45 protein-coding genes and 1 riboswitch (1 of these 46 only partly in view) are annotated in these 57671 nt (G+C 33.3%); of the genes, 27 read left to right on the top strand and 18 right to left on the bottom strand.

From position 1 onward, the window contains the following. Positions 1 to 11 precede the first annotated feature (11 nt). Positions 12 to 219, top strand: a riboswitch (cobalamin riboswitch). A gap of 24 nt (positions 220 to 243) precedes the next feature. Beyond that, on the top strand, positions 244 to 2082 hold the full coding sequence (locus BLV84_RS05445; protein ID WP_093241048.1) for a TonB-dependent receptor plug domain-containing protein: 1839 nt from the start codon (positions 244 to 246) through the stop codon (positions 2080 to 2082). Between the two features lie 4 nt (positions 2083 to 2086). Next, positions 2087 to 3130 carry a YncE family protein gene (locus BLV84_RS05440; protein WP_093241045.1) on the top strand — a complete coding sequence of 348 codons (1044 nt, stop codon included), beginning with the start codon at positions 2087 to 2089 and terminating at the stop codon, positions 3128 to 3130. Between the two features lie 51 nt (positions 3131 to 3181). Here the strand turns inward: BLV84_RS05440 and BLV84_RS05435 are convergent, their stop codons facing one another. Beyond that, a complete protein-coding gene (locus BLV84_RS05435) occupies positions 3182 to 4564 on the bottom strand; it encodes an exopolysaccharide biosynthesis polyprenyl glycosylphosphotransferase (RefSeq protein WP_093241042.1) in 1383 nt (460 codons plus the stop codon). Positions 4565 to 4694: 130 nt separating this feature from the next. Between BLV84_RS05435 and lnt the strand changes: the two genes are divergently transcribed. Next, complete coding sequence (gene lnt, locus BLV84_RS05430) at positions 4695 to 6269, top strand: apolipoprotein N-acyltransferase (protein WP_093241039.1); 1575 nt, start codon at positions 4695 to 4697, stop codon at positions 6267 to 6269. Here the strand turns inward: lnt and BLV84_RS05425 are convergent. Further along, positions 6266 to 6973, bottom strand: coding sequence for a CDP-alcohol phosphatidyltransferase family protein (locus BLV84_RS05425; protein WP_200796260.1), 708 nt, complete (start codon positions 6971 to 6973; stop codon positions 6266 to 6268). The two genes, lnt and BLV84_RS05425, sit on opposite strands and share 4 nt — an antisense overlap. 155 nt (positions 6974 to 7128) lie before the next feature. Between BLV84_RS05425 and BLV84_RS05420 the strand changes: the two genes are divergently transcribed. From BLV84_RS05420 to BLV84_RS05410, 3 genes are read left to right on the top strand one after another with little or no spacing between them, the layout of a single operon-like run. After that, positions 7129 to 8199 (top strand): putative type IX sorting system protein PorV2, encoded by a 1071-nt coding sequence (locus BLV84_RS05420; protein ID WP_449421143.1) that lies wholly within the window; start codon positions 7129 to 7131, stop codon positions 8197 to 8199. 52 nt (positions 8200 to 8251) lie between these two features. Further along, complete coding sequence (locus BLV84_RS05415) at positions 8252 to 9016, top strand: LexA family transcriptional regulator (protein WP_093241032.1); 765 nt, start codon at positions 8252 to 8254, stop codon at positions 9014 to 9016. Then, entirely contained in the window at positions 9017 to 9670 is a 654-nt protein-coding gene (locus BLV84_RS05410; protein ID WP_093241029.1) for a DUF2461 domain-containing protein, read from the top strand. It abuts the gene before it with no gap. 9 nt (positions 9671 to 9679) lie between these two features. Here the strand turns inward: BLV84_RS05410 and BLV84_RS05405 are convergent, their stop codons facing one another. Beyond that, positions 9680 to 10834, bottom strand: coding sequence for a 3-deoxy-D-manno-octulosonic acid transferase (locus tag BLV84_RS05405; protein ID WP_262501507.1), 1155 nt, complete (start codon positions 10832 to 10834; stop codon positions 9680 to 9682). Between the two features lie 156 nt (positions 10835 to 10990). Between BLV84_RS05405 and BLV84_RS05400 the strand changes: the two genes are divergently transcribed. Then, complete coding sequence (locus tag BLV84_RS05400; protein WP_093241023.1) at positions 10991 to 12160, top strand: DegT/DnrJ/EryC1/StrS family aminotransferase; 1170 nt, start codon at positions 10991 to 10993, stop codon at positions 12158 to 12160. A gap of 108 nt (positions 12161 to 12268) precedes the next feature. Here BLV84_RS05400 and gldG read toward each other — a convergent pair whose 3' ends face one another. Genes gldG through BLV84_RS05380 form a run of 4 tightly spaced genes read right to left on the bottom strand, consistent with a single transcriptional unit; the run spans position 12269 to position 15795 of the window. Continuing rightward, positions 12269 to 13933 (bottom strand): gliding motility-associated ABC transporter substrate-binding protein GldG, encoded by a 1665-nt coding sequence (gene gldG / locus BLV84_RS05395; RefSeq protein ID WP_093241020.1) that lies wholly within the window; start codon positions 13931 to 13933, stop codon positions 12269 to 12271. Continuing rightward, positions 13933 to 14664: a gliding motility-associated ABC transporter permease subunit GldF gene (gene gldF, locus BLV84_RS05390; protein WP_093241016.1), complete on the bottom strand. Its 732-nt coding sequence runs from the start codon at positions 14662 to 14664 to the stop codon at positions 13933 to 13935. The genes gldG and gldF overlap by 1 nt, the downstream gene beginning before the upstream one ends. Position 14665: 1 nt before the next feature. Next, entirely contained in the window at positions 14666 to 14962 is a 297-nt protein-coding gene (locus tag BLV84_RS05385; protein WP_093241012.1) for a putative quinol monooxygenase, read from the bottom strand. Further along, positions 14959 to 15795: an SAM hydrolase/SAM-dependent halogenase family protein gene (locus BLV84_RS05380; RefSeq protein ID WP_093241009.1), complete on the bottom strand. Its 837-nt coding sequence runs from the start codon at positions 15793 to 15795 to the stop codon at positions 14959 to 14961. Before BLV84_RS05380 ends, BLV84_RS05385 begins: the two co-directional genes overlap by 4 nt. 95 nt (positions 15796 to 15890) lie before the next feature. Between BLV84_RS05380 and BLV84_RS05375 the strand changes: the two genes are divergently transcribed. Continuing rightward, on the top strand, positions 15891 to 16838 hold the full coding sequence (locus BLV84_RS05375; protein WP_093241006.1) for a PhoH family protein: 948 nt from the start codon (positions 15891 to 15893) through the stop codon (positions 16836 to 16838). 4 nt (positions 16839 to 16842) lie between these two features. Further along, positions 16843 to 17796: a phosphoribosylaminoimidazolesuccinocarboxamide synthase gene (locus tag BLV84_RS05370; RefSeq protein WP_093241002.1), complete on the top strand. Its 954-nt coding sequence runs from the start codon at positions 16843 to 16845 to the stop codon at positions 17794 to 17796. Between the two features lie 73 nt (positions 17797 to 17869). Here BLV84_RS05370 and BLV84_RS05365 read toward each other — a convergent pair whose 3' ends face one another. Beyond that, a complete protein-coding gene (locus tag BLV84_RS05365) occupies positions 17870 to 18655 on the bottom strand; it encodes a zinc ribbon domain-containing protein (RefSeq protein ID WP_093240998.1) in 786 nt (261 codons plus the stop codon). Positions 18656 to 18657: 2 nt separating this feature from the next. After that, positions 18658 to 19752: a Nif3-like dinuclear metal center hexameric protein gene (locus BLV84_RS05360; protein WP_093241152.1), complete on the bottom strand. Its 1095-nt coding sequence runs from the start codon at positions 19750 to 19752 to the stop codon at positions 18658 to 18660. A gap of 43 nt (positions 19753 to 19795) precedes the next feature. Here BLV84_RS05360 and lpxK point away from each other — a divergent pair, with 43 nt between their 5' ends. Further along, complete coding sequence (gene lpxK, locus BLV84_RS05355) at positions 19796 to 20818, top strand: tetraacyldisaccharide 4'-kinase (protein WP_093240994.1); 1023 nt, start codon at positions 19796 to 19798, stop codon at positions 20816 to 20818. Here the strand turns inward: lpxK and gap are convergent. The 3 genes from gap to rlmH all read right to left on the bottom strand — a co-directional run bounded on the left by gap (position 20787) and on the right by rlmH (position 23239). Next, positions 20787 to 21791 carry a type I glyceraldehyde-3-phosphate dehydrogenase gene (gene gap, locus BLV84_RS05350; protein ID WP_093240989.1) on the bottom strand — a complete coding sequence of 335 codons (1005 nt, stop codon included), beginning with the start codon at positions 21789 to 21791 and terminating at the stop codon, positions 20787 to 20789. The two genes, lpxK and gap, sit on opposite strands and share 32 nt — an antisense overlap. 1 nt (position 21792) lies before the next feature. Beyond that, positions 21793 to 22677 (bottom strand): lipoyl synthase, encoded by an 885-nt coding sequence (lipA, locus tag BLV84_RS05345; RefSeq protein WP_093240984.1) that lies wholly within the window; start codon positions 22675 to 22677, stop codon positions 21793 to 21795. Between the two features lie 88 nt (positions 22678 to 22765). Further along, entirely contained in the window at positions 22766 to 23239 is a 474-nt protein-coding gene (gene rlmH / locus BLV84_RS05340) for a 23S rRNA (pseudouridine(1915)-N(3))-methyltransferase RlmH (protein WP_093241149.1), read from the bottom strand. Between the two features lie 43 nt (positions 23240 to 23282). Here rlmH and nadC point away from each other — a divergent pair, with 43 nt between their 5' ends. From nadC to BLV84_RS05310, 6 genes are all read left to right on the top strand, one after another. Beyond that, positions 23283 to 24146, top strand: a complete 864-nt coding sequence (gene nadC, locus BLV84_RS05335) for a carboxylating nicotinate-nucleotide diphosphorylase (RefSeq protein ID WP_093240980.1) — start codon at positions 23283 to 23285, stop codon at positions 24144 to 24146. Next, on the top strand, positions 24146 to 25072 hold the full coding sequence (locus tag BLV84_RS05330) for a YihY/virulence factor BrkB family protein (RefSeq protein ID WP_093240976.1): 927 nt from the start codon (positions 24146 to 24148) through the stop codon (positions 25070 to 25072). Before nadC ends, BLV84_RS05330 begins: the two co-directional genes overlap by 1 nt. A gap of 16 nt (positions 25073 to 25088) precedes the next feature. Beyond that, positions 25089 to 25649 carry a chalcone isomerase family protein gene (locus tag BLV84_RS05325; protein WP_093240972.1) on the top strand — a complete coding sequence of 187 codons (561 nt, stop codon included), beginning with the start codon at positions 25089 to 25091 and terminating at the stop codon, positions 25647 to 25649. Between the two features lie 38 nt (positions 25650 to 25687). After that, a complete protein-coding gene (gene priA / locus BLV84_RS05320) occupies positions 25688 to 28132 on the top strand; it encodes a replication restart helicase PriA (protein ID WP_159429396.1) in 2445 nt (814 codons plus the stop codon). Between the two features lie 86 nt (positions 28133 to 28218). After that, positions 28219 to 29160 (top strand): hydrogen peroxide-inducible genes activator, encoded by a 942-nt coding sequence (locus BLV84_RS05315; RefSeq protein WP_093240968.1) that lies wholly within the window; start codon positions 28219 to 28221, stop codon positions 29158 to 29160. Between the two features lie 123 nt (positions 29161 to 29283). Further along, complete coding sequence (locus BLV84_RS05310) at positions 29284 to 30861, top strand: SulP family inorganic anion transporter (RefSeq protein ID WP_093240963.1); 1578 nt, start codon at positions 29284 to 29286, stop codon at positions 30859 to 30861. A gap of 129 nt (positions 30862 to 30990) precedes the next feature. Here the strand turns inward: BLV84_RS05310 and uvrB are convergent, their stop codons facing one another. The 5 genes from uvrB to BLV84_RS05285 all read right to left on the bottom strand — a co-directional run bounded on the left by uvrB (position 30991) and on the right by BLV84_RS05285 (position 39842). After that, positions 30991 to 32997, bottom strand: a complete 2007-nt coding sequence (gene uvrB / locus BLV84_RS05305) for an excinuclease ABC subunit UvrB (protein WP_093240959.1) — start codon at positions 32995 to 32997, stop codon at positions 30991 to 30993. Positions 32998 to 33078: 81 nt separating this feature from the next. Beyond that, the gene (locus tag BLV84_RS05300; protein WP_159429395.1) at positions 33079 to 35406 is read right to left on the bottom strand and encodes a T9SS type B sorting domain-containing protein; all 2328 of its coding nucleotides are present in this window, start codon (positions 35404 to 35406) and stop codon (positions 33079 to 33081) included. Between the two features lie 84 nt (positions 35407 to 35490). Further along, complete coding sequence (locus tag BLV84_RS05295) at positions 35491 to 38082, bottom strand: T9SS type B sorting domain-containing protein (protein WP_093240951.1); 2592 nt, start codon at positions 38080 to 38082, stop codon at positions 35491 to 35493. A gap of 36 nt (positions 38083 to 38118) precedes the next feature. Next, entirely contained in the window at positions 38119 to 38943 is an 825-nt protein-coding gene (locus tag BLV84_RS05290; RefSeq protein WP_093240946.1) for an ABC transporter permease, read from the bottom strand. Positions 38944 to 38945: 2 nt separating this feature from the next. Continuing rightward, entirely contained in the window at positions 38946 to 39842 is an 897-nt protein-coding gene (locus BLV84_RS05285) for an ABC transporter ATP-binding protein (RefSeq protein ID WP_093240943.1), read from the bottom strand. A gap of 86 nt (positions 39843 to 39928) precedes the next feature. On the opposite strand from BLV84_RS05285, the gene BLV84_RS05280 reads away from it, so the two are divergent. The 8 genes from BLV84_RS05280 (at position 39929) to BLV84_RS05245 (ending at position 53458) form a co-directional block, all read left to right on the top strand. Next, on the top strand, positions 39929 to 40990 hold the full coding sequence (locus BLV84_RS05280) for a hypothetical protein (protein ID WP_093240940.1): 1062 nt from the start codon (positions 39929 to 39931) through the stop codon (positions 40988 to 40990). 52 nt (positions 40991 to 41042) lie between these two features. Continuing rightward, the gene (locus BLV84_RS05275; RefSeq protein WP_200796262.1) at positions 41043 to 42962 is read left to right on the top strand and encodes a M1 family metallopeptidase; all 1920 of its coding nucleotides are present in this window, start codon (positions 41043 to 41045) and stop codon (positions 42960 to 42962) included. Positions 42963 to 42995: 33 nt separating this feature from the next. Next, the gene (locus BLV84_RS05270) at positions 42996 to 44849 is read left to right on the top strand and encodes a CocE/NonD family hydrolase (protein ID WP_093240936.1); all 1854 of its coding nucleotides are present in this window, start codon (positions 42996 to 42998) and stop codon (positions 44847 to 44849) included. A 222-nt stretch (positions 44850 to 45071) separates the two neighbouring features. After that, positions 45072 to 45554, top strand: a complete 483-nt coding sequence (locus tag BLV84_RS05265) for a GbsR/MarR family transcriptional regulator (RefSeq protein ID WP_093240931.1) — start codon at positions 45072 to 45074, stop codon at positions 45552 to 45554. 25 nt (positions 45555 to 45579) lie between these two features. After that, entirely contained in the window at positions 45580 to 46686 is a 1107-nt protein-coding gene (locus BLV84_RS05260) for an efflux RND transporter periplasmic adaptor subunit (protein ID WP_093240925.1), read from the top strand. A 6-nt stretch (positions 46687 to 46692) separates the two neighbouring features. Continuing rightward, on the top strand, positions 46693 to 49842 hold the full coding sequence (locus tag BLV84_RS05255; protein WP_093240921.1) for an efflux RND transporter permease subunit: 3150 nt from the start codon (positions 46693 to 46695) through the stop codon (positions 49840 to 49842). Continuing rightward, positions 49842 to 51251, top strand: coding sequence for an efflux transporter outer membrane subunit (locus BLV84_RS05250; RefSeq protein ID WP_093240917.1), 1410 nt, complete (start codon positions 49842 to 49844; stop codon positions 51249 to 51251). Before BLV84_RS05255 ends, BLV84_RS05250 begins: the two co-directional genes overlap by 1 nt. A gap of 131 nt (positions 51252 to 51382) precedes the next feature. Continuing rightward, positions 51383 to 53458: a M1 family metallopeptidase gene (locus BLV84_RS05245; protein ID WP_159429393.1), complete on the top strand. Its 2076-nt coding sequence runs from the start codon at positions 51383 to 51385 to the stop codon at positions 53456 to 53458. 15 nt (positions 53459 to 53473) lie between these two features. Here the strand turns inward: BLV84_RS05245 and BLV84_RS05240 are convergent, their stop codons facing one another. After that, entirely contained in the window at positions 53474 to 53998 is a 525-nt protein-coding gene (locus BLV84_RS05240) for a DUF7935 family protein (RefSeq protein ID WP_093240909.1), read from the bottom strand. 116 nt (positions 53999 to 54114) lie between these two features. Here BLV84_RS05240 and BLV84_RS05235 point away from each other — a divergent pair, with 116 nt between their 5' ends. The 3 genes in view from BLV84_RS05235 to BLV84_RS05225 are tightly spaced (at most 12 nt apart) and all read left to right on the top strand, a layout consistent with a single transcriptional unit that may run on beyond the window. Continuing rightward, the gene (locus BLV84_RS05235) at positions 54115 to 56436 is read left to right on the top strand and encodes an ATP-dependent helicase (protein WP_093240905.1); all 2322 of its coding nucleotides are present in this window, start codon (positions 54115 to 54117) and stop codon (positions 56434 to 56436) included. Continuing rightward, positions 56436 to 57062, top strand: coding sequence for a potassium channel family protein (locus tag BLV84_RS05230; protein WP_093240900.1), 627 nt, complete (start codon positions 56436 to 56438; stop codon positions 57060 to 57062). The genes BLV84_RS05235 and BLV84_RS05230 overlap by 1 nt, the downstream gene beginning before the upstream one ends. Before the next feature lie 12 nt (positions 57063 to 57074). After that, on the top strand, positions 57075 to 57671 hold the 5' portion of the coding sequence (locus BLV84_RS05225; RefSeq protein WP_093240895.1) for an L-threonylcarbamoyladenylate synthase. It continues 21 nt past the right edge of the window; the window shows 597 of its 618 coding nt (coding positions 1-597); the start codon lies at positions 57075 to 57077; its stop codon lies off the right edge, out of view.

Here is a 57671-nt window from a genome sequence, read left to right as displayed (position 1 = left end):
TTTAAATGTTTAGTTTTGTCAGCGAAAATGGTTCTTGACATATTTCTGATATGTTAAAGATTAAAAGGGAATTTCGTTTAAAGCGAAAGCTGTTCCCGCAACTGTAAGCTAAGTTTATCATTGTGATAAATGCTTTGTCAATACTTCAATCACTGTTTTTTACGGGAAGGTGATGACAAAGACGCAAGCCAGGAGACCTGCCTTTTTTGAATTTTAATATGAATTTGTTCGGGATAAACAAAAATGATGATAAAAAGACAGTTACTTCTATTATTTGGTTTATTTGCGTTTTTAGGAAATGCGCAACAAAAAGAAAGACAACAATTAGATACAGTTGTACTGAAACCTTTGCGCCTTATTCAGAAATCAGTTGGTCAAAGTGTTTTGAATATTGAGCAAGATCAAATCAGGAAATACCGTCCGCAATTAACTGATGTTTTAAGTTTTGAAACACCAATTTTCTTCAAAGAAAACGGACTCGGTATGGTATCATCACCAAGTTTTAGAGGGACGACAGCACAACAGACAGCCGTTTTGTGGAATGGGATTAATGTGAATTCACAGTTTCTGGGTCAAGTTGATTTCAATACAATTTCACCTTATCATTATTCTTCTATTGATGTAAGGTCGGGTGGAGGAAGCTCGCAATTTGGCTCTGGCGCTATCGGCGGAACTGTGGCTCTTAATAATTCATTGGATTTTAAAAAAGGACATCAATTTCAGCTTTTATCAAGTTACGGAAGTTTTGAAACCTACAATAATGCTATTGATTATAAATTTTCTGATGAGAAATTCAGTTTTCATTTAGGTGCGAATTATTTTGATTCAGCTAATGATTATGATTTTCCTGATCAAAAAGGGTTTAATGATAATGGACAAATGCATCATTTATCGGTGACAGCAAACGTAGCTTACCGTTTTAAACCGCAACATAAATTGAGTTTTTACTCAGAAATATATGATGGCGAAAGACATTTTTCAATTTTAGAAGAAACGCAATCAAGAACAAAATATCAGGATCAGAATATCAAATCTCAATTGTTATGGGAATCTTCTTGGCGAAAATTAAAATTGAAATCTCGCGCTGCTTACCTCAATGAAAAATACACTTATTTTCCTGAACTAGATAATGATGAAACCTCAACTTACGGTCGAGCGGAAACCATCATCAATAAAACAAGTTTGGGTTACAAAGTCAAGAAAAATATTTATTTAGAAGCCGAAATAGATTATCAATATACTTGGGCTGATGGCATAGAAATACAAGATGCTTCAAGAAACTCAACTGAAGCGCAACTTTTTTTAAAATATCATCTCACACCAAATTGGGTTTACCAAGTGCATTTGAATCAGAATTTTGTTGATGATTTTGATGCGCCTTTTCTATATAATTTTGGTACAAATTACAGTTTTAGTTCTCAACATGAAGTAAGATTAAATTTTTCTAAAAATTATCGTATTCCAACATTTAACGACTTGTATTGGCCAGGTTCAGGCAATTTAAGTTTGAAACCTGAAACTTCTTTACAAGGTGAAATCAGCTATATTTTTAAATTAAAATCTTTTGAATTCGGTTTGACGTATTATCAAATTGAATTGGAAGATATGATTCGTTGGTTGCCGATGCAAGGTGAATTGTGGGAGCCGGTCAATACTGATAAAGTTTCCTCAAAAGGAATTGAAGCGAATGCTTCATATCAGTTTAATTGGGATAGAAATAAATTGAAAGCAAAAATGCTTTACGCTTATACAAAGTCAGAAAATAAAGAAACTGGCTACCAGTTAATTTATGTGCCTTACCATAAAGTCACCGCTGGATTTGATTATGATTACAAAAATTGGCATGCTGATGTCAGTGCGATGTATAATGGCAAAGTTTATACACAATCTAACAACAAATCAAAAACTCGGGTTGATGATTATATTTTGGTTAACGCTTCCGCACAATACCAATTTGGAAACAATCAAATGTACGGTCTTGGCGCTCGTGTGAAAAATGCGACTGACAGAAGCTACCAAAACATGATTTACAAACCCATGCCAGGAATTAATTTCGAATTTTTTTTAACCCTAAATTTATAAACAAATGAAACACAATTTTTTGAAGCCTCTTTTATTGGCATTGACAATCGGATTCTTTTTTGCATCATGTAGTAGTGATGATGATGGAGGCGTCACTCCTGAACTTCCACAAGGCGATTTTGACTTAGGTTACATCATTGCGAATGAAGGGAATTTTGGATCGCCTAATGCGTCGGTTTCTTTTATTGATGCTGATTTAATGACAGTTGAGAATTCTATTTTTGAAGCAGTCAACCCTTCTGAAAATTTAGGTGATGTTTTAAATCATATTGCATTCGGTGATGAAAATGCATTTTTAGTGATGAACAATAGTAACAAAATTGTTGTTGTTAATCGTTTTTCGTTTGAATATGTGACAACACTCACGGAGAGCATTGCTTTACCGCGTTATGCAGTTGTTGAAAATGGAAAACTTTTTGTTTCAAACAGTCAGTCTCAAGATATCGCTGTTTATGACACAAGTGATTTTTCGTTTATCACATCAATCGCAATTGATAAGCCTGTAGAATTATTGAAAGCTGATGCAGGTAAATTATTTGTTCAAAATGCGTCTTTTGGAACTGGTAATGAAATAACAGTTATTAATACTGATACTAACGAAATAACAAGTACACTAACAGTTGATGGCGTTTTGAATAGTATTGATGATGAAGATGGAATTCTTTACGCGTTACATTCCGAAGGAATTTCAAAATTCAATACGTCAACAGCTTCTCTAATTGAAACAATTAATTTTTCTGGAGAAGTTAATAATCCTTCAAAATTAAATATTGAAGATGATAAAATATTTTTCATCACAGGATCTCAGGTTTACGCTTCAGATTTAAATGCTACAGAAATAGGCGTAACACCCTTATTTGATACAGAAGTTGAAGGTAATTCTTTTACTGTTGGCTATGGTTTTTCTGTTGAAAATGGAAATATTTTCTATAGTGATGTCAATGGTTTTACGGCTGATAGTGAGTTACTTATTTATGATTATTCAGGAAATTTAGTTCAGACATTAACGACTGGTGTAGGAACTAACGCTGTATATTTTAATGACTAACTTATAACTTAGGTTATAATTGATAGGCTTGTCAGTTTTGGCAAGCCTTTTTTATTGACCTCTAAAAAAGATAACTGTACTCAGGGTTTTAATTGTGATTCTAAAATCAATAAAAAGGCCTCTATTTTTGATATAATAAAGATCATATTGAAGTTTTTCTAAAGAATCTCTATCAGTTGCTGCGTATCTTGCATTCACTTGTGCCCAACCCGTTAAGCCTGGTTTAATAACGTTTCTAATTTTATAAAAAGGAATAGTTTTAGCGAGTTCTTCAACAAACTCAGGTCTTTCTGGTCTAGGACCAATTAAGCTCATATCACCATTTAGAATATTGATGAATTGTGGAATTTCATCCAAACGTGTTTTTCTTAAAAATTTACCGAAAGCAGTCACACGGTTATCGTTTTTTTCGGCCCATTGTGCTCCACTTTTTTCGGCATTAGTCACCATAGATCTTAATTTATAAATCTTGAATACCTGCCCGTATTTACCAACTCTTTTTTGAGTATAAAGTAAAGGGCCACGATTGCCCATCATATTGCCGATAAGCACGAATGGGAGCAGAGGTAGACTTAAAAATAATCCTAAACTACTGACAGTAATATTGACCAATCGATTAATTGTCAAGTAAAATTGATTTGAATTGTTTTTGTTAAAAGGAAAGTAACAATAAAAATCATTTTCGATATTTTCAACCAAAACTTTATCAGTCAAATTTTCATAAACATGAGAGTATGGTTTTATTGTTAAGCCTTTCTCCAAAAGAGGATAAAGTAAACTTTGTAGATTTTGATTAACACCTTCGTAGGAATTCGTGACTAAAACCTCTGTTATTCTATGTTCTTTTATACCATTTAAAAAATTGGATTCATTGAATTGTATGCATTTGTCACAATTTTTTTGTTCGTTTTTACCATCCAAAAAACCTATGACGTGAATATTTGAATCTGCATTTTCTAATTCATTTTTAATTTGCTGTGGATTGAAATTTTCTCCAACTAAAACAACTTTTTTGGTAAAACGAGGTGCAGAAATAAGACCGATATATAAAAATCGCCAAATGGCTATAGGAACAAATATAACTGAGAATAAAAATAAAACCTCAATTCTGTTTGAAGGTAATTGAGGAGATAAAATAGGTGTGAATAAAAACACGAAAATTGTAAGTAAACTTGTTAAGAATAGATTTTTAACAATAATAAATCTAGATTCCGCTTTTTGTAAATGATACATTTCAAAAATAGTCGCAAAAAGCAAATAGTAAAAGCTTAGAAGAATGAGATAAGGAGCGAAATTTTGGTTTAAACTGATATAATAGAAATCAGTAAAATGATTTAAAATAAAGACACTAAACCATATAATAAGAACATCTATAATTCTTAGAAATAATTTCCTTTCAGAAATTTCAAAGTGAGTTCCTTGTTTTTGAAGCATTAGATTTGTTAAGTTTAATTCAGGTAGATTGGTTAAGCAAATTTAACAATTAATTAGAAATAAAAAACTAATATCGCTTTCGTGTTGTTAAAATATTCAACATTTTTGTTTCTCCCATAATACAAAGGATTTGAAAGCTTTTTTATATTTTTTATCAACTGGTTTGTTGCTTGCTTTGGCGTGGCCAACCTATGGTTTTTCCCCTCTTATTTTTGTTGCATTTGTTCCGTTATTGCTTATTGGTGAAAAGAAAATCAAGGAAGGTAAAACAGGTTTCCCTTTTTTTATGTCTGTCTATTTTAGCTTCTTGATCTGGAATTTTATCACAACTTACTGGCTTTATTATTCAACAGCTTTTGGGATGCTATTTGCCATTCTGGTTAACTCATTATTGATGACATTGGTGTTCTATATTTATTCTAAAATTTACACCAAACTTAATTTTTTAGCTTCAAGTTCTTTCTTTATATGTTTATGGCTAAGTTTTGAACAGCTACATTTTATATGGGATTTTTCATGGCCTTGGTTGAGTCTAGGACATGTTTTTTCAGAAACAACAAGTTTGATCCAATGGTATGAATATTCAGGCGTTTTCGGTGGAAGTTTATGGGTTTTAATTGTCAACTTTACTATTTTTAAATCAGTTTTACTTTTTAAAAAATTTAAAAATCGCAGCATTCTTTACCGTTTAGCTTTGCGTTTGGTTTTATTTATAGGCTTGCCAATTCTCGCCAGTTTTTTAATTAAACCTGATTTAAAGGCTTCATCACATCTAGAAACAATTGCTCTTCAACCCAATATCGATCCTTATGCTGATAAATATGCTTTAACAGATGCAGATATTAAAGATTTACTTTTAGAGCTTTCTGAACCTTATATCAAGCCAGGAAAAAAGCAATTGTTTCTCGCGCCTGAAACCGTTTTCGCAAGTGGAACACAATGGTCAGGGTTTGAGGTTTCTCAAGCAAACTATTTTGGAAATCAAATTCTGATAAGGAATCCGCAAGCTGAGGTTTTATATGGTATTTCAGCTTATGATTTAATTCATAAAGAATCTGATAAAACTTTACAAAGTAATTTTCTTAAAGAAGGTTTATGGTACAATGATTTTAATTCAGCTGTATTTCAGTCAGCAAATTCTCCAGCAGAATTTTATCATAAATCTAAACTCGTTGTCGGTGTAGAAAACTTTCCTTATAAAGGAATTTTACAACCTTTAATGGGTGACATCATGATTGATTTGGGCGGAACAGTTGCAACAAAAACCACACAAGAAAATCGTGATGTGTTCAATGTTGAAGAATCAGAAGCCGTGGCGCCTATTATTTGTTATGAATCCGTTTACGGCGAATATGTCACTGATTATGTGAAAAATGGAGCAACGCTTTTGACCATCATTACAAATGATGCATGGTGGGGAGATACACAAGGACATCAACAGCACTGGAGTTATGCAAAACTCAGAGCTATTGAAACGCGAAGAGCAGTGGCAAGGTCAGCAAATACTGGTATTTCTGGATTTATTGATAGAGATGGTTCAGTCATATCTCAAACTAAATATGATGAAAAAACAGCCGTTTCAGCGAATGTTCCTCTTTATAATGAAATGACTTTCTATGTGAAATATGGAAATATAATTCCACGCGTGGCTCAGTTTTTAGCTTTATTTATTTTCTTATTTGCTGTCACAAGAAGAAGAGGCTAAGCTTCTTTTTTTGAAATAATAATAGATAGAATAATATAAAAGGCGATAATCATCGGAACCGCAAGAAATTGTAAACTGATAATTAAAACAACGCTGATTAAAATCAATAAAAAGCGATACCAATTTTCTTTAAAATTAAGATTCTTGAATTTTAAAGCGATTAGTTTAATTTCCGCATTAAGAATGTAGTAAGATAAAACGCTAATTAAACACAATACATAAACATTCTGAAGGAAAGATAAATCTTGAATGCTCATCGCTAAACTTGTAATAAAAATTGCATTTGCAGGTGTTGGTAATCCTATAAAAGCATCAGTTTGACGCATATCAATATTAAATTTCGCTAAGCGATAAGCCGAGCCTAATGTGATTAAAAACCCAAAAAGAGCGACAACATCTATTGAAGCAAAATCAAATTCTTGAAAAGAAAAATCAGGATTCACGCTTTTTCCGATCAGATGAAACATCACAATGCCTGGTACAAGTCCGCTTGTGACCATATCCGCTAAAGAATCTAATTGCAAACCGAGTTCACTTTTAACATCCAAAATCCTTGCAGCCATGCCATCAAAGAAATCAAAGAAGATACCGATGAACATAAAAATAAATGCCCACAGAAAATCTGCCTGAAAAGCATACAAGCAGGCAATGCTTCCTGCAAAAAGATTTCCGAAAGTAATTAAGTTTGGAATGTGCTTCTTCATGATTTAATTTCACTTTTGGAGTACAAGTTTAATGAGTTTTTTTGAATAGATTTCAACTTTTTGTCAAGAACTTCAATAAATACTTCTTGGATTTGATTTCTAAATTCTCAAAACACAATATATTTGAGCTTTTTAAGTTTTAAAATAAAAAAGATTTGCGCAAACTTTTATTATTGTGTTGTATTTTATTTTTCAACCAAGTCACAATGAGTCAAACGGCACGTAAATATTCAAATGAATTTATGAATATTGGCGTAGATGCTCGTGCTTTTGGAATGTCGAATACAATGACGGCTTTTACTAACGATGTCAATTCTGTTTATTGGAATCCAGCCGGATTAACACAGCTTGAAGACAACCAATTGGGTTTGATGCATGCCAATTATTTTGCAAATATTGCAACTTATAATTATGCAGGTTACGCTGCACCTATTGATGATGTGAGTGCTTTTGGTTTTAGTGTAATTCGTTTTGGGGTTGATGATATTTTGGATACAACGCAACTAATCGATGATCAAGGAAATATTGATTATAATCGCATTGATTTATTTTCTACAGCAGATTATGCTTTTACGGTTTCTTACGCACGAAAACTGAAGCTTCAAGGCTTCTCTTACGGAATTAATGCAAAAGTGATTCGTCGTGTGATTGGTGATTTTGCTAACGCTTGGGGTTTTGGCTTTGATGCAGGAATTCAGTTTCAAAATAAAGATTGGAGATTTGGCGTAATGGCTCGTGATATCACAACAACTTATAACACTTGGCAAATTGATGAGGAAGAATTTGATAAAATTAGCAGCGCGGTTCCTGGTCAGAATCAGACGATGCCAGAAACAACAGAAATCACTTTACCGAAATTAGAATTAGGGATTGCGCGTTCTTTTGAAATTAGAAGAGATTTTAGTTTAACGACGGCTTTAAATCTCAATACGCGCTTTGTAGAAACAAATGATATTATTTCAACTTCAAACTTCAGTATTGATCCTGCTTTTGGCTTTGAGGTCGGCTACATCAATATGGTTTATTTACGTGGCGGTGTTGGTAATTTCCAAAATGAAGTTCAAATTGATAATTCTGAATCTGTGAGTTTTCAACCCAATTTTGGCGTCGGCTTTAAGTATAGAGGAATTCAAATCGATTATGCTTTAACGGATTTAGGAGACCAAAGTGGCGCGCTTTATTCAAATGTTTTTTCATTGAAAATCGATTGGCGCTTTTTTAGATAATGGAATTTTGTAGGATTATTGGATTATTTCCAAAGTTTGATTATATTTGGATATGAAATCAAAACTACCTATTGAATCCCAGCGTTTTAAAAGGATTCGCCAAGATCTTGGCCACACGCAATCTGAATTTGCAGAACTTCTGAATATCGGGAATACAACTGCAGATATCGAAAGAGGAAAAACACGAATTACAGGTGAAGCTGTTGCAATGTTATTAGATTTATATAAAATAAATCCGTTGTGGCTTTATGGCAAAAGCGAAAGTAAATACCTTAAAACGTCAGGTTTTAACACCATGCCAAAAGTGATTACCACTGAAGATGACGACCAGGAGAATATGCTTTTAGTCAGCCAGAAAGCAGCTGCAGGTTATCCAAGTAATATTCAGGATACCTCTTGGTATAAAAAGTTACCAGCCTTTAATATGCCAATCCCGCAATTTAGAAACTCAACTTACAGAGGTTTTCAGGTTGAAGGAAATAGTATGTTGCCAAATTTACAACCAGGTGATTGGGTTTTAGCAAAAGCTTTAGATTCAATTGAAGATGCATCAACTCAAAGAATGTACGTTGTTGTTCTTGATGATTCAGTATTGGTTAAACGCATCAGCATCAATCCGAAACGTGAAGAATTGGTTTTAATCTCTGAAAACCCAGAATATCCACCTATTTTTGTTGAACCAGAACGCGTGCTTGAAGTTTGGGAAGTTTCTAGTAAATTGACTTTCAGTTTAGATGCAAATGCGGAAAACTCAGTGCTTAGAAAATTAGAATCCTCAATGGAAGAATTAAAATCACAACTTAAAGAAATTCGATAAATGGATTTTCAAGAAGCTTTTCAATTTTTAGAAGAATTAAATACCAATAATCATAAAGACTGGATGGATGAAAATCGTGATTGGTATCAAAAAATCCGTCAAGATTTAATTTTATGGTGCAATAAAATGGATGCAAAATTTGCAGAAATCGATCCTGATTATTTTTCGTTGCCAGGTAATAAAGCCTTAAACCGAATCAATAATAACTTGCTTTACCATCCCAACAAACCACCTTACAAAGATCATTTCGGGATTGGTTTTGACAAGAAACCAAAACATTGCGATTTCTATTTGCATTTAGGGATTAATGAAAGCTTCTTAGCTTCTGGTTTTTATAAACCGCCATCTAAAATACTTAAAAGTGTACGTGAAGCTATTGATTATAATGGTGAAGATTTTAAAGCAATATTGAATACTAAAAATTTTAAAAAGCATTTTGGTGAGCTTGATAAAAGTCACAGTTTAAAAACGACACCTAAATCTTATTCAAAAGAACATCAGCATATTGACATATTGAGGTTAAAAAGTTTTTTCGTAGAAACTTCCATATCAAAAGATCTCATTTTTTCTTCTGAGTTTGAAGATTTTTTAATTGAAAAGTATAAAGTTTTATTGCCTTTTAGAAATTATCTGAATCAATCAATCACAGTTTAATAACATGATTTATTTCAGAATCTGATTCATAATTAAATCTGTTGCACCTGCATTTTTCTCAATAAATGCTTTTGCGTTTTTACCGATTTCTCGTCTTAATTGATCAGAGTTTTTCAAGCGTTGATAAATCGTTTTTAGATCTTCATGATTTTTAATGTCAAAACCTGCTTTTGAATTGATTATTTCTTGTGCTTCAGGAAATTTATCGTGATGATTTCCAAATATGACTGGTTTTCCAAAACAAGCTGGTTCCAAAATATTGTGCAAACCAGTTTGTCCCATCGCACCGCCAACATAAGCGATATCAGCATAACTGTAAAGTTTTGTCAATAAACCAATACAGTCAATAATTAAGATATGGTAATTTTTTAAATCAGTGTCTGGTTTAATTTCAGACCAACAGATGCTCTTTTTTTGAAGCAAACTCTCGATGTCTTTGATATGATAAACATCAACTTTATGAGGCGCAATGATAAACTTTTCTTGTTCGCCACTATTATTAATAATTTTTGATAAAACCTCTTCATCTTCAGGCCAAGTGCTGCCGCAAATTGTACAAAGTTTATTGTTGATAAATTCATCAATTCTGTCGATATGATTGTTATAAGTTAATTGCTTCATGACGCGATCATATCTCGTGTCACCTGAAATTTCAACAGATTTTAAATGAAGTCTTTGAGCAAGTTTTTCACTTTCTTTATTCTGAACAAAAACTTTATCAAAACTTTGGAGTGCTATTAAAAAGAAGTTGCCATACCATTTAAAATAAATTTGATTTTCTCTGAAATTGGCAGAAATCAAATAAGTCGAAACTTCTTTTTGCTTCAGAATTTTCATCAAATTTGGCCAAACATCATATTTGATAAACAATGCCATTTTCGGATTGACGATTTCTACAAATTTTTGCATTTTTGACTTTGTATCTAAAGGCAAGTAAGTTGCAACATCAATAAGTTTATCATTTTTTTTGATGTCATATCCTGAAGGAGAAAAAAAACTCACAACGACTTCATAGCCTTTGCTTTTAAAAACTTCAATTAAAGGGACAGCTTGTTCATATTCGCCTAAGGAAGCTGCGTGAATCCAAATAGGATTATTTAAATGTCGCGTGTCTTTTTCAAGTTTTTGAAATAAGTTTTTTCTTCCATTATAAAATTTAGCAATGCTTTTATTTGCTTTAGCTAAAAGGGGAAGTAAACTTTTAAATATATTGACTGCTATTGTGTAAATCTGTCTTGGGTTTTGTCAAAAATACAGCTTTATAAAAAATGATAACACTAAGAAGTCAGATTTTCGTATTTTTGAAGCTAAATTGAAGGTATGAAAAAATTACAAATGGTTGACCTCAAAGGTCAATATACCCATATAAAGTCTGAAGTTGATCAAGCAATTATGGATGTTGTGAATTCAACAGCTTACATTAATGGTCCTGCTGTTAAAGATTTTCAAAAGAGCTTAGAAGCTTATTTAGATGTTAAACATGTGATTCCTTGTGCAAATGGGACGGATGCTTTGCAAATCTCAATGATGGGACTTGGCTTAAAACCAGGTGATGAGGTTATTACTGCGGATTTTACTTTTGCGGCAACTGTTGAAGTGATTGCGCTTTTAGGTTTGACGCCAGTTTTGGTTGATGTTGATCCTGATGATTTTAATATAGATATTTCTGCCATAGAAAAGGCAATCACACCACGCACAAAAGCAATTGTTCCTGTGCATCTTTTTGGTCACGTTGCTAATATGGATGCTGTGATGGAGCTTGCTAAAAAACACGATCTTAAAGTGATAGAAGATAACGCGCAAGCGATTGGTGCTGATTACACTTTTAAAGATGGAAGTCAACAAAAAGCTGGGACGATTGGTGATGTTGGTGCGACATCTTTCTTTCCTTCTAAAAACTTAGGTTGCTATGGTGATGGTGGTGCAATTTTTACAAACGATGATGATTTAGCGCATACAATCAGAGGAATCGTCAATCATGGCATGTACAAGCGATATCACCATGATGTTGTTGGTGTTAACTCTCGTTTGGATAGTATTCAGGCTGCAATTTTAAACATTAAGCTTAAAAAATTAGATGAATTTAATGCTGCTAGACAAAATGCAGCTCGAGCTTATTCAAAGGCTTTTGAAAATTGTGAGTTTATCAAAACACCTGTTACAACGACAAATAAAAAATGCGATGTAGAAAACAGTATTTGTGATACTTGTGATTGTCATGTTTTTCATCAATATACTTTAAAAATAACAAATGGAAAGCGAGATGCTTTAGCTGAACATTTACAAGAAAAAGGAATTCCACACGGTATTTATTATCCAATTCCTTTGCATTTACAAAAAGCTTATGCTGATGAACGTTATAATGAAAAAGATTTTGTTGTGACTAATCAATTGGTGAAAGAAGTGATTTCATTACCTATGCATACTGAACTTGATGATGAGCAAATTAAATATATCACATCAATAGTAATTGATTTTGTAGAAAAATAGATTGATTTATATCAATATCTTATTTATATAAAATGGCTTTTAAATTTGTTATAAAGAATAAATTTAAAAGCCATTTTGATTTTATTCTCTAATATTTACTGATTCATTTTAAGATTTAACGTATTTTTTTCTTTTAAAGAAAAACATTAGAGCGCCAAAAACAATCATAAGAAAAGGAGCAAGGGCAATATTAATTATTTGCCACTTTATTTTTGAATTTTTGACTTTCGCTTGATCAAAGTTTGCAGTTTTGATAGATTTATTTCTAAGTGAAACAAGGTCTTTATCGCCAAGCATATAATTTGTGAGGTTGATCAAAAACTGTTTGTTGCCATAAGCATTTCCTGAAAGTCTATCGAAACCTAACTCTAGAATTTCACCTTTGCTGACTTCATTTTTAATCACATCACCATCTGAGATAAAAGCTTGAGAAGTGAAAACACCATCATCTTTTTGATTGTTTAAATCAAAGGGCTTTAATCTGTTTTTATAAGCAGACTTAAATTCGCCTTCGACCAAAACAGCGAGATTTTGTCTATCATTTCTAAAATCTTCAGGATTCGGCTTTTGTTGAATAAGATTTAAATTGATTTCTTTAGGTACGCCAACAATTTGCGATAAAGGAGAACTTTGTAATAGGATTTCTTTCTTTAAATCATTTTTAAGTGTGTCAATTGGATTGGCATAATCAAACTTAATAGGTAACAAGTTTTTTGTAATAATATGCGGTTGATTACGTTGGGATAATGGTGCATATAACCATGGGAATTGGTTGATCTCAGTATCTCTTCCACTTCCTGTTGCTAAACTTATGGGCGCGCAATACAAATCTTTCACCAATTGCGGATTGATTCGAATACCATATTCAAAAAATAAATCGTGTAAGTTTAAATCTTTAGGTAAGGCAAATAAACTCTGATTTTTCATCAAGCTGTCTTGCTCAGCAGTAACATGCTCAGTCAACCAAATTGCTGAACCGCCTTGCATAATGTATTGATCAATAAGGTATTTTTTTTCTTCTGAAAAAGCTTTTTGAGGTTTTGCCTCAACGATTAAATCAAAATCAGAAAGTTCTTCAAAAGTTTTCTGAGGATTACTTTGAACCGAATCTAAAGTAAAAGGAGCTATGTAATAATAATTTTTTAGCGAACGAAAAGCATCCGCGATATACATATCATCTAGCTCCCCTTGACCTTTAATGATTGCTATTTTTTTAGATTTTTTTCTGGTTAAAATCTTTAAAGCATTAGAAATTTGATACTCAATTTCTTGAATTGATGTATTGATGACATTTTCAGTTTCTGTTTTTGTGTTTTTACTGAGAAGAGAAATCGGAAATTTCTGGCCATCATAGTTAGCCAAGGCCCATGGGAAAATGATTTTTTCGCTCATCTCTCCGTTTTTCATCTGGTTAAGAACCTTTGGAGACATTCCGTTTTCATAGAATTGATTGGCAACATCCATCGCATTTTGATTGTCATCCACAGGATTGATAAAATCAAATTTAATCAACGAGTTGTAAGCTGAATATTCTTCTAATAAATACCTGATTTCTCTCTGTAACCTCTTGTATTCACTTGGCATTTCGCCATTTAAAAATACTTCAATAACAACAGATTTATCAATGCTATTTACTAAATCTTGAGAATAACCTGATAAGCTGTAACGCTGATCATGCGTGAAATCTTGACGTAAAAAAGCATGAGATGAAATTATATTAGCAATAACTAAAATCACAATTAAGCCGAGTATTTTGCTGACATGTTTCTTCATTATTGCTTTAATTTTTCAAGTTGAACTTTAGTTAATTCAAGGAATAAAAAACTGATTGACGCTAAATAAATAATGTTTCGCGTATCAATAATACCGCGGCTCATCGCTTTATAGTGATAGCTTAAACTCAAATATTCTATGGCATAAATTTCAGAACCAAATATTTGGTAAGTGCTTAATCCTGATAGAGCAAAAAATAAAATCAGACAAATAAAAACACCAATGATAAAAGCTGTAATTTGGTTTTTACTCATCACAGAACTGAATAAACTTATACTCGCAAATACACTTATAATCAATAATAAACCGATATATGAAGTCGCAATTGCGCTGTAATCAACTACTGATGTTGCTTGTTTTAGTGAATCAACTGTGAAAATATACAGAAGTGTAGGAGCTAACGCAATTGCAGAAAGTGAGAATGCACCTAAAAATTTTCCATAAACCAAAGCTCTTGTGCTAATGGGTTTTGTGAACAGCAATTCAATTGTACCTTGTTTAATTTCATCAGAAAAACTTTTCATACAAATGGCAGGAACTAAAAAGATAAAAATCCACGGCATCAACTCAAAAAAAGGTGTGAGATTAGCATAGCCAAAATTGAATAGATTAAAATTTGAATCAAATACCCAAACAAAGAGACCTGTTGCAATTAAGAAGATGCAAATAATCAGATAACCAATGGTTGAACTGAAAAACGAATTAAATTCTTTCCTGAATATTGCCAACATATTATTTTAATTCTATGTGTTGATGAAGACTCCATGCCTCTGGTTGTTCTGAAAAAAGAGCTTTGGTACGTGGCCAGACTGAGCCAAATAACTCTGACTTTCTATAAGCATGAAGGTTTTCTTCAGCTTCCCAATAGCTATAAGTGAAAAATATATTTGGTTGATGGACATCTTGCAACATACTTAAATATAAGCAACCATTTTGGGCTTTAATCTTATCTTTTGAAGCTTCAAATATTGATTTAAAATCTTCAATCGCTTCAGGTTGAAACGTCATTTTTACAACTCTAACAATCATTTTTCAAAATTTATTGTGATCGTGTCACGTAATTTTAATCCAAATAAACTTGCGGCACCACCAACGGTGAGAGGATTACTTTTATAGATGGCGAGTTCAAGAAAATCAGAAGAGTTAAACAGAGCTAACTGCCTGCCATCTTCGATATTTCTACCTTCTTTAGCAACTGTGAAATCAACCACCCCACTATAGGTATCATGAATTTTCTTAAAAACATTAGATCTCGCTTTTATCTCAAATTTTCGACCTTTAGCAATATTCTGAAAATCTTTCTTTCTTACGTTAGTGACTACATTTCCAAAGTTATCAATGTAAATCACGTGTGCAATAATCTTAGATGAATCTTGATTAATAATCGGTGTAATGTTAGTTATTTGCTTGATATTCTCAAGCTTTCGGCCAATTACAGAAAGATTACCGCCACGCGCAATATGAGCGGCAACTTTAACAAAGATATCTAAAACAGTAAAATTTGTTTCTACTCTATCATGTATATTTATTTCGACAATTTCTTCAGGTTTCACGTCTAGAGCTAATAAAGATAAAATACCATTATTTGCAGCAATAAAATAATGACCATCAAGAGAAATAGCAAGATGTCTGTTTTCTGGTGTAATTTCAGAATCAACTCCAATAATATGAATACTTCCTTTTGGAAAATTATGGTAAGCATTCTTGATCACAAAAGCAGCTTCTGTGATATGAAAAGGAGAGATCAGGTGTGAAATATCTACAATGTGAGCATTGTCTAACTCGCTCAAAATCGCACCTTTAACCGCAGCGACAGAGTGATCTTTAAGTCCGAAATCCGTTGTTAAGGTTAAAATTGACATTTCATATTTTGTTAATCGTTTAAAGGCTTTTTGTTATGTTTTTTCGCTAAATTTGTCCTGCGAATTTAATTAATAATACATAAATTTTAAGGCTTTTGAATGAACTTATTTTAGAACTTTCTGAACTAAATCCTAAAGATTTTTTTGGTCATAATAATCAGAATTTTGATCTTATAAAAAAATATTTTCCTAAAATAAAACTTGTGACTCGAGGTAATGTTGTTAAAGCTTACGGCGATATAGAAATGCTCAATGAGTTCGAGAAACGATTTCAAATGCTGACAGATTATTTTAAGAGATATAATGAACTGAACGAAAATAGCATCGAACAAATCTTAACGAGCCAATCAAAAGCAGATTATCAATCCTCTAAAAAAGCTGATGATATTTTAGTCCATGGTGTTGGTGGACGTCAAATAAAAGCGCAAACGCCTAATCAACGTAAATTAGTTGATTTAATGCGTGACAATGATATGGTTTTTGCTATTGGTCCTGCGGGAACAGGAAAAACTTATACAGGTATTGCTTTAGCAGTTCATGCTCTGAAAAACAAACAAGTTAAGAGGATTATACTAACGAGACCTGCGGTAGAAGCTGGTGAAAATCTAGGCTTTTTGCCTGGAGACTTAAAGGAAAAATTGGATCCTTACATGCAACCTTTATATGATGCTTTACGTGACATGATTCCTCATGAACGCCTAGAAAGTTATATCGAAAAAGGAACTATTCAAATAGCACCGATGGCTTTTATGCGTGGAAGAACTTTAGATAATGCATTTGTGATTTTGGATGAAGCACAAAATACAACCCATGCTCAAATGAAAATGTTTTTGACAAGAATGGGCCGCAACGCAAAATTTATGATCACTGGTGATCCGGGTCAAGTGGATTTGCCGAGACGTGTAGCTTCAGGCCTAAAGGAAGCTATTTTAGTTTTAAAACAAGTTAAAGGTATAGGTATTATATACCTCAGTGATAAAGATGTGATCAGACATAAATTGGTCAAAAAAGTCATTGCTGCCTACAAAACAATTGATAATTAGATATATGAAATCCACTTTACTAGAAACAAATCTTCAGTTTGAAAACCAGATTGATTTTTATAAAGGAAAAGTCAGGGAAGTTTATAGCTTAAAAGATGATCGAATCGTCATTGTTTCAACAGACCGTTTAAGTGCTTTTGATGTTGTCTTGCCAAAAGGTATTCCTTACAAAGGTCAAATTCTAAATCAAATCGCTAAAGAAATGCTTGATGCAACTTCTAATGATGTTCCGAATTGGTTGACATCAACGCCAGATCCAAATGTTGCAGTTGGGCAAAAATGCGAAGCTTTTAAAGTTGAAATGGTTGTGAGAGCTTATTTGGCTGGTCATGCATGGCGAGAATATAAAGCTGGGAAACGTCAACTTTGTGGTGTGACTTTACCTGATGGGTTAAAGGAAAATGACAGGTTGCCACACCCGATTATTACACCGACAACCAAAGCTGATCAAGGTGATCATGATGCAGATATTTCAAAGAAAGAAATTTTTAAACAAAATATTGTTTCTGCTGAAGACTATGAAATTTTAGAAAATTATTCGCTGAAACTATTTAAACGTGGAACTGAAATTGCTAAGGGTCGAGGTTTGATTTTAGTCGATACCAAATATGAGTTTGGTAAAAATAAAGATGATGAAATATTAGTGATTGATGAAATTCATACGCCAGATTCATCAAGATATTTTTATTTAGAAACTTATGAAGAATATCAGAAAAATGGACATAAACAAAAGCAGCTTTCAAAAGAATTTGTGAGAGAATGGTTGATTGAAAATGGTTTTCAAGGCTTAGAAGGTCAAGAAATACCTGATTTACCTGAAGAATATATCGAAAGTGTAAGTCAGCGCTATATCGAGCTTTATGAGAAAATTACTGGGAAAAAATTTGTAAAAGCACCTGTCGAAAATATTCAAGAAAGAATAAAAACTAATTTAAAAAATTTTGATTTAGTGAAGTAAATTCAAATTTTAGACATAAAAAAAGCCGTTTTGAATTTTCAAAAACGGCTTTTTAATTTTTATAAGAAAATGATTAAGCGCTTAATTTTTTAAACATCTTATTCATCTTATCAGTTTCTTCTTCTGCCAAAACTTGATCAACTAAAATACGACCACTGTGCTCATCGATAATCACCTTTCTTCTTGCAGCGATTTCAACTTGAACTTGCGGTGGAATTGTAAAGAATGATCCACCAGAGGCTCCTCTTTCGATTGTCACAACAGCTAAGCCATTTTTAACGCTTTTACGAATTCTGTCGTAAGCTTTCACTAAACGCTCTTCGATACTTTTTTTGAAGCTTTCAGTTTTTTCAATTAAAGCTTTTTCTTCTTTTTCAGTTTCGTTAAGAATGTTGTCTAATTCTGATTTCTTATGATCTAAATGCGCTTTTCTTTCTTCAATGCGTTCTTTAGTTTCATCAAGAACAACTTTTTTGTGCTCCTTTTGAGCTTTAAATTCTTTGATGTGCTTTTGAGCTAATTCAATTTCTAATTCCTGAAATTCAACTTCCTTAGATAAAGCATCAAATTCTCTGTTGTTTCTCACATTATCTTGCTGCTCTTTGTATTTCTTAATCATCGATTCAGCTTCTTTGATAAAGTGAGTTTTAGCACTAATGTTTTCATCAACTGAAACAAGATCTTCTTCTAACTTTTCAATTCTTTTTGAATAGCCAGCAATCTCATCTTCTAAATCCTCGACCTCAAGAGGTAATTCACCACGCATATTCCTGATTTCATCAATACGCGAATCAATCAGCTGTAAATCATACAGCGCTCTAAGTTTCTCTTCTACTGTAACCTCTTTTTTCTTTGCCATAATCAAAAATATTGAATTGGATTGGTATTTATATTTGATAAAACGATTGCAAAATTATGAAATTTTTTCTGAAGTAGGGCACATAATAAGTCTTTTGTGTATTGTTCGCTTTCATAATGTCCGACATCGACTAAAGTTATTTTGTTTTCAGCTTTATAAAAGTCATGATATTTCATATCAGCCGTCATGTAAATGTCAGCTTTTTTAGCGATTGCATTGTTGATGGCAAAGGCGCCACTTCCACCTAAAACTGCAATACTCTTGACTTTTTCTTGATGAAATTTTGAATGTCTGATCGATTTTGTATTAAAGATTGACTTTATTTTTTTCATAGCTTCTTCAATCGGGACTTCTTTTTCAAATTCGCCCATCATGCCAATACCAATATCTTGATTTTTATTGTGTAATGAAGTGATTTCGTAGGCGACTTCTTCATAAGGATGCGCTTTAAAAAGTTGTTTTAAAACTTGACTTTCTAAATGTTTAAGAAAAGTGATATTGATTTGCGTTTCTTCACCCAAATGTAACTGACCTTTTTGTCCTGTGTGTGGATCAGCATTTTCGTTTGGTAAAAAACTTCCTTTTCCCTTAATATTAAAGCTACAATGGTTATAATTTCCTATCGAACCTGCGCCAACGGTAAATAGAGCTTCTCGAACTTCCTCAACATTTTCGTTAGGAACATAAGTTGTCAACTTTTTTATGGTGCCTTCTTGTGGAACAAGAATTTCTCTATTGATCAAGCCTAGCTTGTTGCAAATTTGATCGTTGACGCCATTTTTGTGGTTATCTAAAGCTGTATGAATTGCATAAATCGCAATATCATTTTTAATCGCTTTCTGAACAACACGTTCAACATAAGTTTTTCCAGTCAGTTTTTTTAAGCCACCAAAAATAATAGGATGAAAGCTGATAATGAGATTGCAATTTTTCTCAATGGCTTCTTCAACAACTTTTTCTAAAGTGTCTAAAGTCACTAAAACTCCTGAAACATCAATGTTTGCATCGCCAACTAAAAGGCCAACATTATCAAAATCTTCAGCGTAGTTAAGTGGTGCGATTTCCTCTAAATAATTTGTAATTTCTTTTATCTTCATTGTTTTCTCAAAAATCATAAAATTAAATTTTATTTTAGCATTTATGAAATATATCAGACTTTTATTACTTCCTTTTTCTGCTCTGTATAGTCTCATTATTCGAATGAGGCATTTTTTATATGATAAAGGCATTTTAAAATCTCGTGAATTCGATTTTCCTGTCATTTGTGTAGGAAACCTCAGTTTAGGCGGAACAGGTAAATCGCCGATGATCGAATTTCTGATGCGTCAACTAAAAGAAAATTATCAAATTGCCACTTTGAGTCGTGGTTATAAAAGAAAAACTTCTGGTTTTGTTGAGCTTCGGTCTGAAAGTTTGGCTGCTGATGTTGGCGATGAACCTTTGCAGTTTAAAACGAATTTCCCAAATCAAATCATTGCGGTTGATGAAAGCCGCGTGAATGGAATTGAGCAACTGAAAAAAATATATCCAAGACTTGATGCGGTTTTGTTAGATGATGCTTTTCAGCATAGAAAAGTTAAAGCAGGATTTAATATTTTACTCACCACCTTTGATAACTTATATTTTGATGATTTTCTTTTGCCTGCGGGTAATCTACGTGATTCTGTTGTCGCTGCTAAGCGTGCAGATATTATCATTGTCACAAAATGCCCATCTAAGTTGTCAGAAAAACAAAGAAATGAAATTCAGAATCGATTGAAACCAAAAAAACATCAACAAGTTTTCTTTTCAAAAATTAATTATGATGACAACATTTATTCATTAAAAAAAGAAATCAGTTTGTTAGAAATTGATGATTTTATTTTAGTGACAGGCATTGCGAAACCAAAACCTTTAATTGACTATTTAAATAAAATCAATACGAATTTTGAACATCAAAAATTTCCTGATCATCATCATTTCACCGAAAATGAAATTGAAGATATAAAAAACAAGAAGAAAAAAATATTGACAACAACTAAAGACTTCATGCGTTTAAAATCTTATTTTAAAGATGGAGAACTTTATCATTTACCCATCAAATCTGATTTTTTCGAGCAAGAAAAAGAAATAATGAAATCGATTACTGAATTTATGAATTCATTTTTAGCATCAAATCAATAAGCCTGTTGCTGTAACCTCTTTCGTTATCATACCAACCAATAAGTTTAATTAAGTCACCATCAATAACAGATGTCATACCTGCATCGAAAGTGCAAGAATATGGATTACCAATGATATCAACAGAAACAATTGGATCTTCTGTGTATTTTAAAATTCCTTTCAATCCATTCTCTGAAGCATCTTTAAAAAGCTGATTAATTTCTTCGATGCTCGTTTTCTTTTTGATATTAAGCGTCATATCTGTGAGTGATCCATTTGGTACTGGAACCCGAATACCGCAGCCACCAATGACATCACTGAGTTCAGGAAAAATTTTGGTCAAGGCCTTAGCCGCGCCAGTAGTTGTAGGGATAATGGATTGAGATGCAGCACGCGCGCGTCTTAAATCGCGATGTGGTTGGTCATGTAAACTTTGATCAGATGTAAATGAATGTACTGTTGAAATATAAGCATGTTTTACACCTAGTTTTTCATGAATCACTTTCAACATAGGCGCTGCATTATTAGTTGTACATGAAGCATTTGAAAGAATTTTGTCATTTTTGTCAATTAAATGATCATTCACACCAAGGACAATCATTTTAACAGAATCATCAGATGATGGAACTGTGAGTAAAACTTTTTTTGCTCCAGCAGAAAGATGATCTTGTAATTCTTTTTCAGTTTTATATTTCCCAGTTGCTTCTACAACAACATCAATTTGATATTTTGTCCAATTAAGTTCAGAAATATTTTTAGTGTTAGTTAAAGCAATTTTTTTAGTGCCAATAATAATGTTGTCATTATCACTAGTGACTTCTTTGTCATAAACACCGTGAATACTATCATATTTAAGAAGATGCGCCAGCGTTTTGGCATCAGCTAAATCATTGATCGCGACAATCTCAAAGTTAGGATGATCAAAAGCCAACCTAAATAAACTGCGGCCAATTCGTCCGAACCCATTGATGGCTAATCTGATTTTTTGTGACATTTTATTCTAGGTGTTTTTGAGCTTTATATGAAGATCTCACAAGCGCAGAACTTTCAACATGACGGAAGCCTAATTCTTTTCCGATTGTTTCGTATTTTTTAAACTGATCAGGTGTGATAAATGTTTGAACAGGAAGATGTTTTTTACTTGGCTGCAAATACTGACCAATTGTGACAACATCAACATTAACAGAGCGTAAATCTTCTAAAGTTTGAATCACTTCTTCTTCTTTTTCGCCTAAGCCAAGCATGATACCAGATTTAGTTCTGTTAATACCTTCAGCTTTTAGGTAACGTAAAACTTCTAAACTTCTATCGTATTTTGCCTGAATTCTGACTTCACGTGTCAAACGTCTAACAGTCTCCATGTTGTGAGAGACAACCTCAGGAGCAACTTTAATAATACGATCTATATTTTTTGTATTTCCTTGAAAATCAGGGATTAAAGTTTCAAGAGTTGTGTTTGGGTTCATTCTCCTTATTGCTTTCACGGTTTCCTCCCAAATGATTGATCCCATGTCTTTTAAATCATCACGATCTACTGAAGTGACCACGGCATGTTTAACGCCCATCAGCTTTATTGAACGTGCAACTTTTTCAGGTTCATCCCACTCAACATCTTCAGGTCTTCCAGTTTTAACGCCACAAAATCCACAGGAGCGTGTACAAATATTACCGAGTATCATAAATGTTGCAGTCCCTTCACTCCAGCATTCTCCCATGTTTGGGCAACTGCCTGAAGTACAGATTGTATGCAAATCGTATTTGTCAACAAGATTTCTAAGATCTCTATATTTTTTACCAGTTGGAAGCTTAACGCGCAACCATTTAGGTTTTCCTGTTCTTTGTTTGGTTTCTGTTTGTGGTTTTTCAATCACAGTTTCCATGAGGTCAATTTTTTACAAATGTATTAAAATAGTCTTAGCATAATTCAGAAGCTTATTGACTTTTTTGGGATTATTAACAAGCGTTTTTTTAATGGTGATGATAAGGTAAATTATTCAAAATTGTAAAGCCGCGATAAATTTGTTCTGTCATAAAAATACGAATCATCTGATGTGAAAAAGTCATTTTTGATAAGGCTATTTTCTGAAAGTTTTGATCATAAATACTTTGGTCAAAGCCATAAGGACCACCAATGATGAAATTAAGCGTTTTAATCCCTGTATTCATTTTCTTTTGAAGGAAGCTAGAAAACTGAACTGAGGTGAATTCCTTTCCTTTTTCATCTAACAAAACTGTCACGCTAGCTTTATTGATATGTTTTAAAATTAACTCTGCTTCCTTAGCTTTCTGTTCTTTTTCTGATGTATTTTTTTTTGTTTTGACATCAGGAATTTCAATCATATTAAACTTCGTAAAATGTTGAATACGCTTGTGATATTCATTAACTAACTCACGAACTGAAGACTGATCTGTTTTACCAATGACGATTAAATTGATGTGCATTTCTTTAAAAAGCTTAGATTTGTGAGACAAAAATAGAGAAGTCATGCTTAGTGAAGAACAATTTGAAAAAGAAATCAATCAGATTATCAAAATAGCGCTTGCCGAAGATATCGGTGATGGCGATCATTCTTCGTTGGCTTGCATTCCTGAAGACGCCGTTGGAGAAGCAAATTTGTTGGTGAAAGAAGATGGCATTATCGCAGGAATTGATTTTGCTCAACGTATTTTTCACACTGTTGATGCGGATATTGAATTTACAGCCTTATTAAAAGACGGAGACAGAGTGAAGAAAGGAGACCTTGCTTTTCGAGTTAAAGGAAGGAGTCAAAGCATTTTGAAGACTGAACGTGTGATGTTAAATGCAATGCAGAGAATGAGTGCTATTGCAACTAAAACAAATTCATTTGTTGAAGTTTTAAAACCTTTTCAAACACAAATTTTAGACACGCGAAAAACAACACCTGGTCTTCGTGTTCTTGAAAAATGGGCTGTAAGAATTGGAGGAGGAGCTAATCATCGCTACGCGCTTTATGATATGATTATGTTGAAAGACAACCATATTGATTTCGCTGGTGGAATTACAAAAGCTATCGCAAAAACTAAAGCTTATTTAAAAGAGAGAAATTTAGATTTAAAAATTATAGTTGAAGCGAGAGATCTAAATGAAATTGAAGAAATATTGAAGTCTCATAAAGATGTTTATCGCATATTAATTGATAATTTTAATTACACAGATACCAAAAAAGCTGTAGATATTATAGATAAGCGATGCTTAACAGAATCTAGCGGAAATATTACTTTAAAAACAGCATCAAAATATGCAGAATGTGGCGTAGATTTTATATCTTCAGGAGCCTTAACACATTCTGTCTATAATTTAGACTTAAGCTTAAAAGCAGTTTTATAATGCTTAAAAAGCCGAAGAAATCTAATCATATAGGTCCTCAGTCAATCTTATCACGTATTGCCTTGTGGCTGCATCGTTTGAAGTTACCTGGATTAGAAGGTTTGTCGGTTTATGATTTACTAAAACTTTATTTTGTTGGAATTATAAAAGGAACTTTTTCAACACGAGCAAGTTCAATTGCTTTTAGTTTTTTTATGGCAATTTTTCCCTTTTTGCTATTTATTTTAAACTTGATTCCCTTTGTGTGGTTTATCGCTGATTTTCAAACTGAACTTTTGAGTTTTATCGAAAGTATCATTCCGCCCCAAACCACAGGTTTTTTTGAAGATATTTTCTTTGATATCGCCAACAACCCAAGAGGAGGTTTACTGTCATTTGTATTTATTTTATCCATTTTTTTGATGGCAAATGGCGTCAATGCAATTTTTACAAGTTTTGAATTTTCATATCACACGGTTGTGAACAGAACGATTATTCGGCAATATGTCGTTGCTGTTGGTGTTGCAATTATTATCGCAATTTTGGTTTTAATCACAGTGATTGCGACAATTTATTTAACCTATTTAATCGAAGAATTCAGAAATTTGAGGATGCTTGATGACAATCTGATTTACGCCCAAATTGGACGATATTTAATTTTTGTTTTTATGTTAACAGTCATAATATCAGTACTTTATTATTTCGGAACACGAGAAGGACGTCGTTCTCGATTTTTTTCTGTTGGTTCAATTTTTACAACAATTTTAATTATTGTCACGACATATTTATTCACAATTTATGTTGAAAATTTCAATTCTTACAACAAGCTTTACGGCTCGATAGGAACACTTTTAATTTTAATGTTATACATTTGGCTTAATGCAAATGTTTTACTTTTAGGCTTCGAACTAAACGGAGCTTTGTATCGTTTACGAAATAGAAATTAATTTTAAACCACGATTTATGAAAGCTATATTATCAATTCTTTGTATCGTATTTGTCAGTTTATCAAGCGTTGCACAAACAGAAATCTCAGGAATCACATTACCAGAAAAAATCTCTTATGGAGAAGATGAAGTTGTTTTAAATGGCGCAGGTGTTCGAGAGAAATTCTGGATGGATATGTATGTAAGTGGTTTATATTTGAAAGCAAAATCTTCAAATCCACAAAAAATCATCAATGCTGATGAGACAATGGGGATTCAGTTGCATATTGTTTCAGGGATGATAACCAGTAAAAGAATGATTGATGCTATTGAAAATGGATTTGATAAATCAACTCAAGGGAATAAAGAACCAATCAGAGAAAAAATAGATAAATTTATTGGCGTTTTTAATGAAAAAATTCAGAAAGGAGATGTCTTTGATTTGACTTATCAGCCTAAACATGGTGTTATAGTTTATAAAAACGGAAAAGAAACAGGCCAAATTAAAGGGTTTGAATTTAAAAAAGCTTTATTCGGAATTTGGTTGACTGAAAATCCTGGAGACGAAGACCTGAAAGAAGCCATGCTAGGTCAATAATTTTTTAGAAATAAATCAATATTCAAAAATAAAATCGATTGAGATATATTGACGTTATTTTGCCACTTCCGTTGCAAGATTCATTTACTTATATTCTGCAAGATGAATTTGCAGAGCGCGTAAAAGTTGGCATGCGTGTCGCCGTTCCTTTCGGTAAAACAAAAGTTTACACAGCTGTTGTTTACAAAATTCACGATAATAAACCTCTACATTATGAAGCAAAAATGATTGAAGATGTTATCGATGAAAAACCAATTGTCACACATTCTCAGCTTCAATTTTTTGAATGGATTGCTTCTTATTATCTCTGTCGATTAGGCGAGGTTTTGCGAGCGGCTTTACCAAGTGCTTTTTTGATAGAAAGCGAAACGGTAATCACGCGTCATCCTGATGCAAATTTAGAACAAGATTTAACTGATGAAGAAGTTTTTTTGATGGATGCTTTAGAAATGCAATCTGCTTTAAAAACATCAGATGTCATGTCTATTCTTGGGAAAAAAACGATTTTTCCTTCTTTAAATAAAATGGTTGAGAAGAACTTGATTATGATTAATCAAGAGCTGAATAAGCAATACAAACCTAAAATACTGAAATATCTTCGGATTCATCATCAATATAAATCTCAAGAAGCTGTTGAGAAAACTTTAGAAGATTTGTCAAATGCGACAAAACAAAAAGAAGTTTACTTGAAAATGTTTAGTCTTGAGGCAACTCAAAAAAGAATAAACAGAAAATCACTAAAAAAAGCAGCTGAGGTTTCAGATGGTGTCATCAAAGCTTTAATTGATAAAGACATTCTTGAAGAATATGAATTACGACAAGACCGTGTTGGTTTTGATGAATCTATTTTTGAAGATAAAGAGATAAAATTGAGCTCTCGACAGCGACAAGCTTTTCAAGACATAGAAGAAAATTTTGAAAATAAAAATATCACGCTTTTCCAAGGTGTAACTTCTTCTGGTAAAACAGAAATTTACATCCATCTGATTGAGCAATACATTAAAGAAGGCAAACAGGTTTTATATCTTTTGCCAGAGATTGCTTTAACAACGCAGCTTATCACGAGGTTACAAGCTTATTTTGGAGATCAAGTTATTGTTTTTCATAGTAAATTCTCTGTCAACGAAAGGGTGGAAGCTTATATGCATGTTCTTAACGGAACAAAAGGAAAGATCATTATTGGTGCGCGATCTTCTATCTTTCTACCTTTTCAAAATTTAGGTTTTGTTATTGTTGACGAATCGCATGAAATAAGTTTTAAACAATATGATCCCGCGCCGCGTTATCAAGCTAGAGATTCGGCGATTGTTCTTTCTCATTTACATCAGGGAAAAACCTTGTTAGGTACGGCAACACCAAGTCTTGAAAGTCTTTATAACGTTAAAATAGGGAAGTATGCTTATACGAATTTAACCAAGAGATACGGTGATGTATTAGCGCCAGTGATTAATATTGTTGATTTACAAGACCGTTACAAAAAGAAAAAAATGAAAGGTCACTTCTCAGAAGATTTACTTCTGAAGATGGAAGAGACTTTGAAAAATGGAGAACAGGTTATTTTATTTCAAAATAGAAGAGGTTATTCTCCAATTCTTGAATGTAATGATTGTGGTCATTCTCCGCAGTGTCCAAACTGTGATGTGAGTTTGACTTATCACAAAAATAATAACACTTTGCGCTGTCATTATTGTGGTTACCACATTGCAATGCAAATTAAATGCATGGCTTGTGGAAGTAAGGATATTACGACAAAAGGATTTGGTACAGAACAGATTGAAACCGAGGCAAAAGCACTTTTTCCTGATGCTGTTGTCAAGCGAATGGATCAAGATACAACACGAGGCAAAACAGCTTATGCAGACTTAATTAGTGATTTTGAGAATAAAGAAATTGATGTTTTAGTTGGTACACAAATGTTGAGTAAAGGTCTTGATTTTAGACATGTGAATCTTGTGGGTGTTATGAATGCAGACTCGTTATTAAATTTTCCTGATTTTAGAGCGCATGAACGTTGCTTTCACTTATTAACGCAAGTTGCAGGACGCGCAGGCCGTACCAAAAAGCAAGGTTTAGTTTTGATACAGTCTTACAATCCGCATCATCAGATATTGCAACAAGTAACAACTTATGATTACAAGAAAATGTTTCAAGAACAAATCAATGATCGTAAGCATTTTAAATACCCACCTTATTATCGCTTGGTAAAATTTACTTTAAAATCACGAGATTTTAATATGGTGAATGAAGCTTCCGATTGGCTGGCAAAATTTTATAGACAAATATTTAAATCTCAAGTTTTAGGACCAGAATTTCCACCGGTTTTAAGAATCAGGAATAATTACCATAAAAATATTATGATTAAAATTCCACCTGAGCATTCATTAGAAAAAACAAAATATTACATCAAGAAAGGACAAGATAAGTTTGAAGCAATTAGTCAATTTAGGTCTGTACGATTAAATATTGATGTCGATCCTTATTAAAATTTTGTTCTTTAAATTTTTCTGAATTTTGAAATAGATATAAATTTAATTAATAGTTTAGTGGTTTAATAATAGGTTTTTATAATATGACGATCACGCAATTAAAATATGTTTTAGCAGTTGCTGAAGCCAAAAATTTTACAAAAGCAGCAGAAAAGGTCTTTGTTACACAGCCAACTTTAAGTATGCAAGTTCAGAAACTTGAAGACGAGTTGGATGTGAAAATTTTCAACAGATCGAAAAAACCTATAGAGTTGACAGCTGTTGGTGTTCAAATTATTGAACAAGCTAAAAATATTGTCAATGAAAGTGACAGAATTTCAGATATCGTTGACCAACAAAAAGGATTTATAGGCGGAGAGTTTAACATCGGCATTATTTCGACTGTGATGCCAACTTTACTACCGATGTTTCTTAAAGCTTTTGTGAATCGCTATCCTAAAGTCAATCTCAAGATTGAGGAAATGACAACTGATGTGATGATAGAGAGAATCAAGAAAGGTCAACTTGATGCAGGCATAGCTGCAACACCTTTGGAAGATGAATTTATTGTTGAGAAACCGGTCTATTACGAACCTTTTGTGGCTTATATTCCTCAAAATCATAGACTTTCTAATCTAAAAGAAATTAAAGAAAGTGATTTAATTCCAGATGAAATTTTGTTACTAGAAGATGGACATTGTTTTAAGGATAACATTTTAAATTTATGCAAAACAGTTAATTCAGAAGTAGATGATAGAAAATTCTTTTTGGAAAGTGGAAGCTTTGAAACTTTGATGCGTTTATCAGATGAAGGTCTTGGGATGACACTATTGCCGTATTTACACAGCTTAGATTTACCAGAGAAAAAGACATCGAATATTGTTCAATTTTCTAAACCTTATCCCGCGAGAGAAATAAGTATTATTCATCATAAAAATCAATTAAAAATTCAATTGGTAGAAGCACTTCAAAAGCTGATATTAGCAGTTGTAAAAGGTGCGATTCAGTTTCAGAATGTCAAAATCATCAGTCCACAGAAAGCATAATTCATCTTTAGAGACGAATTTTTTATAAAAGTTAACTTTACAATACTTTCATAAATATAAAGCTTATGTTTTTTGTGTTAAAAAAAATACTATTTTTGCACGCTAAATTTTAGAAACAAGGCTATGCAAAAAATATTCAATCTTTTTGACTTTAAACAAAAAGTTGATTACAAGATCGAAGTCCTTTCAGGTCTTACTGTTGCCATAGCGCTTATTCCAGAAGCAGTTGCCTTTGCACTTATAGCAGGTTTATCGCCATTAACTGGTTTGTATGCTGCTTTTATAATGGGTATTATCACTTCAATTTTTGGTGGTCGTCCAGGTATGATTTCTGGAGCAACAGGAGCTGTCGCTGTCGTTTTCTTGGGTCTGGTAGAAACATTAAAATCTATGAACCCTGACATCACTGTTGATGAAATCACTCAGTATGTTTTTATTACAGTGATATTGGCTGGTGTCATTCAAATGATTGCGGGCTTTTTGAAACTTGGTAAATTGATGCGTTTAGTGCCTCAACCTGTTATTTTTGGATTTGTGAATGGTTTAGCGATCATCATTTTTATGTCTCAGCTTCCTCAGTTTACTGTTGATAGTACTGTAAAAGATTCACCTTGGATGCAAGGTGAACAGTTGTATATGTTTTTAGGCTTAGTCTTATTAACCATTCTTATCATTTGGTCTCTTCCTAAATTGACAAAAGCTTTTCCTCCAGGCTTAGCTGCTATTTTAGTAATTTTCGGATTAGTTTATTTCTTTGGTATTGAAACTTCTACAGTTGGTGACATCGCTTCTGTTTCTGGTGGTTTTCCGATTCCATCGGTTCCTGATATTCCTTTTACTATAGATACACTTTTGATGGTCTTACCATATTCTGCAATAGTTGCAGGGGTTGGTCTTATTGAAAGCTTGTTGACACTTAATATTATTGATGAAATTACTGGAACTAGGGGTAAAAGTAACAAAGAAGCAATTGCTCAAGGTAGTGCAAATATTTTATCAGGATTCTTTCTTGGAATGGGTGGTTGCGCGATGCTTGGACAAAGTTTAATCAACATATCTTCTGGGTCTAGAGCAAGATTATCAGGAATAATCGCTGCAATAGCTTTATTGATCTTCGTTATGTACGGTGCTAATATTATAGAACAACTTCCAATGGCTGCACTGACAGGACTGATGATCATGGTAGCTGTTGGAACTTTTGAGTGGGCGAGCTTTAAAACTTTACGCCGTATGCCAAAGTCTGATGTTATGGTCATGATATTGGTGACTGTTGTTACAGTTTTACTTCATAATTTGGCCTTGGCTGTTTTAGTTGGTGTTATTATAGCAGCACTTGTTTTTGCTTGGGATAATGCAAAACGTATTAGAGCAAGAAAACGAATTGATGAAAATGGTGTTAAACACTATGAAATTTACGGCCCATTGTTTTTTGGTTCAACGACTATTTTTAATTCAAAATTTGATATTAAAAACGATCCAGACGAAATTGTGATAGATTTTCATGAAAGTCGTGTTGTCGATATGTCAGCCATCGAAACTTTAAATAAATTGACTGAACGTTACCAAAAATTAGGTAAAACTGTTCATTTAAAACACCTGAGCCCAGATTGTCGAAAATTGTTGAAAAATGCAGACGAAATTATAGATGTCAACATTCTAGAAGACCCGAATTATAAAGTTATTTCAGATGATTTTGATTGATAACACAATAAATCTTGAATGGTATAGTTCTTGATTTAGACCAGTAAAAGAGGAGTGATTGTCTCTTTTTATTTTAGTTATATTAGTTGATTGTTGAAACCTCATAAAGTTATTCTTTATGAGGTTTTTTTATATCTTTTTTTCTTTGAGCTTTTCTTGAAGCATTTTCAATTCATCGCGATATCTTGCAGCTTCCATAAAGTCAAGATCTTTTGCAGCGAGTTCCATTTTACCTCTTGCTTTCTTGATTTCACTTTTTAAATCTTTCTCAGAGTAGAGTTCAGCTGCTTCCTCTGCAGCTGCCAAAGTTGGCTGATCAATAATTTGATATTCATTCTTTTTAGCACCGCCAAAAGTATCATCAATAGCTTTCTTTAAAGCTTTTGGTGTAATATTATGCTTAGTATTGTATTTGATTTGTTTTGTACGTCTGTACTCAGTTTCATCAATTGTTTTTTGCATGCTATCAGTTACTCTATCAGCATACAAAATGGCACGTCCTTCTAGATGTCGCGCCGCACGACCGATGGTTTGTGTTAATGTTCTGTGACTTCTTAAGAAACCTTCTTTATCAGCATCTAAAATAGCAACTAAAGAAACTTCAGGTAAATCTAAGCCTTCTCTTAAAAGGTTGACACCGACGAGAACATCAAAAACACCTTTACGCAAATCTGTCATGATTTCAACTCTTTCTAAAGTATCAATATCACTATGTATATATCTTGTTTTGACATTGACACGCGTTAAGTATTTTGAAAGTTCTTCAGCCATTCTTTTGGTTAATGTAGTCACAAGAACACGCTGATCTTTTTCAATGCGTTTATCGATTTCTTCTATCAAATCATCAATTTGATTTTGACTTGGTCTGACTTCAATTATCGGGTCTAAAAGTCCTGTTGGTCGAATCACTTGTTCTACATAAACACCTTCAGAGTTTCGCAATTCATAATCTGCTGGTGTTGCACTCACATAAACGACTTGATTTTGTAAAGCTTCAAACTCTTCAAGTTTAAGAGGTCTGTTATCAATGGCGGCAGGTAAACGGAACCCGTATTCAACGAGATTTTCTTTTCTTGATCTATCACCACCATACATGGCACCGACCTGAGGAATCGTGACATGACTTTCATCAACTAACATCAAATAATCATCAGGAAAATAATCTAACAAACAGAAAGGGCGCGTCCCTGGTTTTCTGCCATCAAGATATCGTGAATAATTTTCGATACCAGAGCAATAACCAAGTTCTTTGATCATTTCTAAATCAAAATTTGTACGTTCCTCAATACGTTTAGCTTCTATGGGTTTTCCAATGTCTTCAAAATATTTAATCTGCTTCCCTAAATCAATTGCGATTTGATCAATTGCTTTATTGACAACTTCAGGTGAAGTCACAAAAATGTTGGCAGGATAAATATTCAGTTTGTCATAATTTGCCATCACCTCGTTATTAAGAGGATCAAAAGCTTCTATCTCTTCTATTTCATCTCCGAAAAAATGAATGCGATAGGCATGATCAGCATAACCAGGAAAAACATCAAGCGTGTCACCTTTTATTCTAAAATTACCATGTTGAAATTCAGCTTCTGTTCGAGAGTATAAACTTTGCACTAAGCGTTGAAGTAACTTTGTTCTGGATATTTCTTGGTCAATTTCAATGTTAATAACGTTTTTCTGAAATTCACTAGGATTACCGATACCATATAAACAACTGACTGATGCAACCACCAAGACATCGCGACGGCCAGAAAGAAGAGAAGAGGTTGTACTTAAACGTAGCTTTTCAATTTCATCATTAATAGATAAATCTTTTTCGATATAGGTTCCTGTGGTTGGAATGTAAGCTTCAGGTTGGTAATAATCATAATAAGAAACGAAATATTCAATTGCATTCTCTGGAAAAAAGGACTTGAATTCTGCGTAGAGTTGCGCTGCAAGTGTTTTGTTATGTGCTAAAACCAAAGTTGGTTTCTGGACTTTTTCAACAAGATTCGCCATGGTAAAGGTTTTACCAGAGCCTGTGACGCCAAGTAATGTTTGATAGCGTTCATTTGAATTGATGCCTTTTACTAACTTATCAATCGCTTGTGGCTGATCGCCAGTCGGTTGATAATCAGAAGCAATTTGAAAATTCATTTTTACTGTTTTAACAAAAATACTTTGTCTACTTCATAAACCAAAACTATTTAAGACAGCTTTGGAGTTTGTAAAGGAAAATTATCTTTTAAGTGTAAAGTGATCTGAATAAACCGAGCCATCTTTAAACTCGACACGATACCAATAATCATTACTTGGCATTGGATGGCCATTCCTGTCACCATTCCACGAACTTCTGTCTTCATTGATAATATACAATATCTTGCCATAGCGATCATGAATGTGAATGGTTTTAATTGCATCAATTTGTTGAGCAGTTCCTTTTGGTGACCATATGTCATTATAGCCGTCATTATTGGGTGTAAAAAAGTCTGGAAATAAGATTGTTTTAAAACCTAAAGAGACGGTACCACAGCCATTTAAATCTTTGACATAAATAGTGTTGTCTGTTTCTCTGACATTAAAAATTGGTGATTCTTGAAAATCACCATCATTTAAAGCATACACATAATCTCCAATTCCTGAAGCTATGATTTCTATACTAAAATTGTCTGGAGCTCCACGAAGTTCATAATCTATTTCAGCTTTTTCTGAAACACTGACATTGAACATTTGTGTTGTCATACAAGATTCAGAAGCGTTAGAACTGAATATGTCAACAATATAAGTACCAGCTTCATTGACTTCTATAGTTGGAGTCGTTTCGCCAGTGTCCCATTCATAAACAAAATTACTGTTTGGGTTGGTGATATTTGGAATAAGCTCAATTGAATCTTGAATATTTAAACATAAAGAAAGATTCTGTTCTTCAGTTTCTAAAATAGGAGACTCGATATCATTTAAAGTTATTTTGGAAACAGAAGTGCAATTTACCATGTCATCAACTCGATAAAAAACTTCTTGTGGTAATGTGTTTAATGGATAACTAATTTCTTCAGTATCAATACTGTTGATGTTGTTAGCAGCGTCATCATGCGTATTGAAAAAAGTAATATGATCCTCAAAATCAAGATTATTCTCTTGGATAACAAAATTCTCTAAATCTAAAATATTGAATACGACATTGTTATTTTCATCAACACAATTTAATGATTCAAGAGGATTATATTCAGTTAAAGTTGTGAGTAAATCAAGATTGATAACTGTTTCACAACCCTGAACTGTTTCAACAAGAATGTAGACTCTGGTGTTATTTTGAGCTGAAAAAGAACTGATATCCTCCTCTAAAATAGGGTTGACGTTGTTTTCTGCATCAATTTCTTCTTCAAAAAAGTTGATGATATTTAAATTTAAACTTTCAATTTCATCTGAAATTAAATTCAAATCGAAAATACTGTCGCCTTGATTAGCTTCACATTGAATTAATTCGAAATCACCAAAATTTGGCGTATAAAACTCAACTTCAATTTCATCTGTAGCTGTGCAACCTCCAGCAATTTCGACTTCGACTTTGTAATTTCCAGCACCAAAATCTGCTTCAGAAATTTCTAATTCTGAAGCATTTTCATTCGGAATTAAACTTCCTTCATAATACCATCTTACAATGCTGTTCTCATTTTCTTCACTAAGGCTTAATGTGTGTGATTCTCCTATACACAAAGCACTGTCACCAACAAGATCATAACCCAAATCGCTTCCTATATTAAAACTATCTGCTTCAAGAAAAACAGCTGAATCGTAACGGTAATTGGTGTCATCAGCGATCACTAATTTAATTTCGTAAGCTTGATCGGCTTCAACTTGTGCTTTTGCGGTCAACACTGCTGTTTGTCCATTGAAATTTGTTGCAGAAGTGTAATCGTTAAATTGACCAAAATAAGCCTCGTTTTCAGCTGGACAGCCATTTTGTACATCAATTGCAGGATGAACGGTTGTTACTGAAACTGGTATTGTCGTCTCTGGTACAACAGCGATATTCTGATAATCTTGAGTGCCAACCTTTCTGATTAAAAAAGCGAAAGCATCTGAATATCGACAAGTGTTTCTGTCAAATTCCTGATATTCCTCTGAAGCGAAAATATATCTAAAGCTCAAATTTTCAGCTTTTGGCGTAAATTCAAACTGTAAAATAGTTGCGTTAGTGGTCTCACCAGCGTTTAAACCTACAGCATTTTCAAGATCTTGATCTCCAATCCAGTTATTGCCGTCATCATCACTTAAATGATCATTTGGTCCGTCAACATTATACAATTTTCCAGTACTCATCACGATGCCGCTTTCAAAAGGAAAATCAGAGTTGTTTTGTTCGAAATAGCCGTAACTTTTTGTGTTTTCATTAAAGACTCCTGATACTGTATTTGTAACCTGAATATTTTCAACACAACCTGTTGTGCCAAAGAGGACATCTTCAACAAGTTGATCATCGGTATAGTTGTTGGGGAAACTAGAAATGTATTGCGCATTAGATTGTAAGCTGAACAATAAAAACAATACTATAAAATATTTCAATATCATAAATTTTAAAAGGGCTGCAAAAATAAAGAAATTATAAGCTTGAGGACTATGATTTATATCAAGTTTTTATCAGAAAAACTAACGTTTCAAAGTAAAATTGCCTCTGAAAATCTCTCCGTCAATCATTTCAATTCTATACCAGTAATCGTTTGAAGGCATTTTTTCATTTTTATAAGTCCCATCCCAACCTTGTTCACCGGGCTTGAAACTGAAAAGATGCTTACCATATCTGTCAAAAATATAGATTTTGGCAATGCGATGATCGGTAGCAATAACGCCATTTAGTCGCCAGAAATCGTTATAGTTATCTTCATTAGGTGTGAAGGACTGAGGAATACCGAGTAAGCCAACCCGGTCAGAAACAATTCCGCAGCCACTTTTATCACGAATAAAAATATCATAAATTCCAGCTCTTAAATTTTCAAAAATTGGACTGTCTTGAAAGTTATCTGGCGTGCCAATCGCATATTCGTATTCACCAAAATTATTATCTGATAATATGATAATGATTTGGTTACTCGAAACTTGTGCTTCTTTAATCTGTATTGAATATTCAGGAGTGCTTGAATAAGAAACTTCATAATTTCTAATGGCACTACATCCAGTAATATTATCAGTGATAATAACTGAGTAACTCCCGTTGGTATTAATTTCTATACTTTCTGAATTTTCACCAGTTGACCATTCGTATGAGAAATTATTGATCTCATTATCTTGAATTCCAGATGTTAAACTGATTGTTTCTGGATAAGAATTTTTACAATAAATCACTTCCAAATCATCAGCTAACTGAGGGCTTTCTGATCGTTTTAAAGTAATATTGGCATAAGATGTACAAACATTATTACTCAAAATCTTTGCAACAACAACTTGATTGTTTTCAAGGCTTTGATAGTTTGTGAAATCAGTGATTTCATTTTCATCGTTAAAAGCGTCATTGTCATTCAAGTAATATTTATAATCAAGTGAGATATCAGTTAAATCTAAATTTTCTGTTATTTGATTGTTGGCTTCATTAAGGTCATAAAAAACTAAATCACTATCAACTGGATCACATTCGTAAATTTCAGCTTCATTAAACTCAGGTGGAGCAGTAAAAGTAATTTTGGCAGTTCCAACCAAAGGACAACTCCCATCATTTTTATTGACTTCTAATTTGTAAAAAGCTGTGTAAGGAAAACTCACATTTTCAGGCGCATTGACTTCTAAGTTTTCACTTGTTTCGTTGTTTAAAACTTCATCATCTTTAGACCAAGTGTAATCGGCGCCAGTGATATTGTCATATGATAATGTGAAACTCTCATCGTAACAAAGGTTAACTTCATTAGTATAAAAATCATCTAGATTGACGATATCAATTTTATCTAAAAATAAAGATTGGATAAATGGAGGCAATCCAAATAAGCTGTTATTATTTCCTAAGTTTATTGCGCCTTCTAGCTGTGACGAGGTGTAATTTGCGTCAAGTCCGCTTTCTTCTGGATTTTTGATAACTCCTAAAGTACTATCGTTGATTAAAGCAACATAAATTCTTCCATCTGGGCCTAATTGAAGTGCGCCTTTTTGAAAATTATCATTAGAAATTATTGTACCAGAATCCTTAACAACATTAGCTTCTAAATCCCATTGATAAATAGTCAAATTATTTATTGCTGCATAAGTTTTATTTGAAGAAGAAGAAAAAGCTACGCCATAAGCATTAACGTTGTCAATTAAAAGAAGCGGGTTTGTGACTTGACCAGTTGTGTTATCAAAATCGAATAAGTAAACATTACCATCGCCATCATCATTGTTAAGTTGATCTTGGCTGTAATTCATCGTGTTGTTAGCAACAATGATTTTTTGACCATTTGGAGAAGCTTTCATATAACCTAAAGCTGCACGTCTGTAATTATCAGTTGTCACAGCTGGGCCTGCTTGACTCACAACGGGATTTGTATCAACACCATTTTCATCAATTTTAAAAGCATAAAAGCGATCAACGAAATGTGTGATCAACCAAATAGAGCTACAATCAGAACTTCTCACAGCTGTGATTTTTTCTGAAGCTTTGTATTTGATTTCCTCAGGGTCATTAACATCATAAGTGACAAGATGAACATTCTTTTGAGTATCGACAACATCGCCTAAACCGTTATCTAAAGTCATATCAACCAAGGAATAGTTTAAACCATTGTTGAAGCCGTCGTCGTCTTGTGGTACTTCATGAAAAGGAACATCCGAGTAAGTGTCCGTTGGATTTCCATTTTCATCTGCTGGTCCTTGATTAGGATAAGCATTAGCGTTGTCGTGATGAGGTTCGTCTAAAGTAAAAACGTAATATAAATGGCTTTCAGTTGGGTGTGGTACAATTAATCCACTTGATGTACTTGAAGGATCGCCGTGTAAACCATCGTAATTAGTCGATGGTGCATAGTTGGCGTTAGACATAGGTTGGTGAAGTTTGTTCCAAACCGTTCTGCCATCTGTATAAAAAAGTAATTGTCCTGCTGAAGTTGAAATTGAAGAACAACCTTCATTGGTTGATAAGACGCCATCATCTAAGGCTGTTGGTGGGTTTGTTTCAAAACTTAAGCCTGCTCTATTTCCAAAATACCAATTATGCGCTTCATTTTGGCTATATGAAGCGCATGTGATAAATAGAAATAATAAAAGTTGATAATATTTCAAATGTATTTTTCTTTGTTGTCAAAGATAAAATATTTGTTAGAGATCACGTTTCTTAAGAATAGCAAATGAGCCGTAAATAAAAATAAATGTCCATGCTAAAACAATTAAGATGCTTATAAAACTCACATCGTATGATTTTATAAAAGTTGGATTTATAGCCTGAGCACCCATTTTTATATTTTCCATTTTAGTAAAAGGCTCAATGATCAAATTTGACATTGATTCTAGTGGAAGAAATCTTAAAATAAAATCTAAACCTTCAGCTTTAAATTTGACAATAAGCGTCACAATGCCTTCAAATACCCAGATTAGAAATAAAAAGCCTAATGCAAAAGCTGATCTTTTAACGAGAAGACCCAAAAACAGACATAAAGAAAAGAAGCCTAAAAGTTTGACGAAATAAGCCAAAAGATACTCCAAGTCAGAGAAAACAATGCTTAATTCATTGAAATCTGAAAAAGAATAACCAAGAATTAAACTCACAATAAAAACCAATGCAGTTGAAGCAAAAGCAAAAAAGACAACGTTTAAAAATTTAGATAAAATAAACTCTTTTTTACTCAACCCATCAATCAAATTTTGTTTTAAAGTACGATTGGTGTATTCACTAGACATCATGGAAACGATAACAACAGCTAAGAAAATTTTGAGTAAAGCTAGTATGTAAGTGTTGAAATGCCAGATATAAGGGAAGTTGAAAATGCCTTGCTCTGCTAACTGAAAGTCTATTGAACCAAACTTAAAACGAATTGATGCAAAAAGTGTAATCGCAAAAAAGAGCGCGAAATATAGAATGCTCAATACTTTTGCTGAACGGTTGTTTTTGAGTTTATGAAACTCAATTAAGAATAATCTTTTCATGATTAGGGTTTTGTAAGTTCAAGAAATTGCTCTTCCAAAGTTTCTTTTCTTTTGATGAGGTGACTAAAATAGATATCACTTTCTGCAGCAATTTTATTGAATTCATCAGCCATAAAATCTTTATTTAAAAAAGCTTTATAAGTGCCGTTATCATCAATTTTAAAATGCTCAATATATGTTTGTACATTCAGGAATTCTTCTAGCTTTTTGCTGTCATTGGCTGCCACTTCAAAGAAACCATGTGTTGCATTCATTTGGTCAACACTGCCTGCATAAAGCATTTTACCATGACGTATAATGACGACATGCGAACAGACTTTTTCAACTTCATCTAAAAGATGTGAGGCTAATAAAATCGTCATCCCTTCGGCAGCGATATTTTTGATTATTTGCCTGATTTGATGAATGCCCTGCGGATCTAAACCATTGGTTGGTTCGTCTAAAATTAAAATTTCAGGATCATTCAAAAGAGCAGAGGCAATAGCTAATCTTTGTTTCATTCCTAATGAAAAACTTTTAAATTTACTTTTTTGACGATCGGCTAGATCAACTATTTTAAGTTTTTCTTCAATTTTAGAATAAGGAACATCTTTTATTTTACAGACCAGTTTCAGGTTGTCTTCGGCCGACATGTTTGGATAGAAATTAGGACTTTCGATTATCGCACCGACTTTTTTTAGAGCTTCGTGCGTGTTTTCTCTGTTTCCAAACCACTTAAATTCACCTGACGTTTTATTGACAACATTAAGTACAATACCCAAAGTTGTAGATTTTCCACTGCCATTTGGACCAAGAATACCATAAACATTTCCCTTCTCAATTGTGAAGCTCAAATCATTAACTGCTGTTAAATTCCCGAATTTCTTGGTGAGATGGTTTAATTCTAAAATTTTATTCAAAATAAGATGTTTTTTTTATGTGACGGATTAATTCATATATTGTTACATTTATCGCAGATGATTATTCAAATTCATAAAAAGCAGCAATGGAAAAAAAATTGATGTCAAAGAAAAAGCCTAGCTTTCCTATCAATGATACCTTAAATAAATATCTTTCGGACTTTAGTCGAAAAACAAAAATACCTGTTTCTTACGAAGATTTACTTCGTTTTTCAGGTTCTATTGTTGTCTATGATAAAAATGATGATGATACACTTTGGGTGCGTTGCTATTACCCAGATTACGAGCGTGAGGAAATTGACAGAAGCTTGAAGAAAGTTTATTTAATCTTACATTCTGATGGTAAAAGCGCGCAATTGGATTATCTTAATGTTGATGCGATTGATTATTGCACTTTTGGAAATTCAAAACCATTTCGCATTAAGGTCAGAAATGTTTTAAATGATAACTTTACTTATTTCTATATTAAAAAAGCAGATGCTTCACGCATTTATGGTCTTGAGTTTGAACATATTTTATCGCCGCACAGAATCAATTTTTTGGTTTATAAAGATTCCTTAATCGAAGAACATATTGCAGGAATTCCTGGTGACGTTTTTATAAAAGATGAACTGCCAGAATGTGATTATCACGCCAAAGCAGAAATAGCAAAACAGTTTGTGAAATTTAATGAACGATGTACGCTAAGATTGCTCGGTGATATGCGATCTTATAATTATGTGGTGATTCCGACACACGACTTTGATCATGTTGATTATAAAATTCGAGCGATTGATTTTGATCAACAAAGTTATGAGGGTAATCTGAAGGTTTACAAGCCTCAGTTTTTCAAAGAAAATTATAAGATGGTCAAACTCGTTGAAAGGCATCTTGAAGAAGCCTCAATACAACAATATGTTTTAGAAGAAAGATCACAGGTTGCAAAACGATTAATCACTTCACAGAAAAGATTTAGGATGTTGATTAGATGTATGATTAAAGACAAAATTTCTTCTCGTGAAAACGTATTGCAATTAAGAGGTGAACTCGTTGATTACACAAAAGATATCAAATTTAAACGCGCCAAAACAATGGGTCATATTTTAAAAACGGCTTTAGACTTTGTGAAGCGTAATTATTTGGAAGTTGAAGAGGATTCCTACAATTAATTTTTATTTTCTGAAAACACTTTCTATTTTTAGCAAAAAATTCTTAAAAATGATGAAATATAATTTTTTAGCATTGTTCATGGCAATGCTTAGCTTAAACGCTTTTGCTCAACTTGAATCAAATCAAGATGAGTTTGATGATTTTATGTACAGACGAGGGAACACTTTTAGAGCAGCTTCAGGTGTACCAGGAATCAATTATTTTCAGAATACTTCTGATTACAAAATCGATGTGAGTTTGGATTCTGAAACACATCAAATCAAGGGGAGTTTAACGATGGAATACACAAATAACAGTCCTTATGACTTAGACTTTATTTGGATGTATGTTGAGCAAAACCGCTTTACAGAAGACTCTAGAGGAACTTTAACAACACCAGTTGATGGTAATCGCTATAATGGTGATACAGATAAAGGAATGACGATTTCTAATTTGGTTGCTAAAACTCAAGGCTCAAGTTCTTCTAAACATTCGATGACAGATACAAGAATGAAAGTTTATTTTGATAAACCTGTCAAAGCAAACGGCGGAAAAGCTGAAGTGAAAATGGATTTTGAATACATTGTTCCTGTTGATGGAATGGATAGGATGGGACGTTTAAAAACTGAAAATGGTTGGATTTACGCGATGGCACAATGGTTCCCGCAGGTAGCTGTTTTTGATGATGTCGTTGGTTGGAACACTGAGCCATACTTAGGAGCTGGAGAGTTTTATTTTGGTTACGGAGATTTTGAAGTTAACATCACAGCGCCTTATGATCAGGTTATTGTGAGTTCAGGGAAGTTGCTTAACTCTAAAGAAGTGCTTTCTAAAAAGCTTCAAAGAAGAATGAAGAAAGCTCAAAAAAGTGATAAAACTGTTTATTTAATTAAACCTGATGAAATTTTAGATCAATCTTTAAAAGCTAAACAATCAGGAACTTTAACGTGGAAATTTAAAATAGATAATTCAAGAGATTTTGCATTTGCATCATCACGTGCTTTTATTTGGGATGCTGCAAAAATGAATTTGTCTGATGACAGAGAAGCCTTAGCGCAATCTGTATATCCAATCGAAAGTGATGGACAAAATGCTTGGTCACGTTCAACAGAATACACAAAAGCTTCTGTTGAACATTACTCAGAAAAGTGGTTTGAATATCCTTATGATGTGGCAGTTAATGTTGCGGCTGAAATAGGCGGAATGGAATATCCTGCATTAAGTTTTTGTAGTTACGATCGTCAGTCTGGCCGATTATGGGGAGTGACTGATCACGAATTTGGTCACAATTGGTTCCCGATGATTGTTGGTTCTAATGAGCGCCGTTATGCTTGGATGGATGAAGGCTTCAATACTTTCATTAATTATTATTCAACAAAAGCATTTAATGAAGGCGAATATCCTGCAGGTTTGGATAACCGAAGAAGATTAGTGCCTTGGTTTAAAAGTGATTCACGTGAAGGAATTGATACATATCCTGATGTTACAAATTTAAGAAACTTAGGAATGACAGCATACTATAAACCAGCTCTAGGCTTGTTGATGTTAAGAGAGTATATTTTAGGGGGAAAACGCTTTGATGAAGCTTTTAAATCTTACATCAATACATGGGCTTACAAACATCCACAACCTTCAGACTTTTTCAATCATATGGAAAATGTAACTGGAGAAAACCTAAACTGGTTTTGGAAAAATTGGTTTTATGGCAATAATAATATTGATTTGGCAATTAGCAAAGTGGAGAAAAAGAATGCTAATTACTTATTGACTTTTGAAAATAAAGGCGACATCCCAATGCCTGTTCGTTATAAAGTTAGTTTTGCTGATGGCTCTCAAGAAATAAAAACACTTCCTGTTGAAGTATGGCAACGTGGTAACTCTTGGACGCATGAGTACCAAACAAATCAAGAAATTATTAAAGTTGAGATTGATCCTGAGAAGAAATTAGTCGATATCAATTCAGCTAATGACATTTGGTCTTCTGAAGATTAATTATCAGGGTTGAAAAATCATTTTAAACATTATATGAGAAATGTAAACAAGAGAATTTTAGTTAGCCTTTTATGTGTTTTTAGTTTTGTGCAAGTTTATGCGCAAACAACTTTTGATGTCAAAAAGCATTATGACAAAAAAGAGGTTAATATTGAAATGCGAGATGGTATAAAATTGCACACAACAATTTATTCTCCAAAAGATAAATCACAAGAATATCCTATCATTATGCAACGAACGCCCTATAGTTCGCTACCATATGGTGAGGACAATTTTAGAAGGCGCATCGGTCCCAATGAACAATTGATGAAAGAAGGAAACATTATTGTTTATCAAGATGTGCGTGGACGATGGATGAGCGAAGGTGTTTACGACAATATGCGAGCTTATATTCCAAACAAAAAAGGGAATGAAATTGATGAAGCTAGCGACACTTATGATACAATCGAATGGTTGATCAACAATGTGGAGAATACGAATAAAAAAGTTGGTGTTTGGGGCATTTCTTATCCAGGGTTTTATGCAAGTTATGCATTACTTTCAGAGCATCCAGCCTTAAAAGCAGCTTCTCCGCAAGCGCCAATTGGCGATTTTTATTTTGATGATTTTCATCACAATGGAGCTTTCTTGCTTTCGTACTGGCGCGCATCTTATTTATTTGGTGCCATGAAAGATGAACCAAAAGATAAACCTTGGTATAAATTACCAAAAGTCAATACGGAAGATCAATATCAATTTTTCATGGAACACATGCCATTATCTAAACTCGATGTTCATGATGATGGCCAAAATGTTTTCTGGAATCAAATTAAAGAACACCCTAATTATGATGAGTTTTGGCAGAAAAGAGGCTTGATTCAGCATTTGGAAAAAGTTGATATCAAACCTGCTGTGATGACAGTTGGCGGTTTGTTTGATGCTGAAGATTTGTACGGACCATTTAACACTTATAAAGCTATCGAAAAAAATAACGACAACTTTAATATGTTAGTTTTCGGACCGTGGAGTCATGGTGATTGGGCAAGGAAATCTAAAAGACAAGTGATAGGAAATATACATTTTGGAGATGATCTTTCTGAGGAATATCAGAACAATTATGAAACTGTTTTTTTCAATCATTTCTTAAAGTCAGATTCTGAAACTATCAATTTAGCAGAAGCACATGTTTTTAATACAGGTACAAAAGAGTGGAATGACTTTCAGTTTTGGCCACCAAAAAATGTCTCTAAAAAAAGCTTGTATTTAGGAGGTGATCAAAAGTTGACATCTCAAAAGAATAAGGAATCAAAAGTAAAATTTGTAAGTGACCCAAAGAAGCCTGTTCCTTATACTGAAGATATCAAATTTGGATTTACGCCACGTAAATTCATGACTGACGATCAAAGATTTGCAGCAAGAAGACCTGATGTTTTGGTTTTTGAAACAGAAGTTTTTGATGAAGATTTTACCATTTCAGGAGAAGTTTTAGCAGATTTAAAAGTTGCAACAACAGGAACCGCTGCTGATTGGATTGTGAAAATAGTAGATGTTTTTCCTTCAGAAACTGAAAACACTGATGATGTTCAAGGTCATCTGAAGTTATCAAACTATCACATGATGGTGAGAAGTGAAGTTTTTAGAGGTCGTTACCGAGATGGATTTAATGAGCCTAAAGCTTTTAAACCTAATAAAAAGGAAAGTGTCAAAATCACTTTGCAAGACATTAATCATACCTTTAAAAAAGGACATAAATTACAAATTCAAGTACAAAGTAGCTTTTTCCCTTATATAGATATGAATCCGCAAACTTATGTTGATAACATATTTGAGGCTAAAAAAGAAGATTTCAAAAAACAAACACATACAATATTTGGTGATTCGAAAATTATTTTCGATTTTGCTGAATAATTACAATCAACTAAAATAACTATCAAGGCTGTCAATTTTGGCAGCTTTTTTTTGTTGAGATAATTCATCTTTAACATTTATTATGATCACTTCTGTTTTTTGTTAAGTGTGAATATTTCTTGAGTTAAATATTTTTAACATATTTTTAACATATTTTTAGTTTAAGTTAGTTCGGTTTTTTCGGAACTAATATTATTTTTGCATCGTTTTAAATTTAACGGTATGAATCAGCAACTTGAAGAGAGAAGATCAGTTTTGATTGAGAAGTTGGGTGTGTTCTTTGAAAAAGAGCACCACTTAGCGCCAGTTGCTGCTCGTATTTTTTCATTGATTATTCTATCAGGGAAAAAGGGAGTGACATTTGAAGAGCTCGTCTGTCGCTTAAAAGCTGGTGAAAGCACGGTTTCTACACATCTAGAAAGTTTACAATTACATAATAAAATAGAATATTTCACTTTAGTTGGTGATAGAAAAAGATATTTTATAGTCAATAAAGATTTAATGCTTAACTCTCTAGATGAATTACAGAAGCAATGGACAGAACAAAAATCACTTTTTCAAGAAGTTTTGTCTTTCAAAAAAGAATGTATGGCTGAGGACGAATCTGGTGAGGAAAACTTTGATCTTCAATTTCAAAAAAACTTCATCGCTTATGCAGATGATATTCTGCAGTCTATCAGTAAATTAAAAAGTAAAATAAAATAAATCCTAAATACAACAAACACTAATAATGAAAAAAAATATTTTAAGTTTCGTTTTTTTATGTGCTCTATTTGTTTCTTGCGGTGATGATCAACCTCAACAACAAGCAAGAGGACCGATGCAGGTACCCGTCATTGAACTACCAACAAAAACATTGACGGATTTCAACACCTATCCAGTCAGTATTGAAGGTGTTGTCAACAGTGAAGTTCGACCTAAAGTTTCAGGATACATCACTAAAGTTGTTGTAGATGAAGGTCAATCTGTTAAGCAGGGAGATGTTTTATTTACTTTAGAAACAGAATCCTTAAGTCAAGATGCGCAAGCTGCTCAAGCAAATGTCAATGCGGCACGCGTTGAGGTTGAAAAATTAAAACCTCTTGTGGACAAAGAAATTATTAGTAAAAGCCAGCTTGAAACGGCAAAAGCAAAATTAGCTCAAGCTAAAGCTTCATATAGCAGTATTGCTGCAAACATTGATTACGCAACGATTAAGAGTCCAGTTGATGGGGTTGTTGGTTCTATCCGATACAGAAATGGTTCTTTGGTAAGTCCAGAGTCTAAGTTAACGACAGTTTCTCAAATTGATGAAGTTTATGCTTTTTTCGGAATGAATGAAAAAGACTATATCACTTTCTTACAACACGCTGAAGGCAAAGATGTGAAAGAAAAACTCGCAAATTTTCAAGCAGTTAAATTAGAATTAGCCACTGGTGATGTTTACGAACATGAAGGCGAAATTCAAACCGTTTCAGGTCAAGTGAATCCACAAACTGGAACAGTTAATTTTAGAGCAAAATTCCCTAATCCAGGTCGTTTATTGGCGAATGGAAATAGTGGACGCATTATGATTCCTGAAACTTATGAAGATAAAGTTGTTGTCCCTGAATCAGCAAGCTTTGAAAGACAAGGTTTAATTTACGTTTATGGTATTAAAGATGATTCTCTGGCAGTATCAAAATCATTTCAAGTTGATGCACGAGTTAAGAACTTCATTATCGTTAAGTCAGGTTTAGAAAAAGGTCAAAAAATTATTGCAGATGGTGTTGGCCAGATCAGAAACAACATGCCTGTTAAACCTCAGTTGAAAGATTTTGACAGCATTGTAAAACCAATTAATAAAGTTTTTAAATAATATAAGATGTTAAAGAAATTTATAGAAAGACCTGTTTTATCAACGGTCGTTTCCTTAATTATAGTCATTTTAGGTATACTCGGGATCACGGCTTTGCCAGTGTCTCAGTATCCTGATATTGCGCCACCAACGGTGCAAGTGACAGCCAATTACCCTGGCGCAAGTGCAGAAACTGTTCTTGAAAGTGTTATTATTCCTATTGAAGAACAAGTGAATGGTGTTGAAGGGATGGATTATATCACATCAACTGCGAGTAATAGCGGTCGTGCAGAAATTCAAGTTTTTTTTAAACAAGGATATGATGCTGATATTGCTGCGGTTAACGTACAAAACCGTGTTGCTAGAGCCAATCCATTATTGCCTCGTGAAGTTATTCAAGGCGGTGTGATTACTCAAAAGCAGCAAACGAGTGCTTTGATGTTTATGTCTTTACTTTCTAAAAATGAAGATTATAATTCGACATATATTCAGAACTATTTAAACATTAATGTTATTCCAGAACTCAAAAGGATTGATGGTGTAGGTGATGTTCAAGTTTTTGGTTCTAAAAATTACTCGATGCGTATTTGGCTTCAGCCAGAAAAAATGACTGCTTATAACTTAGTTCCTGCAGATGTAACAGCTGCGATTAATGAACAAAGTTTGGAAGCTGCTGCGGGTTCTCTCGGACAAAATAATGCAGAGTCTTTTGAGTATGTGATCAAATATCCTGGTCGTTATAAAACAGAAGATCAATATGAAAACATCATCATTAAGTCTTTAGGTAACGGTGAATATTTACATTTGGCAGATGTTGCAGAAATTGAATTAGATGCTGAAGGCTATAGTGTTGTTTCTGAAACAAACGGCTATCCAGCGATGAACATGGCAATTTATCAAACACCAGGATCAAATGCACAGGAAATTATTCAAAACGTTCACAAGAAAATTGATGAATTAGAAGTGAACTTTCCTGATGGTGTAGAGTCATACATCAACTTAGATACAAACGAATTTTTAGAAGCTTCAATAGACAAAGTAATTACGACTTTAATTGAAGCATTCTTATTGGTTTTTATTGTTGTTTTTATTTTCTTACAAGATTTTAGATCCACATTAATTCCTGCAATTGCAGTTCCAGTATCTATTATTGGTACATTTTTCTTCTTGAATTTATTTGGATACTCGATTAACTTATTAACCTTATTCGCTCTTGTATTAGCCATTGGTATTGTGGTGGATGATGCTATTGTGGTTGTGGAAGCAGTTCACGCCAAACTTGAAGAAGGTGCTGATTCAGCATTAAGCGCAACCCGAACTGCGATGGATGAAATTACTGGCGCAATTATTTCCATTACACTTGTTATGGGTGCTGTGTTTATTCCTGTGACATTTATTTCTGGTCCAACGGGTGTTTTTTATGAGCAATTTGGTATTACATTAATTGTGGCAATTGCAATTTCAGCAGTGAATGCACTGACATTGAGCCCTGCTTTATGTGCTTTATTTTTGAAAACTAATAAAGAAAAAGAAAACAGTAAAAGTTGGTTGCAAAATTTCTACGATAAATTTAATGCAGCTTTTGAAGCGACAACAGAGCGTTACGTTAAAAGCTTATCTTTCTTATTTAAACATAAATGGATTACACCTGCCGTGATTGCTTTTTCAATTTTTGGTATCTACATGGGGCTTGAGAAAACGCCGACTGGCTTTGTTCCAAATGAAGATAGAGGTGTTATTTTTGCAAACATTGAGTTACCAGCTGGTGCTTCTTTAGATAGAACGGTTGGTATTACAAAACAGTTTGAAGATCAAGTCACGTCAATTCCTGGTGTGAGTGGTATTACTTTGGTGAACGGCTTTAGTTTGATTAGTGGTCAAGGTAGTAACTATGCAATTGGTTTCGTTAAGCTTGATCCATGGGAAGAAAGAGAAGAAGATTATTTATCTTCTGATGCAATCACGGGTCAATTATTCCAATTAGGCGGAAGTATCACAGGAGCTGAAATGGTTTTCTTTGCACCGCCAAGTATTCCAGGTTTTGGTAGCTCAGCTGGTTTTGAATTTAAACTACTTGACCGTTCAGGAGGTTCCTTTGATAAATTAGATCAGCAATCCAAAGAGTTTTTAGGAAAACTAAATCAAAGACCAGAAATTCAATATGCGCAAAGTTCATTTAATACGAATTATCCGCAATATGAGTTAGATATTAACATTCCTAAAGCTAAAGAAGCTGGTGTTTCCATCAGTCAAATTTTTGGAACACTTCAAGGTTATATCGGTAGTATTTATGCAGCTGACTTTTCTAGATATGGTAAACAATACCGTGTTTATATACAAGCTAAACCAGAAGATAGAGCTAATGAAACCGACTTAAATATGTTATATGTAAGAAGCGGTTCAGGTGAGATGGCACCGATTACGGAGTTTGCTGATCTTAGAAGAGTTTACGGTCCGCAAGCAGTAACGCGTTTTAACCTCTTTAACTCTGCATCGGTAACAGGTGCCCCAGCGCCAGGTTACTCTTCGGGTAATGCTATTAATGTTGTTCAAGAAGAGGCCTCAAAATTATCAAATGATTTTGATATTGGTTTCTCAGGTTTATCTCGTGAGGAAGTTTCCGCAGGATCACAATCTCTATTTATTTTCTTATTGAGTATAGTGTTTGTTTATTTCATTTTATCAGCGCAATATGAAAGTTATTTAATTCCATTCTCTGTCTTATTTACTTTACCATTAGGTGTGATGGGAGCTTATATATTTACCTATTATTTAGGATTAGAGGCAAATATTTATTTCCAAATTGCATTGATTATGTTACTCGGTTTATTAGCCAAAAATGCTATTTTGATAGTTGAGTTTGCTATGCAAAGGCGAGCAGAAGGTATGAGGCTTGTTGATGCGGCATTAGATGGAGCAAAAGTTCGTTTAAGACCAATTTTGATGACATCACTAGCATTTATTATTGGTTTGATGCCATTGGTATTTGCATCAGGTACAGGTGCAGAAGGTAACAGATCGATTGGAACAGGAGCTGTTGGCGGATTATTAATAGGAACAATTCTCGGTGTATTTATTACACCTATGTTATACATTTTCTTCCAATGGTTACAAGAAAAGATTTCACGTAAGAAACCAAATTCAGATGAATCATCAACTGAAATAAAAGAAGCATAATGAAAAAGAGTCATATTTTTAGAGTTTTAATATTAGGAGCAGTTCCATTTTTGTTGGTCTCTTGCTTTGCTGCTAAAGATTATCAAGAACCTGATTTAGTAGAGCAAGAAGCTCGCTACAGAACAGATAGTTTGCCATCGGATAGTTTAACGATGGCAGATGTTTCTTGGAAAGATATTTTTGAAGATCCCGTTCTTCAAAATCATATTGAAAGAGGTTTAGAAAACAATATTGACATCCGTGTTGCCGTTCAGCAAATGAACGCTGCTATGGCTTATCTTCAACAAGGAAAGGCTGGTTACTTGCCGAGTTTAGGAGTTGAAGGGACTTGGACACACTCCAACTTGTCAGATAATAGCCAACAAGGTGTTTTGTTTGGTGGAGGTGGTGAGTCTGATCAATATCAATTGGCTGCAAACCTTTCTTGGGAAGCAGATGTTTGGGGAAAAATCAGAAGTCAAAAACGTGCTTATGGTGCAAGTTACCTACAAAGTGTTGCTGCTCATAAAGCCGTAAAAACACGATTGATAGCATCAATTTCTTCCACATATTTTCAATTACTTGCGCTCGATGAGCAAATTGAAATTACAGAAGAGACAATTGAAAACCGTGTTAATAGTTTAGAAACAACTTCTGCCTTAAAAGAGGCTGGAAATGTCACTGAAGTTGCTGTAAAACAAACAGAAGCTCAGATTTATACAGCGAAAGCAATTCTTGTTGATTTAAAAAAGCAAAGTAAACTTTTAGAAAATACTCTTTCGATATTATTAGGAGATTCTCCACATGAAATATCAAGAACTTCATTGGATCGTCAAGAAATCAATACAGAATTAAAAACAGGTGTTCCTGCTCAATTATTGAGCAATCGCCCTGATGTTATCGTCGCAGAAAATGCTTATCGCAATGCCTTTGAAATGACAAACGTAGCGAGAAGTCAGTTTTATCCTTCGATTACTTTATCAGCATCTGGAGGTTTTCAGAGTTTAGATGCTAGCGAACTTTTTGATGCAAATTCACTTTTTGCAAATTTAGTTGGCGGTTTGGCTCAGCCTCTTTTTAATAAAAGAAAAATTAGAACTGGATATAAAGTTGCCCAATCTCAACAAGAACAAGCTTTATTAAGATTCGAAGAGTCTTTGTTAAATGCAAGTAAAGAAGTTTCTGACGCATTATATTCTTATGATTCTGCTACACAAAAAATCGATTTAAAAACCAAAGAGTTTGAAGCTTATCAATTGGCGACAGATTACTCTGAAGAACTTTTAAATAATGGTTTAGCCAACTATTTAGAAGTTTTAACAGCTAGAGAAAATGTGTTGAATACTCAATTAAACCTTGTGAATGCAAAGTTTGATCAATTAAATTCAATGATTGACCTTTACCGTGCTTTAGGTGGCGGATGGAAATAGTTTATTTGTGATTTAGATTTTTAGATTTGTTGAAAACCTCATTTTTTGAAATGAGGTTTTTTTATGCCCTGTTTTTTAAGCTATCTTTAAAACAAGCTTTATTTTTACCTTTTATAATTGATTATAGACTTATGAAATCTTTCTCTATTCTTTTCTTTTTTCTGCTCACATCATTTGCTTTCTCTCAATCGCAGTCTATTGATGTTCAAAATATCACAGCCCATGTTACAATCAATCCAGATGAAAAACAGATATCAGCTGATTATCGATTTAGTTTTCTGACTAAATCAAAATTGGATACCGTTTTTCTGGACGCTAAAAACTTAGAAAATATCAAGTTTGTCAACACTGAATTTGAAATTTATAACTCAGGAAATAAACTTTTTTTTATTGGAAATTTTAAAAAAGACAAGACTTATACTTTTGAATTGACATATCAAGTCAAACCTAAGCAAACAGTTTATTTTATAGAAAAACATCCAGAAATAGATCATTCTGCACAAGTTTGGACACAAGGTCAAGGCAAGTACACCTCTCATTGGTTGCCAAGTTTAGATGATATGACAGACAAAATCATTTTTAATCTCAGCTACACTTTTCCTGCTCAATATGAACTCACGGCCAATGGCGCTTTAGTTTCTGAAGAAGAAACTGAGGATTTATCAACGAGACATTTCGAAATGAAAAACCCAATGAGTAGCTATTTGGTTGCTTTTGCTGCTGGAAATTTTAAAGCTGTCCGCGACACAACAGATTCTGGTGTGCCTTTAGAAATGTATTTACCTGAGCAATACAATGATCATTTTAGGTTTACTTATCAAAATTATAACGAGATTTTTTCAATACTCGAGAAAAAAATAGGTGTGGCTTATCCATGGCAAAATTATAAACAAGTTCCTGTCAGAGATTTTCTTTATGCAGGAATGGAAAACACAGGTTTAACCATTTTTTCTGAAGAATTTATTGTTGATGAAATAAGTTATAACGATCAAAACTATATAAATGTTCATGCGCATGAATTGGCTCATCAATGGTTTGGTAATTTAATCACCGAAAAAAATTCTGTACATCATTGGCTTCATGAAGGCTTTGCAACTTACTTTGCTTTATTAGTCGAAAAAGAACTTTTTGGAACCGCTTATTTTGAAAATCAACTTTTTGAAGATGCTGAACAACTAAAATTGTTGAGCGACAGAGGTGAAGGTGAAAAGATAATGAGTAAAAATGCAAGTTCATTAACCTATTACAAAAAAGGAGCTTGGGCTTTACATGCTTTACGAAATAGAGTTGGCGATGCTGTATTTTTCGATTCTGTCAAAGACTTTCTTAACCAAAATGCTTATCAAATTGTTGAAGTTGATGATTTTTTAAAAATCCTTGAAGATAAATCTGGTGAAAGCATGTTAGACTTCAAGAAAGAATGGTTGCAACAAACCTCTTTTCCAGCAGAAGAAGCACTAACAATACTTCGGAAATCAGAATTTATAGATCAATTATTTAAATTAAAATTAAAACGAAATAAGCCTATAAAAGATAAAATCTTACCACTCAAAAATGCTTTACTTTCAAAGCATAATGCATATTTAGGACCAGAAGCTGTGTTACAAATCATTTCAGAAAAGGGAGTTCAACGAGAAGAATTACTTTATTTAGCTTTCTCGACAGATAATATTGAAACGCGTCAATTTTTAGCCAAAAATTTAAAGCAAATCCCTAAAGATTTAAAAGAGAAATATGAAGAGCTTTTAAAGGATCAATCTTACGTCACAAGAGAGCATGCTTTATTAAATCTGTGGATGAATTTTCCTGAAGATCGCCGTGATTATTTAGCGCAAATGAAAGGTCAGGAAGGAACAATTCACAAAAATATCGAGTTGTTGTGGCTGATGCTCAAAGTCGCAACAGAAAAATCAAAAGAAGCCCGAAAAGCTTTTCATCAATTAACAGACTATACAGACTCAGCTTACGCATATCAGATAAAACGTCAAGCTTTTATATATTTATTTCAGATAAATAAATTAACAGACCAGTCAATTATTAATCTCTCAAAAGATCTTAATCATCCTGTGTGGCGTTATCGTAATTTTGTAAAACAATTACTTACCGAATTAATCAAAGATCAAAATCATCAAGCTGATATCATCAAACTTTTAGAAAAAGATCAATTATCAAATAAAGAAAAAGTCAAAGATATTTTGAAGGTTTAATATGGTAAATCTACTTTACCAAAGCTGTTTAGCTTCATTTTTAAGAAATTCTAAACCAGTCTCACTTGGAGATTGCTTGTCTAATAATTCAGTTAAAACAGCTTCTCTAAGTTTTTGGGCAGTCTTAATATTTTCACTCATATTAACTTGACGAATCAAAGAAATAGTCGCGCCCTTTGAAGCTCTGATCGCTTGCCAAGTTTTATTGCTTACATAAATTTGCTGTATCAAATTATGTTCGTATTCCTGCTCGATCGTAGCAACTAAAAGTTGCTCATAAGTATGTTTGTCTTCACTTGTTGGATTGACGCGTTGCAATAAACTTCCTGGATGAATACGCTCTAAAAAAAGTGTCAATCTTTCAAAAGCTTGAAGTCTTACTGGTAAACTCTCTTTTTTAAGCTCATTCAAGTCTTCGTTATATTTTAATTGCGCTAAATGATCAGTATGAGTTTTAAAGAAATAATAAGCTACAGCGCCAACAACTAAAGTTGGCAAAAGATAGATAAGCATTGTTAGGATAGAGTCGTAATTGTCCATTGCATTTTTTTTTCAAATATATTAAAGTATTTTAGATGGGTATTTATGATTAGAAAGTAATTCTACTTTGGTATAAATCCTTATTTTTGAAAATCAAATTTTTAAGCTAAAAAACATTGCAAGACCATATTAATCAACTTAATGAAGCTCAGCGTGCAGCCGTTTTACAAAAGGATGGCCCTATGATTGTGATTGCTGGTGCTGGTTCTGGAAAAACAAGGGTTCTCACCTTTCGTATTGCGCATTTGATGCATCAGGGTGTTGACCCTTTCAATATTTTATCATTGACTTTTACCAACAAAGCAGCACGAGAAATGAAAAATCGTATTGCTGATATTGTGGGAGGTAATGAAGCTAAAAATTTATGGATGGGAACCTTTCACTCTGTTTTTGCGAAAATTTTGCGAATTGAAGCTGATAAATTAGGCTATCCATCAAACTTTACAATTTACGATTCAAAGGATTCTCAACAATTGATGAGAACCATCATCAAAGAGATGAAACTCGATAAAGATATTTATAAATATAAACAGGTCTTATCTCGTATTTCTTCATTTAAAAACAGCTTGATTACAGTTAAGGCTTACCGTAAAGACCTAGAATTACAAGAAGCCGATGCCATGGCAAAACGCCCAAGAATGGGTGATATTTATCAAGAATATGTTGAGCGTTGTTTTAAAGCTGGCGCGATGGACTTTGATGATTTATTATTACGGACCAATGAACTTTTAACACGTTTTCCTGATGTTTTAGCCAAATACCAAAAACGTTTTAAATATATTTTGGTAGATGAGTACCAAGATACGAATCATTCTCAATATTTAATTGTGAGAGCTTTAAGTGATCGCTATCAAAACATTTGTGTTGTGGGTGATGATGCCCAAAGTATCTATGCTTTTAGAGGTGCAAATATTAATAATATTCTGAATTTTCAGCGTGATTATGATAAAGTTGAATCTTTTAGGTTAGAACAAAATTACCGTTCAACAAAAAATATTGTTGAAGCTGCGAACTCAGTGATTGACAAAAATAAAACCAAACTTGAGAAATTGGTTTGGACAGCGAATGATGAAGGTTCCAAAATTCATGTCAATCGTTTGATGAATGATGCCGAGGAAGGTCGTTTTGTTGCAAGTTCCATTATGGATAAACGCATGCAAGAAAATGCTAGAAATGGTGAATTTGCAGTTTTATATAGAACAAATGCGCAAAGCCGTGCAATAGAAGATGCTTTGCGTCGTAAAGATATTCCTTATCGAATTTATGGTGGGCTTTCTTTTTACCAACATAAAGAAATTAAAGATGTGTTGGCTTATTTAAGGTTAATCGTTAATCCGCAAGACGAGGAAGCTTTTAAACGTGTTGTCAATTTTCCCGCAAGAGGTATTGGACAAACAACGATGGATAGATTGACTTTAGCTGCCAATCATTATAAAAAATCACTCTTTGAAGTTGCTGAAAATATCCATAAAATCGATTTGAAAATAAATAAAGGAACAAAGACAAAGCTGATCAATTTTGTCAATATGCTCAAAACCTTTCAAATCGCTGCAAATGAAAAAGATGCCTTTTATCTTACCGAATTGATTATCAAAAAAACAGGTTTAATTCAAGAATACAAAAAGGATTCTTCTCCAGAAGGTATTACAAGAATTGAAAATGTTGAAGAACTTCTCAATGGTGTTCGTGATTTTGTTGAAGGTCAGAAAGAAGTTGCAGATTCTAATGCAACTTTAGCTGAATTTCTTGAAGATGTTGCGCTTGCGACGGATATGGATAAAGAGGTCGATGATGATGATCGTGTCGCTTTGATGACAATTCACTTAGCAAAAGGTCTTGAGTTTCCATACGTTTATATCGTTGGTCTTGAAGAGGATTTGTTTCCTTCTGCCATGAGTTTAAATACACGTTCAGAGCTAGAGGAGGAGAGACGTTTGTTTTATGTAGCATTGACCAGAGCTGAAAAAGAAGCTTATTTAACCTATGTGATTTCGCGTTACCGTTGGGGTAAATTAATCGATGCAGATCCGAGCCGATTTATAGAAGAAATTGATGATGATTTTTTGAACTTCATGGTTCCGAAAGATGATTATAAATTTAATTCATTCATCGATAGAGATATTTTTGATGATGATGTTGATAAGTCAAAACTAAGACAAACAAAACCTAAAAGTTCTACACCTCCGCCGAGTCACAAGCCTTCTGAAAAGCAATTGAGACGCTTAAGGAAATTAAAACCAGAAGGAGAGGATCTGTCAGGTTCTGCAAAACCTATTCAATTAAAAAGTGGGCAAAAGGTTGAGCATGCGCGTTTTGGTCGAGGAGAAGTGATTGAGGTTACGGGTGCAGGAAATGATGCTAAAGCTTCTATAAAATTTAAAACAAGCGGTGTTAAAAACTTAATACTTAAATTTGCAAAATTAAATATAATTAATTGATGCTCAGTGTTACAAAACTAATTATAGCCTTATTATCTCTTTTCAGTATAGGCTTATTATCAGCGACTTTTTTTCTAGATCCTAAATCTGAGGTGAGTCGACTTATTGAATACTATGATATTTTATTGTGTATCGTTTTCTTTGTTGATTTTTGTGTTCAGCTTTATAATGCTAAAAATCGTAAAAAGTTCTTTTTCTCTATAGGTTGGTTAGATTTAATATCATCAATACCTGTCATTCATGAGTTTAGATATGTTAGAATTTTTCGCGTTTTTAGAGTAATCAGGATTGTAAAATCTATTCGTTTATTAATCAATTTTATCAGAACTCATAAAGTTCAGAGCCTATATGGTTTTATACTTTTTATTTCTATAACAACAGTTATTTTAACTTCAACACTTGTTCTATATTTTGAAAAAGATATAGGAAATATTAAAACGGCTGAGGATGCTATTTGGTGGAGTTTTGTGTCAGTTACAACTGTAGGTTATGGCGATCATTACCCAGTAACAACCATAGGGAGAGCTCTTTCAATTGTGTTAATTTCAACAGGGATTGCATTATTTGGTGCATTAATTTCTTATATTACAACGAAGGTTGAATCAATTAAAGAGAAAGGACAATAAACACTTTATAATATGGCAGAAATTATTAAACTTTATGAAAAAAACACTTCTGAAAAACACTTACAAAAAATTGCGAAAGTTCTAAAAGAAGGAGGTGTTATTATTTATCCTACTGATACAGTTTACGGCTTAGGGTGTGATATTAAGAACAATAAAGCCCTGACAAAAGTTGCGCGTTTGAAAAATGTTAAGCTCGAAAAAGCTAACTTTTCTTTTATTTGTGAAGATTTAAGTAATCTTTCGGATTATGTTTCTCAAATACCGACAAATACTTTTAAAATTTTAAAAAGAAATTTACCTGGGCCATATACTTTTATATTGCCTGGTAACAATAACTTGCCGAATGTTTTTAAAAAGAAAAAAACTGTAGGAATACGAGTCCCAGATAATAATATCGCTCGTTCTATCGTAAAAACACTTGGCAATCCAATTGTTTCAACATCTATTTATGATGAAGATGATTTAGTAGAATACACAACTGACCCTGAGCTCATCGCAGAGAAATGGGGCGATCTTGTTGATCTTGTCATTGATGGTGGCTACGGGGATAATATGGCTTCAACAGTTATTGATTTAACTAAAGATGAACCAGAATTAATCCGTCAAGGA

The organism is Psychroflexus halocasei (assembly GCF_900107595.1).
In the GTDB taxonomy this organism is placed as follows: domain Bacteria; phylum Bacteroidota; class Bacteroidia; order Flavobacteriales; family Flavobacteriaceae; genus Psychroflexus; species Psychroflexus halocasei.
The sequence above is the reverse complement of the archived record's forward strand: the minus strand, read 5'-3'. Positions and strand labels throughout refer to the sequence as shown.

Excerpts from the sequence above, each read along its gene's own strand:
- rlmH (WP_093241149.1), bottom strand. The coding sequence starts at position 23,239 with ATGCACATCAATTTAATCGTCATTGGTAAAACAGATCAGTCTTCAGTT.
- BLV84_RS05370 (WP_093241002.1), top strand. The coding sequence starts at position 16,843 with ATGAAATCCACTTTACTAGAAACAAATCTTCAGTTTGAAAACCAGATT.
- BLV84_RS05435 (WP_093241042.1), bottom strand. The coding sequence starts at position 4,564 with ATGCTTCAAAAACAAGGAACTCACTTTGAAATTTCTGAAAGGAAATTA.
- uvrB (WP_093240959.1), bottom strand. The coding sequence starts at position 32,997 with ATGAATTTTCAAATTGCTTCTGATTATCAACCGACTGGCGATCAGCCA.
- BLV84_RS05230 (WP_093240900.1), top strand. The coding sequence starts at position 56,436 with ATGCTCAGTGTTACAAAACTAATTATAGCCTTATTATCTCTTTTCAGT.
- BLV84_RS05310 (WP_093240963.1), top strand. The coding sequence starts at position 29,284 with ATGCAAAAAATATTCAATCTTTTTGACTTTAAACAAAAAGTTGATTAC.
- BLV84_RS05360 (WP_093241152.1), bottom strand. The coding sequence starts at position 19,752 with ATGAAGATAAAAGAAATTACAAATTATTTAGAGGAAATCGCACCACTT.
- BLV84_RS05380 (WP_093241009.1), bottom strand. The coding sequence starts at position 15,795 with ATGTCAATTTTAACCTTAACAACGGATTTCGGACTTAAAGATCACTCT.
- BLV84_RS05325 (WP_093240972.1), top strand. The coding sequence starts at position 25,089 with ATGAAAGCTATATTATCAATTCTTTGTATCGTATTTGTCAGTTTATCA.
- BLV84_RS05400 (WP_093241023.1), top strand. The coding sequence starts at position 10,991 with ATGAAAAAATTACAAATGGTTGACCTCAAAGGTCAATATACCCATATA.
- BLV84_RS05425 (WP_200796260.1), bottom strand. The coding sequence starts at position 6,973 with ATGAAGAAGCACATTCCAAACTTAATTACTTTCGGAAATCTTTTTGCA.
- lipA (WP_093240984.1), bottom strand. The coding sequence starts at position 22,677 with ATGGAAACTGTGATTGAAAAACCACAAACAGAAACCAAACAAAGAACA.
- gldG (WP_093241020.1), bottom strand. The coding sequence starts at position 13,933 with ATGAAGAAACATGTCAGCAAAATACTCGGCTTAATTGTGATTTTAGTT.
- BLV84_RS05415 (WP_093241032.1), top strand. The coding sequence starts at position 8,252 with ATGAAATCAAAACTACCTATTGAATCCCAGCGTTTTAAAAGGATTCGC.
- BLV84_RS05255 (WP_093240921.1), top strand. The coding sequence starts at position 46,693 with ATGTTAAAGAAATTTATAGAAAGACCTGTTTTATCAACGGTCGTTTCC.
- BLV84_RS05445 (WP_093241048.1), top strand. The coding sequence starts at position 244 with ATGATGATAAAAAGACAGTTACTTCTATTATTTGGTTTATTTGCGTTT.
- BLV84_RS05385 (WP_093241012.1), bottom strand. The coding sequence starts at position 14,962 with ATGATTGTTAGAGTTGTAAAAATGACGTTTCAACCTGAAGCGATTGAA.
- BLV84_RS05270 (WP_093240936.1), top strand. The coding sequence starts at position 42,996 with ATGAGAAATGTAAACAAGAGAATTTTAGTTAGCCTTTTATGTGTTTTT.
- nadC (WP_093240980.1), top strand. The coding sequence starts at position 23,283 with ATGCTTAGTGAAGAACAATTTGAAAAAGAAATCAATCAGATTATCAAA.
- BLV84_RS05280 (WP_093240940.1), top strand. The coding sequence starts at position 39,929 with ATGGAAAAAAAATTGATGTCAAAGAAAAAGCCTAGCTTTCCTATCAAT.
- BLV84_RS05275 (WP_200796262.1), top strand. The coding sequence starts at position 41,043 with ATGAAATATAATTTTTTAGCATTGTTCATGGCAATGCTTAGCTTAAAC.
- BLV84_RS05245 (WP_159429393.1), top strand. The coding sequence starts at position 51,383 with ATGAAATCTTTCTCTATTCTTTTCTTTTTTCTGCTCACATCATTTGCT.
- BLV84_RS05290 (WP_093240946.1), bottom strand. The coding sequence starts at position 38,943 with ATGAAAAGATTATTCTTAATTGAGTTTCATAAACTCAAAAACAACCGT.
- BLV84_RS05260 (WP_093240925.1), top strand. The coding sequence starts at position 45,580 with ATGAAAAAAAATATTTTAAGTTTCGTTTTTTTATGTGCTCTATTTGTT.
- BLV84_RS05440 (WP_093241045.1), top strand. The coding sequence starts at position 2,087 with ATGAAACACAATTTTTTGAAGCCTCTTTTATTGGCATTGACAATCGGA.
- BLV84_RS05240 (WP_093240909.1), bottom strand. The coding sequence starts at position 53,998 with ATGGACAATTACGACTCTATCCTAACAATGCTTATCTATCTTTTGCCA.
- BLV84_RS05315 (WP_093240968.1), top strand. The coding sequence starts at position 28,219 with ATGACGATCACGCAATTAAAATATGTTTTAGCAGTTGCTGAAGCCAAA.
- BLV84_RS05250 (WP_093240917.1), top strand. The coding sequence starts at position 49,842 with ATGAAAAAGAGTCATATTTTTAGAGTTTTAATATTAGGAGCAGTTCCA.
- gap (WP_093240989.1), bottom strand. The coding sequence starts at position 21,791 with ATGTCACAAAAAATCAGATTAGCCATCAATGGGTTCGGACGAATTGGC.
- BLV84_RS05330 (WP_093240976.1), top strand. The coding sequence starts at position 24,146 with ATGCTTAAAAAGCCGAAGAAATCTAATCATATAGGTCCTCAGTCAATC.
- BLV84_RS05410 (WP_093241029.1), top strand. The coding sequence starts at position 9,017 with ATGGATTTTCAAGAAGCTTTTCAATTTTTAGAAGAATTAAATACCAAT.
- BLV84_RS05265 (WP_093240931.1), top strand. The coding sequence starts at position 45,072 with ATGAATCAGCAACTTGAAGAGAGAAGATCAGTTTTGATTGAGAAGTTG.
- gldF (WP_093241016.1), bottom strand. The coding sequence starts at position 14,664 with ATGTTGGCAATATTCAGGAAAGAATTTAATTCGTTTTTCAGTTCAACC.
- BLV84_RS05365 (WP_093240998.1), bottom strand. The coding sequence starts at position 18,655 with ATGGCAAAGAAAAAAGAGGTTACAGTAGAAGAGAAACTTAGAGCGCTG.
- lpxK (WP_093240994.1), top strand. The coding sequence starts at position 19,796 with ATGAAATATATCAGACTTTTATTACTTCCTTTTTCTGCTCTGTATAGT.